We start from the raw sequence: 46079 nt of genomic DNA, 5'->3' as shown, positions 1-46079 counted from the left end.
ACGAGGGACGCTGAGCGATCAGCATGTGTGGATCAGATCCTTCAGTCGTGGGCGCCCGCTATATGACGTCCGACGGGGCCGCACCCGGGAGGGTGCGGGTACTGCAAGGGTACGGGCGGTACGACCCGAAGGGGCCGTACCGCCCGAAACCGCTGTCCTGCGAAGCGGCCGTGCGTCAGACGCGGCGGCGCTTCGGCGGACGGCAGCCGTTGTGCGGGGTCGGGGTGACGTCCTGGATGGAGCCGACCTCGAGGCCCGTGGCCTGCAGGGAGCGGATCGCCGTCTCACGGCCGGAACCCGGGCCCTTGACGAACACGTCGACCTTGCGCATGCCGTGCTCCTGGGCGCGGCGGGCGGCCGACTCGGCGGCCATCTGCGCGGCGAACGGCGTGGACTTCCGGGAGCCCTTGAAGCCGACGTGGCCGGCGGAGGCCCAGGAGATCACGTTGCCGGACGGGTCGGTGATCGAAACGATGGTGTTGTTGAACGTGCTCTTGATGTGCGCGTGACCGTGAGCGACGTTCTTCTTTTCCTTGCGGCGCACCTTCTTGGCAGCGCCCTGACGTCCCTTGGGGGGCATCTACTAACTCCTACGGGAGGTGGTCGGTCCTACAGCGAAGACCGTGGACAGGTGTCCGCTGCGGACTACTTCTTGCCCGGCTTCTTCTTGCCGGCGATGGCGCGACGCGGGCCCTTGCGGGTGCGGGCGTTGGTGCTGGTGCGCTGACCGCGGACGGGCAGACCGCGGCGGTGCCGCAGACCCTGGTAGGTGCCGATCTCGACCTTGCGGCGGATATCGGCCTGGATCTCACGACGGAGGTCACCCTCGGTCCTGATGTTGTTGTCGACGTACTCGCGGATCGCGACCAGCTGCTCTTCGCTCAGGTCACGAACGCGGGTGTTCGGGTCGACGCCGGTCGCAGCCAGCGTCTCCTTCGAGAGGGTCCGGCCGATGCCGAACACGTAGGTCAGGGCGACCTCCACGCGCTTTTCGCGCGGGATGTCAACACCGGAAACGCGTGCCATTCAATGGCTCCAGTTGATCTTCGGAGGTCTTCCGCAGAACCGGCTCCCAGCCGCCGTACGAGGTACGAACCGGGTCCCCGGCCTCCGAACCGGGGGTATCGGAACCGATCGGTTCCGGGCTCTGCGTATGAACATATTCAGCTTGCGTCGCGCGAAGTTCTGCGGATGCAGAGGGTTGCGGTCCTGCGTCAGCCCTGGCGCTGCTTGTGGCGCGGGTTCTCGCAGATGACCATGACCCGGCCGTGACGGCGGATCACCCTGCACTTGTCGCAGATCTTCTTGACGCTCGGCTTGACCTTCATGGGATGTGAGGTTCTCCGGGTCAGTGCCACCACCCCGTGGAGACGGGGCACCGGCAAGATCTACTTGTAGCGGTAGACGATCCGGCCACGCGTCAGGTCGTACGGAGAAAGCTCCACCACGACCCGGTCGTCAGGGAGGATGCGGATGTAGTGCATGCGCATCTTGCCGCTGATGTGTGCCAGGACCTGGTGGCCGTTCTGGAGCTCGACCTTGAACATGGCGTTCGGAAGAGACTCGACGACAGTGCCCTCGATCTCGATGGCACCTTGCTTCTTGGCCACGCTTCGCCCTTCGAATCGACTACCTTGATCGGCTCCGCGTCCCGCATGCGGACATGCGGATGCACCAGAGCCGACGAGTCAGTCTACGTCAGGCCCCTCGGAAAGACGAATCGCGGAAGTCTGCCCCATGCCGGAGCCCATCATGCGGGCGGAGCCCCTCCCGGACACCGTCCTTCAGGCGAGCGGGTCCGGCGCGGCCGTCACGCCGTACTCGGCGAGCTTGGCCCTGCCGCCGTCGAGGGCCGTCAGCACCAGCGGACCCCGCTCGGTCAGGGCGACGGAGTGCTCCCAGTGCGAGGACCAGGTGCCGTCGGTGGTGATGACGGTCCAGTCGTCCTCGAGGACGTCCGTCTTCGGGGTACCCAACGACACCATCGGCTCGATGGCGAGGCAGAACCCGGGGACCAGCCTGGGGCCCTTGCCCCGACGGCGGTCCACGTAGTTCAGCAGGTGCGGGTCCATGTGCATCTCGGTGCCGATGCCGTGCCCGCCGTAGTCCTCGATGATCCCGTACTTGCCGCCGCCCGGCTTCGGCTGCCGGCGGATGTAGGTCTCGACGGCACGCGAGACGTCGACGAGCCGGTTGCCCTGCTTCATGGCCGCGATCCCGGCCCACATGGACTCCTCGGTCACACGGGAGAGCTCGATCAGCTCCGGAGCGTGACCGGACCCCACGAACGCCGTGAAGGCCGCGTCGCCGTGCCAGCCGTCGACGATGGCGCCGGCGTCGATGGAGATGATGTCGCCGTCCTTGAGTACGACCTTCTCGGACGGGATGCCGTGGACGACGACCTCGTTCACGGAGGTGCAGATGGTCGCGGGGAAACCGCCGTACCCCAGGAAGTTCGGCTTGGCTCCGTGCTCCGCGAGGACCTTGCGAGCGACGTCGTCCAGGTCCTTCGTCGTGGCGCCCGGCACGGCCGCCTCGCGCGTGGCCGCGTGCACGGCGGCGACGACCAGCCCCGCCTCACGCATCTTGGCGATCTGCTCGGGGGTCTTGATCTGCACCATGACGACTGCGGCCTTTCTGGACCGGAGAGAATACGGACGTCTTCAACGATACGGGTGGGGCGGACCGCCCATCGCCGCTCACAGCTCGGCCGCGGCTCCCGGAGGGAACCGCGGCCGTGTGCCTCGGAAGCGACTACTTGGCGCCGTCCTTCTGCTGGAGCGCCTCCATCGCGCGCTGGGTGACCTCTTCCACCTTGCCGAGCGCGGAGATCGTGACCACCAGGCCCTGCGACTTGTAGTAGTCGATGATCGGCTCGGTCTGCGTGTGGTAGACCTCCAGCCGCTTGCGGACGGTCTCCTCGGAGTCGTCGTCGCGCTGGTACAGCTCGCCGTCGCAGATGTCGCAGACGCCTTCCTGCTTGGCCGGCTTGTACGACACGTGGAAGACGTGCGCCGAGTCGTTGCGGCAGACACGACGGCCCGCGATGCGCTTGACGACCTCCTCCTCGGGCACCTCGAGATCGAGGACCGCGTCCAGCTTCATGCCCTCGGTCCTGAGCATCTCGTCCAGCGCCTCGGCCTGCTTCACGTTGCGCGGGAAGCCGTCCAGCAGGAAGCCGTTCTTCGCGTCGGGCTGCTCCATGCGGTCCTTGGCCATCGCGATCGTGACCTCGTCCGGGACCAGATCACCACGGTCCATATAGGACTTCGCCAGTTTGCCCAGGTCCGTCTGCCGGCTGATGTTGGCGCGGAACAGGTCGCCCGTGGAGATGTGCGGGATCGACAGGTTCTTGGCCAGGAACGCGGCCTGCGTTCCCTTGCCGGCGCCGGGCGGCCCGACGAGGACGATTCGCATCAGCGGAGGAACCCTTCGTAATTGCGCTGCTGGAGCTGGCTCTCGATCTGCTTCACCGTCTCAAGACCGACACCCACGATGATCAGGATGCTGGTTCCGCCGAACGGGAAGTTCTGGCTCGCCCCGAAGCCGACCAACGCCACTGTCGGTACGAGAGCAATCAGACCCAGGTACAGCGATCCCGGCCAGGTGATGCGGTTGAGCACGTACGAGAGGTACTCAGCCGTGGGCCGACCGGCCCGGATGCCCGGGATGAAGCCACCATACTTCTTCATGTTGTCCGCGACTTCCTCGGGGTTGAACGAGATGGCCACGTAGAAGAACGCGAAGAAAACGATGAGCAAGAAGTACATGGTGATGTAAATCGGGTGGTCGCCCTTGGTCAGGTTCTGCTGGATCCAGGCTTTCCACCCGGAATCGCCCCCGCTGAACTGAGCGATCAGGGCCGGGATGTAGAGCAGCGACGACGCGAAGATGACGGGGATCACGCCCGCCTGGTTCACCTTCAGCGGGATGTAGGTCGACGTCCCGCCGTAGGACCGGCGGCCGATCATGCGTTTCGCGTACTGGACCGGGATGCGCCGCTGCGCCTGCTCGACGAAGACCACCAGGCCGACCATGACGAGGCCGACGAGGATGACCGTGCCGAACTCGATCCAGCCGCCGGCCAGCGAGCCCTGCTTCTTGATCGCCCACAGCGCCGACGGGAAGGTCGCGGCGATCGAGATGAACATCAGGATCGACATGCCGTTGCCGATGCCGCGGTCGGTGATCAGCTCACCGAGCCACATGACGACGGCCGTACCGGCGGTCATGCAGACGACCATCGTGATGGTGGTGAAGATCGACTGGTCCGGGACGATCGAGGTCGCCACCGGGCAGCCCGAGAACAGTGCGCCGCTGCGCGCGGTCGCCACCAGGCCGGTGCCCTGGAGGATCGCGAGGGCCACCGTCAGATAACGGGTGTACTGCGTGACCTTCGCCGTGCCCGCCTGGCCCTCCTTCTTCAGGGCCTCCAGGCGCGGGATGACCACGGTCAGCAGCTGGAGAATGATGCTCGCCGTGATGTACGGCATGATGCCCAGCGCGAAGATCGTGATCTGCAGCAGCGCACCACCGCTGAACATGTTGACCAGTCCGAACAGGCCCTGGTTGCCCTTGGCAACGTCGATACACGTCTGGACGCTCTTGTAGTCGACGCCCGGGATCGGAATGTGCGTACCGACCCGGTACACCACGATGATGCCGAGCGTGAAGAGCAGCTTCTTGCGCAGGTCGGGCGTCCTGAACGCCCGGGCGAACGCGGTGAGCACGGTGCCTCCTGCGACCCCCGCGCATCTGCGTCAAGGGTGACGGTCTTGAGATTCCGACTGAACAACGACATGGGTAACGGCCGACTGCCGCCCTGAGTGCCCGAACCGCAGCACCCCGTGAAAGTTGGCAGTGCAGGCCACCTTACCGGCGAGACTGCCCCCTTGGAACGACCAACCGGGGATACCCCATGTGGGATATCCCCGGTCGGGATCGTTCAGGTCATCGAGACGCCCGAGAATCTCAGACGAGCTCGGTGACGGTACCGCCGGCGGCGGTGATCTTCTCCTTGGCGGAGCCGGAGACGGCGTCGACCGTCACCTGCAGTGCCACGGAGACCTCGCCCTGGCCGAGGACCTTGACGAGCGCGTTCTTGCGAACCGCACCCTTGGCCACCAGACCCTCGACAGTGACCTCGCCACCCTCGGGGTAGAGAGCGGCCAGCTTGTCGAGGTTCACGACCTGGTACTCGGTCTTGAACGGGTTCTTGAAGCCCTTCAGCTTCGGGAGGCGCATGTGCAGCGGCATCTGGCCACCCTCGAAGCGCTCCGGAACCTGGTAGCGGGCCTTCGTGCCCTTGGTGCCACGACCGGCCGTCTTACCCTTCGACGCCTCACCACGACCGACACGGGTCTTGGCGGTCTTGGCGCCCGGGGCGGGACGGAGGTTGTGGATCTTGAGCGGGTTCTGCTCCGCCATGATCAGTCGACCTCCTCGACCGTCACGAGGTGGCGGACGGTGTGCACCATGCCGCGGAACTCGGGGCGGTCCTCCTTGACGACCACGTCACCCAGGCGCTTGAGGCCCAGGGAACGCAGGGTGTCGCGGTGGTTCTGCTTGCTGCCGATGTAGGACTTGACCTGCGTGATCTTGAGCTGAGCCATCACGCACCCGCCCCGGCACGCGCACGCAGCAGAGCCGCGGGAGCGACGTCCTCGAGGGGCAGACCACGGCGGGCCGCAACCTCCTCGGGACGCTGCAGACCCTTCAGGGCCTCCACGGTCGCGTGCACGATGTTGATGGCGTTGTCGGAGCCGAGCGACTTCGACAGGATGTCGTGGATACCGGCGCACTCGAGCACGGCACGCACCGGACCACCGGCGATAACACCGGTACCGGGAGAAGCGGGCTTGAGCAGCACGACGCCGGCAGCCTTCTCACCCTGGATCGGGTGCGGGATGGTGCCCTGGATCCGGGGGACCTTGAAGAAGTGCTTCTTGGCCTCCTCTACGCCCTTGGCGATGGCGGCCGGCACCTCCTTGGCCTTGCCGTATCCGACACCCACGGTGCCGTCACCGTCGCCCACCACGACCAGCGCGGTGAAGCTGAAGCGACGACCACCCTTCACAACCTTGGCGACACGGTTGATCGCGACGACGCGCTCAACGTACGCGGTCTTCTCGGCGGCAGCTGCGCCGCCGTCACGGCCCTTCCGGTCCCGCCGCTCGCCGCCACCGGCACCGCCACCGCGGCGCTGGGGTCCAGCCATTGGATTTACCTCTCTCTTTTCCGCTAGCTACGGAACCGGCTCAGAACTTGAGCCCGGCTTCGCGGGCGGCGTCCGCCAGGGCGGCGATACGCCCGGCGTACTGGTTGCCACCACGGTCGAACACGACAGCCTCGACACCGGCGGCCTTGGCACGCTCGGCGACCAGGGCGCCGACCTGCTTGGCCTGCGCGGACTTGTCGCCCTCGCCACCGCGGATCGAGGTGTCCAGCGTGGACGCCGATGCCAGGGTGTGGCCCTTGAGGTCGTCGATCACCTGCGCCACGATGTGACGGTTGGAGCGGGTCACGACCAGACGGGGACGCTCCGCCGTACCGGCGATCCGCTTGCGGATCCGGATGTGACGGCGCTTGATCGCGGCGCGCTTGTAGGCGTCGCCCTTGAGGATCTTCTGCCCGTATGCCATGGCTTACTTACCCGCCTTTCCGACCTTGCGGCGGATGACTTCGCCCTCGTACTTGACGCCCTTGGCCTTGTACGGGTCGGGCTTGCGCAGCTTGCGGATGTTGGCCGCAACCTCGCCGACCTTCTGCTTGTCGATGCCCTCGACCTGGAAGCGGGTCGGGGTCTCCACCTTGAAGGTGATGCCCTCGGGCGCCTCGACGGTGATCGGGTGGCTGTAGCCGAGCGCGAACTCGAGGTTCGAGCCCTTGGCGGTCACGCGGTAACCGACACCGCTGATCTCGAGCCGCTTCACGTAACCCTGGGTCACGCCGGTGATCATGTTCGCCACCAGCGTGCGGGACAGGCCGTGCAGGGCCTTGTTCTGACGCTCGTCGTTGGGGCGGGTCACCCGAAGGGTCCCGTCCTCGTTCTTGACGATCTCGATCGGCGCGACGACGGTGTGGGTCAGCGTGCCCTTGGGGCCCTTGACCGAGACCGTGTTGCCGTCGATGGTGACGTCCACGCCGGCGGGAACCGCGATGGGGAGCTTGCCGATGCGCGACATAGCTGTTTCCTCCGTTCCCTTCCGTTACCAGACGTAGGCGAGGACTTCTCCGCCTACGCCCTTCTTGCCGGCCTGCTTGTCGGTGAGGAGCCCGTGGGACGTGGAGATGATCGCCACGCCGAGGCCGCCGAGCACCTTCGGCAGGTTGGTGGACTTCGCGTAAACCCGCAGACCGGGCTTGGAGATCCGCTTGATGCCCGCGATGGAGCGCTCACGGTTGGGGCCGAACTTCAGCTCCAGGACGAGGTTCTTGCCGACCTCGGCGTCCTCGACGCGCCAGCCCGTGATGAAGCCCTCCTGCTGGAGGATCTCCGCGATGTGCGACTTGATCTTCGATGCCGGCATCGTCACGGAGTCGTGGTATGCCGAGTTCGCGTTCCGCAGACGCGTAAGCATGTCTGCGATCGGATCAGTCATGGTCATGAATTGGCCTTCGGCCTCTCTCGCCGGGGTTTCCTGGTGCGCCATCCCTCTCCCCGATCCGAGACGGGACGGGTGCGGCGCGGTGGACCTACGGCGTAGTAAGTCGTACGGGCGGCAGACGCCCAACCCCACCAGCCTAATGCATGTGAGGTGGGCCGCCTGCCGACCCAGATGCTTACCGAGAGCCCTGCATCAACCCAATAGGGCTGTTACCAGGAGCTCTTGGTCACGCCCGGCAGCTCGCCACGGTGAGCCATCTCACGAAGGCACACGCGGCACAGGCCGAACTTGCGGTACACGGAGTGCGGACGACCGCAGCGCTGGCAGCGGGTGTACGCGCGCACACCGAACTTGGGCTTACGAGCAGCCTTCGCGATCAGAGCCTTCTTCGCCATCTCGCTCACGCCTCCTTGAACGGGAAGCCGAGGTGACGAAGGAGCGCGCGGCCCTCAGCGTCGTTGGTCGCCGTGGTGACCACGGTGATGTCCATACCCCGGACGCGGTCGATCTTGTCCTGGTCGATCTCGTGGAACATGACCTGCTCCGTGAGACCGAAGGTGTAGTTGCCACGGCCGTCGAACTGCTTGGGGGACAGACCGCGGAAGTCGCGGATGCGCGGCAGCGCGAGCGACAGGGTGCGGTCCAGGAACTCCCACATGCGGTCGCCACGGAGCGTGACGTGGGCACCGATCGGCTGGCCCTCGCGCAGCTTGAACTGCGCGATGGACTTGCGGGCCTTGGTGACGGCCGGCTTCTGACCGGTGATCGTGGTGAGGTCGCGGATGGCGCCCTCGATCAGCTTGGAGTCGCGGGCGGCGTCGCCCACACCCATGTTGACCACGATCTTGACGAGGCCGGGGATCTGCATGACGTTCTCGTACTTGAACTCGTCACGCAGCTTGCCCGCGATCTCCTCGCGGTACTTCTGCTTCAGACGCGGAGTGGTGGTGGTAGCCATCAGATGTCCTCACCCGTCCGCTTGGCAACGCGGATCTTGTTGCCGTTCTCGTCGAAGCGGTAGCCGACACGCGTGACGACCTTGTTGCCGTCCTTCTCCACGACCAGCTGAACGTTGGACACGTGGATCGGGGCCTCGGTGGTCACGATGCCGCCGGCCTGCGAACCGCTGGCGGTCGGCCCGGCCTTGGTGTGCTTCTTGACCCGGTTGACACCCTCGACCAGGACACGCTCGTCGCGCGGGTAAGCGGCAATGACCTTGCCCTGCTTGCCCTTGTCCTTGCCGGTGATGACCTGGACCAGGTCGCCCTTCTTGATCTTCATGCTTACAGCACCTCCGGCGCGAGCGAGATGATCTTCATGAACTTCTTCTCGCGCAGCTCACGGCCGACCGGGCCGAAGATGCGGGTGCCGCGAGGGTCGCCGTCGTTCTTCAGAATGACGGCGGCGTTCTCGTCGAAGCGGATGTACGAGCCGTCCGGACGGCGGCGCTCCTTGACGGTGCGAACGATGACCGCCTTGACGACGTCACCCTTCTTCACGTTGCCACCGGGGATCGCGTCCTTGACGGTGGCGACGATGACGTCACCGATGCCCGCGTAGCGGCGACCGGAGCCACCGAGCACACGGATGCAAAGGATCTCCTTCGCACCAGTGTTGTCGGCGACGCGCAGTCGCGACTCCTGCTGGATCACGTCTATCTCCTGATCGTCTGCCGGTTCCCTCCGGGAGTTGGTCCGGAGAGCCTGGCGGAACTGTCCTGCGGGTGAACCCCGCAGGAATTACTTACGCCTCTGCAGGCGAGAACCCACGCCGGGGGCCGGGCACCTGACGGTACGGCCCCCAGCGGTGGTCAGCCGGGGCTGTGCAGCCCCCGCTTGTTACTTCGCCTTCTCGAGGATCTCGACGACGCGCCAGCGCTTGGTCGCGGACAGCGGCCGGGTCTCCATCAGGAGGACACGGTCGCCGACGCCCGCGGCGTTCTGCTCGTCGTGCGCCTTGAGCTTGTTCGTACGGCGGATGACCTTGCCGTACAGCGCGTGCTTGACGCGGTCCTCGACGGCGACGACGACGGTCTTGTCCATCTTGTCGCTGACGACGAGACCCTCACGGGTCTTGCGGAAGCCGCGCGCCTCAGTGTTCTCAGTCACGTTGTTCTCGCTCATCAGGCGTTCTCCACCGTTTCGATGCCCAGCTCACGCTCGCGCATCAGGGTGTAGATCCGCGCGATGTCCTTGCGGACCGCCTTGAGACGGCCGTGGTTCTCGAGCTGGCCCGTCGCCGCCTGGAAGCGGAGGTTGAACAGCTCTTCCTTGGCCTCGCGGAGCTTGCCCAGAAGCTCCTCGTTGCCCAGCTCGCGCAGCTCGGACGCCTTGGTACCGGCCGACATCACGCTTCACCTGCCTCGCGCTTGACGATCCGGCACTTCATCGGCAGCTTGTGGGCCGCACGAAGCAGCGCCTCACGGGCGATCTTCTCGTTGGGGTACGACAGCTCGAACATCACGCGTCCGGGCTTGACGTTGGCGATCCACCACTCCGGAGAACCCTTACCGGAACCCATGCGGGTCTCGGCAGGCTTCTTGGTGAGCGGGCGGTCCGGGTAGATGTTGATCCAGACCTTGCCACCACGCTTGATGTGACGCGTCATGGCGATACGAGCGGCCTCGATCTGACGGTTCGTCACGTATGCCGGGGTCAGCGCCTGGATGCCGTACTCGCCGAACGCAACCGTCGTGCCACCCTTGGCAGCGCCGTCGCGCTTCGGGTGGTGCTGCTTGCGGTGCTTGACCCTACGGGGGATCAGCATGTCGGTCAGGCCTCCGTTCCGGTGCTCTCAGCCGGAGCGGACGCGGGAGCCTCGGCCTTGGGGGCCTCGGCGCCGGCAGCCTGCTGCGGCTTGCGACCGCGCCGCTCGCCACCGCGGCCACCACGGGCCGGGCGGTCGGCGCCACCGCGGGCCGGGCGGTTACCCGCACGGGCGGCAGCGTTCTCGGCGCGGACCTCGGCGATGTTCTTGACGTCGCCCTTGTAGATCCAGACCTTCACACCGATGCGGCCGAAGGTCGTCTTGGCCTCGAAGAAGCCGTAGTCCACGTTCGCGCGGAGCGTGTGCAGGGGCACACGGCCCTCGCGGTAGAACTCCGAGCGGGACATCTCGGCGCCGCCGAGGCGGCCACCGCACTGGATCTTGATGCCCTTGGCGCCCGCCTTCATCGCCGACTGCATGCTCTTGCGCATGGCGCGGCGGAAGGAGACGCGGGAGGAGAGCTGCTCGGCAACGGCCTGGGCCACCAGCTGAGCGTCGGTCTCGGGGTTCTTGACCTCGAGGATGTTCAGCTGGACCTGCTTGCCCGTGAGCTTCTCGAGGTCGCCGCGGATGCGGTCGGCCTCGGCGCCACGGCGGCCAATGACGATGCCCGGACGCGCGGTGTGGATGTCCACACGGACGCGGTCACGGGTGCGCTCGATCTCCACCTTGGAGATGCCGGCGCGCTCCATGCCGGACGTCATCATCCGACGGATGGAGACGTCTTCCTTGACGTAGTCCTTGTACAGCTTGTCGGCGTACCAGCGCGACTTGAAGTCGGTGGTGACACCGAGCCGGAACCCGTGCGGGTTTACCTTCTGGCCCATTACCGGGTTCCTTCCTTGCTGCTGACGACCACGGTGATGTGGCTGGTCCGCTTGCGGATCCGGTAGGCACGGCCCTGGGCACGCGGACGGAACCGCTTCAGGGTCGGGCCCTCGTCGACGTACGCCTCGGAGATGTAGAGGCTGTCGGCGTCGGTGTGATCGTAGTTGTGCGCGGCGTTGGCGATGGCGCTGTCGAGCACCTTGCCGACCGGCACGGAGGCTGCCTGCGGAGCGAATCGCAGAACAGCCTGGGCCTCCGTGGCGTCCATGCCACGGATGAGGTCCACCACGCGGCGGGCCTTCATGGGCGTGACGCGGATGTACCGCGCCTGGGCCCTGGCTTCCATGGTTGTCCCTTCAGTTACTTACGTGTCTGAATGCGATCCGCTACTAGCGGCGCTTCGACTTCCGGTCGTCCTTGACGTGGCCCCGGAAGGTGCGGGTCGGCGAGAACTCGCCGAGCTTGTGGCCGACCATCGACTCGGTGACGAACACCGGGATGTGGGTCTTGCCGTTGTGCACCGCGATCGTGTGGCCGAGCATGGCCGGGACGATCATCGAGCGGCGGGACCAGGTCTTGATGACGTTCTTGGTGCCGGCTTCGTTCTGGACATCCACCTTCTTCATCAGGTGGTCGTCGACGAAGGGCCCCTTCTTGAGACTGCGCGGCATCTAAACCCGCTCCTAGCGCTTCTTGTTCGTCTTGCGGCGGCGGACGATGTACTTGTTGCTCGCCTTCTTGGCGGAACGAGTACGGCCTTCCTTCTGACCCCACGGGGACACCGGGTGGCGACCACCGGAGGTACGGCCCTCACCACCACCGTGCGGGTGGTCGACAGGGTTCATGACCACACCACGCACGGTCGGGCGGACGCCCAGCCAGCGCTTGCGGCCGGCCTTGCCCCAGTTGATGTTCGACTGCTCGGCGTTGCCGACCTCACCGACGGTGGCGCGGCAGCGGACGTCGACCAGGCGGATCTCACCGGACGGCATGCGCAGGTGGGCGTAGGCGCCCTCCTTCGCGAGCAGCTGCACCGAGGCACCGGCCGAGCGGGCGAACTTCGCGCCGCCGCCCGGACGCAGCTCGATGGCGTGCAGGGTCGTACCGACCGGGATGTTGCGCAGGGCCAGGTTGTTGCCCGGCTTGATGTCGGCCCCGGGACCGTTCTCGACGCGGTCGCCCTGCGACAGGCCACGCGGCGCGAGGATGTAGCGCTTCTCGCCGTCCGCGTAGTGCAGCAGCGCGATGCGCGCGGTGCGGTTGGGGTCGTACTCGATGTGCGCGACCTTCGCCGGCACGCCGTCCTTGTCGTGACGACGGAAGTCGATCACGCGGTAGGCGCGCTTGTGTCCGCCACCCTGGTGGCGAACGGTCACACGACCGGCGTTGTTACGGCCGCCCTTGCTGTGCAGCGGGCGGACCAGCGACTTCTCCGGCGTGGACCGCGTGACCTCGACGAAGTCGGCGACGCTGGCGCCACGACGGCCCGGCGTAGTCGGCTTGTACTTGCGGATTCCCATTTCTCAGTCCTCGTCCGATATCGGACGATCCGGACCGCCCTTAGGCGGTCGGACCGCCGAAGATGTCGATACGGTCGCCCTCGGCGAGGGTCACGATCGCGCGCTTGGTGGCGGCACGCTGGCCGAAGCCCGTGCGGGTCCGCTTGCGCTTGCCCTGGCGGTTGATCGTGTTGACCCCGGTGACCTTGACCGAGAAGACCGACTGGACGGCCTCCTTGATCTGGGTCTTGTTGGCGCTCGGGGCAACGATGAACGTGTACTTGTTCTCGTCGAGGAGCGCGTAGCTCTTCTCCGACACGACCGGCTTCAGCAGGACGTCACGGGGGTCCGTGTACGCCTTGCTCGCCGGGGTGACGACGGTGTTCTTGCCCTCGGCAGCGTGGCGACGCGCCTTGGCGACGCGGGCGGCCTTGGCGGCCTTGGCGGCCTTCGAGGCAATGGCGGGGTGACGGATAGCCATCAGGCCTCGCTCCCTTCGGTGTCAGTGGCCTTCGGGCCGGACACGAAGGACTCGAAAGCGGCCTGGGTGAAGACCACGTCGTCGGAGACGATCACGTCGTACGTGTTCAGCTGGCCCGGCTCCAGGATGTGGACCTGGGGCAGGTTGCGGGCGGACAGCCACGCGGCCTCGTCGGCGCGCTCGACGACCAGGAGCAGGTTCTTGCGCTCCGAGATCTTGCCGAACAGCGTCTTGGCGGCCTTGGTGGAGGGGGTCTCGCCCTCGATCACGCCGGTGACGACGTGGATGCGGTTGTGGCGGGCCCGGTCGGTGAGGGCGTGACGCAGAGCGGCAGCCTTCATCTTCTTCGGGGTCCGCTGCGAGTAGTCACGCGGCACGGGACCGTGCACGACGCCACCACCGGCGAACTGCGGCGCGCGGGTCGAACCCTGACGGGCGCGGCCGGTGCCCTTCTGGCGGTACGGCTTCCTGCCACCACCACGGACCTCGGCACGGGTCTTGGTCTTGTGCGTGCCCTGGCGGGCAGCCGCGTTCTGCGCGACGACGACCTGGTGGATCAGCGGAATGCTGACCTTCTCCACGCCGAAGATCTCCGCGGGGAGTTCGACGCTACCGGCCTTCTCGCCGGCAGGCGAAAGGATGTCAACAGTGCTCATCGGTTACCTCAGGCCCCCTTGGCCGCGGTGCGGACCAGGACGAGGCCGCCGTTCGGACCGGGAACCGCGCCCTTGATGAGCAGCAGACCCTTCTCCGCGTCAACGGCGTGGACGGTCAGGTTCTGGGTGGTGACGCGCTCGTTGCCCATGCGACCCGCCATGCGGACGCCCTTGAACACACGGCCCGGGGTGGCGCAGCCACCGATCGAACCGGGCGAGCGGTGCTTGCGCTGAACGCCGTGACCGGCGCCGAGGCCCTTGAAGTTGTGACGCTTCATGACACCGGCGAAGCCCTTGCCCTTGCTCTTGCCGGTGACGTCGACCTTCTGGCCGGCCTCGAAGACCTCAGCGGTGACTTCCTGGCCGAGGGTGTACTCGGAGGCGTCCGACGTGCGGATCTCGACGAGGTGACGACGCGGGGTGACGTCCGCCTTGGCGAAGTGGCCCTTGAGAGGCTTGTTCACCTTGCGCGGGTCGATCTCGCCGAAAGCGATCTGGACGGACTCGTAGCCGTCAGCGTCGTTCGTACGAACCTGGGTCACGACATTCGGCCCGGCCTTGACGACGGTCACGGGAACAACACGGTTGTTCTCGTCCCAGACCTGCGTCATGCCGAGCTTCTCGCCCAGGATGCCCTTGATCTGCTTAGCCATTCTCAGATCACCGGCCTCAGAGCTTGATCTCGATGTCGACGCCGGCCGGGAGGTCGAGTCGCATCAGAGAGTCAACGGTCTTGGGGGTCGGGTCGAGGATGTCGATCAGGCGCTTGTGGGTGCGCATCTCGAAGTGCTCGCGCGAGTCCTTGTACTTGTGCGGCGACTTGATGACGCAGTACACGTTCTTCTCAGTGGGCAGCGGCACCGGGCCCGCGACCGACGCACCGGTACGGGTCACCGTCTCGACGATCTTCTTCGCCGAGGAGTCGATGACCTCGTGGTCGTAGGCCTTGAGCCGGATGCGGATCTTCTGTCCCGCCATGGCTACTTCGTAGTCCTGTCTTTTTTACGCTCCGGAACCCGGTGTTCCAGCCTTCTCCTCCGACCCACGCGGTCGGGCGTGTCGCGCTCCCGCTGACACAGATGTCCCTTGTTCGAACATCCCTGCTCGGGGAACACGGCCCTTCCGGAACCGTGGGACCGGGGGCGAAGGGGCCCACCGGGCGCCTGGCCGGTGTCGCGCCCACACTTCCCGGAAGATTCCCGTACGTCCGCCCCAGCGCTGCCGTGAGGCAGTTAGGGCGACGAGTACTGTGGGACTCGCTTCCGGTCCTCCCGGCGGGAGGCGCGCAGCATCAACACTCGACCGAGCAACTCCGACAGTCTGCCATAGTGGGCGGGGGGCTGGCCAATCGAGCCGTAGAGAGTACCCCGGCGGAATCGCGCACGAAACGCACCGCCCCGGTGTCCGCCTCCGGCGATCCGGCGTTCTCGCCCGTCCGCCGCCCCCGCCGGGTGCTGTGGGATCCGGGCAGGCGGCCACTGTGGCGACGCCCTCCGGGCGCTCTACACCGTCCTCTGCAGCCAGTCGAAGACCACCTCGCAGTGCTGCTGCGGAGCCATCGGCGAGCAGTGCAGCTGCGCGCCGGTCGCGGCGGTGAGCCTCACATACTCCTTGGGAGCGGTCAGCGCGTCGAACATCTGGCCCGCCTGCCCCGGGTAGAACTGCTCGAACTCGTAGTCGAGGACCAGGGTGGGCACCTTGATGCGGCTCACGACGTTCGTCACGGCCAGCGACTGGATCAGCTTGGCCGGGGTGTAGAAGTCGGTGAAGAGCTTGCCCTGACGGGCGGCGAGCATCGCCTGCACGGAGAACGGCTCGAAGCGCTTCTTCAGCATCGCCGCTTCGGTGCGGGACAGCTTCGGGGCCACCTCCTTGTTCCAGACGTTGTTGGTCTCGTCCTTGTTCGCGGTGAGGACCTCCCGGATCTCCTTGGGGAAGCCCAGCCACGGCTCCAGGCAGCCGGGCATGGTCACCAGGGCCGCGATGCGTTCCTCGAAGGCCGCCGCACGGGCGGCCAGGTCGCCGGCCATGCTGAGCCCGGCGACGGCGATCTTGTCGCCGTTGACGTCGGACCGGGAGACCAGCCAGTCGACGAGGGGCGAGACCACATGCTCCCAGCTGGGGGTGAAGACCACCCGGTTCAAGAAGAGCATCTGCCCCTGTCCGGGCCCGTCGTACACGAGAGCGTTCCAGCCCCGGTCCAGGGCGGTGCGGACCCCGTAGGTCCACATGTCGACGTTCTGCCCGTCGCTGCCGTTGGTGAGGATCACGGTGGGACGGGGCTGTCCCGACGCGTCCGGCCGGAAGAACCACACGGGCAGCGGGGTGCTCCCGTACGTGACGTTGTCCGTCACGGGAGCCGCGTCGGACAGCCTGCAGAACGTGTCCCAGGCGCCGCGTCCCGCCTGGTACAGCCCCTCCTCGCTGCCGGGGTCGTCGGAGTCGAGGACGTAGAACAACGCCTGCGCGTAGTACTGCGCGGCACGCAGCGCGCGGAAGCGCATGGTCGACGCGTCGGTTCTGCCGTCCTCGGGCTCCTTCATCAGCCGGTCTCCGAGCCTTCTGAAGGTCCGCACATACGTCTGCGCCGAGAGGCCGGCCTTGTTGATCGCGTTGACGGCGGTGAGCACCTCTCCCGCGTCGGCGCTGCCCTGACCGGATCCGCCGAGCGCCCGGAGCCCGTCGAAGTTGAACCCGGAGTCGTCGAACAGCATCATCACGCCGGGGGCAGGGCCGACCTTCGGAGCGGAGGCCGGACTCGTGCGCACAGGAGCCGGCTTCGGCGCGCGCCTCGGGGCCGTGCATCCGGCGACCACCGCCGCCCCGGCCGCACCGACGATCCCGGCGAGGGTGCTACGCCGACTGGGACCAGGCATCTGATCAGCCACTACGCTCTTCATGCCTACCGAAAATATGAGCAGCACCCGTCCCGTCGGAGCACGACACCCGCCGTTCCCTCGAACGGCCCGGCCCGCGTAACTCCGGTGCCGGAACCGGCCGATCCGCCACGTAGGCCGAGGGAACGCGGCCCACGCCCCCGACCGAGTGGCCGCACACGCGTACCCGCCTGCCGCGGTACCCGGCGCAGGGGCCCGCACGCTGCGGACCCCGGGCGCGAAAGCCCCTCCCCACAGCGCCAGTTGTCCGCCGACCGCGGACACGACGAAGAGGCCCGAACGACCGAAGTCGTACGGGCCTCTTCAGGTCAGCGGGTGACCCTCAAGCAAGCGGAACTTACTTGACGATCTTGGTGACCTGGCCGGCGCCCACGGTCCGACCACCCTCGCGAATGGCGAACTTGAGGCCCTCCTCCATGGCGACGGGCTGGATGAGGTCCACCTTCATCTCGGTGTTGTCACCCGGCATGACCATCTCGGTGCCCTCGGGGAGGGTCACGACGCCGGTCACGTCCGTCGTACGGAAGTAGAACTGCGGACGGTAGTTGTTGAAGAACGGCGTGTGGCGGCCACCCTCGTCCTTGGAGAGGATGTAGGCCTGCGCCTCGAACTCGGTGTGCGGGGTGACCGAGCCCGGCTTGATGATGACCTGGCCGCGCTCGACGTCCTCACGCTTGATGCCGCGGAGCAGCAGACCGACGTTCTCACCGGCCTGGCCCTCGTCGAGCAGCTTGCGGAACATCTCGATGCCGGTGACCGTGGTGGAGGTCTTCTCCGGCTTGATGCCGATGATGTCCACGGTCTCGTTGACCTTGAGGATACCGCGCTCGATACGACCGGTGACGACGGTGCCACGACCGGTGATCGTGAAGACGTCCTCGATCGGCATCAGGAACGGCTTGTCGACGTCGCGCTCCGGCTCCGGAATGGACTCGTCGACGGCCTTCATCAGGTTGAGGACCGACTCGGTCCACTTCGCGTCGCCCTCGAGCGCCTTCAGAGCGGAGACCTGGACGACCGGAACGTCGTCACCCGGGAACTCGTAGTCGGTGAGGAGCTCACGGACCTCGAGCTCGACGAGCTCCAGGATCTCCTCGTCGTCCACCATGTCGGCCTTGTTCAGGGCGACGACGATGTACGGAACGCCGACCTGGCGGGCCAGGAGCACGTGCTCCTTGGTCTGCGGCATCGGGCCGTCGGTGGCCGCGACCACCAGGATCGCGCCGTCCATCTGCGCGGCACCGGTGATCATGTTCTTGATGTAGTCCGCGTGACCCGGGCAGTCAACGTGGGCGTAGTGACGCGACTCGGTCTGGTACTCGACGTGCGCGATGGAGATGGTGATACCGCGCTGGCGCTCCTCGGGCGCCTTGTCGATGTTGTCGAACGGGGTGGCCTCGTTCAGGTCCGGGTACGCGTCGTGCAGCACCTTGGTAATGGCGGCCGTGAGGGTCGTCTTACCGTGGTCGATGTGACCGATGGTGCCGATGTTGACGTGCGGCTTAGTCCGCTCGAACTTCGCCTTCGCCACTGGGGTCCTCCTGTGGAGTGGTTCTGTACGCCTTACTCATCGGCGCCAGGTGATCTTTGCTGGGGTGCCGCCCGCCGGGGTTCTTCGCGGAGAAGGACCCCCGGCGGTCGGTGTCAAGCCTAAAGCGTGTAAACGGGGTGCGTTACTCGCCCTTGGCCTTCGCGATGATCTCCTCGGCGACGTTCCGCGGAACCTCGGCGTAGGAGTCGAACTGCATCGAGTAGCTCGCGCGACCCGACGTCTTGCTGCGGAGGTCGCCGACGTAGCCGAACATCTCCGACAGCGGAACCAGGCCCTTCACGACACGGGCGCCGGCACGCTCCTCCATGGCCTGGATCTGGCCACGGCGGGAGTTGATGTCGCCGATGACCTCGCCCATGTAGTCCTCGGGCGTGGTGACCTCGACGGCCATCATCGGCTCGAGCAGCACGGGGCTGGCCTTGCGCGCGGCCTCCTTGAAGGCCTGCGAGCCGGCGATCTTGAAGGCGAGCTCGGAGGAGTCCACCTCGTGGTAGCCACCGTCGATCAGCGTGACGCGCACGCCGGTCATCTCGTAGCCGGCGAGGATGCCGAACTGCATGGCCTCCTGCGCACCGGCGTCGACCGAAGGGATGTACTCCTTCGGGATACGACCACCGGTCACCTTGTTCACGAACTCGTACGAGGCGTCGCCGCCCTCGATGGGCTCGATCGCGATCTGGACCTTGGCGAACTGACCGGTGCCACCGGTCTGCTTCTTGTGCGTGTAGTCCACGCGCTCGACGGCCTTGCGGATCGTCTCGCGGTACGCGACCTGCGGCTTGCCGACGTTGGCCTCGACCTTGAACTCACGGCGCATACGGTCGACCAGCACCTCGAGGTGCAGTTCGCCCATACCGCCGATGATGGTCTGGCCGGTCTCCTCGTCCGAGTGGACCTGGAAGGACGGGTCCTCCTCGGCCAGGCGCTGGATCGCGACACCCAGCTTCTCCTGGTCGCCCTTCGACTTGGGCTCGATGGCGACCTGGATGACCGGAGCCGGGAAGTCCATGGACTCCAGGATGACCGGGTTCTTGTCGTCGGACAGCGTCTCACCGGTGGTGGTCTGCTTCAGGCCCATGACGGCGACGATGTCGCCGGCGCCCACCGACTCGATCTCCTCACGCTTGTTGGCGTGCATGCGGTAGATCTTGCCGATGCGCTCCTTCTTGCCCTTGACGGAGTTCAGCACCGCGGTGCCGGACTCCAGGCGGCCCGAGTAGACCCGGACGAAGGTGAGCTTGCCGAGGTGCGGGTCGCTCATGATCTTGAACGCCAGCGCGGACAGCGGCTCCGCGTCGGACGGCTTGCGCTTCACGACCTCCTCCGGGTCGTTGACGGCGTGGCCCTCGATGGCCTCGACGTCGAGCGGGGAGGGAAGGTAGCGCACGACCGCGTCGAGCAGGGGCTGGACGCCCTTGTTCTTGAACGCGGTACCGCAGAACACCGGGGTGACCGTGGTGTCCTTGGACTTGCCGGAGGCGATGGTGATACGACGGATCGCGGCGTACAGCTGCTCCTCGGAGGGCTCCTCGCCCTCCAGGTACAGCTCCATGATCTCCTCGTCGTTCTCGGCGACGGTCTCGACCAGCTTGCCGCGCCACTCCTCGGCCGCCTCGGTGTGCGTGGCCGGGATGTCGACGACGTCGTACATCTCACCCTTGGTGGCCTCGGCAGACCACACGAGCGCCTTCATGCGGACCAGGTCCACGACGCCCTTGAAGTCGGCCTCGGCACCGATCGGCAGCTGCATGACCAGCGGCAGCGCGCCCAGACGGTCGGAGATCATGTCGACGCAGCGGTGGAACTCGGCACCAGTGCGGTCGAGCTTGTTGACGAAGCAGATACGCGGAACGCCGTAGCGGTCCGCCTGACGCCACACCGTCTCGGACTGAGGCTCCACGCCGGCGACGCCGTCGAACACCGTCACGGCACCGTCGAGCACGCGCAGGGAGCGCTCCACCTCGACCGTGAAGTCGACGTGGCCCGGGGTGTCGATGATGTTGATGGTGTGGTCGACGTCTTCCAGCGGCCAGTGACAGGTGGTGGCAGCCGAGGTGATCGTGATGCCACGCTCCTGCTCCTGCTCCATCCAGTCCATGGTGGCAGCGCCGTCGTGGACCTCACCGATCTTGTACGAAACGCCGGTGTAGAACAGGATCCGCTCGGTGGTGGTCGTCTTGCCCGCGTCGATGTGGGCCATGATCCCGATGTTGCGGACCTTGGCCAGGTCAAGTGAAGTGGTAGCCATGAGGCTTCAGTCTTCTCTCGCTTCTCGATGGGGTAGCGACTACCAGCGGTAGTGCGCGAAGGCCTTGTTGGACTCGGCCATCTTGTGCGTGTCCTCGCGCTTCTTCACAGCGGCGCCGAGGCCGTTGGACGCGTCGAGGAGCTCGTTCAGCAGACGCTCGGTCATGGTCTTCTCGCGACGGGCGCGGGAGTACCCCACCAGCCAGCGCAGCGCCAGGGTGTTGGCACGGCCGGGCTTGACCTCGACCGGGACCTGGTAGGTGGCGCCACCGACACGGCGGGACTTGACCTCGAGGGTCGGCTTGATGTTCTCGAGAGCGCGCTTGAGCGTGATGACCGGGTCGTTGCCGGTCTTCTCGCGCAGACCCTCCATGGCACCGTAGACGATGCGCTCGGCGGTGGAGCGCTTGCCGTTCAGCAGCACCTTGTTGATCAGGGAGGTCACCAGAGGAGAGCCGTAAACCGGGTCGATGATGACCGGACGCTTCGGGGCGGGGCCCTTACGAGGCATTCTTACTTCTCCTTCTTGGCGCCGTAACGGCTGCGGGCCTGCTTGCGGTTCTTGACACCCTGGGTGTCGAGGGAGCCACGGATGATCTTGTAGCGAACACCCGGCAGGTCCTTCACACGGCCGCCGCGCACGAGCACGATGGAGTGCTCCTGCAGGTTGTGTCCCTCACCCGGAATGTAGGCCGTGACCTCGATCCCGCTGGTCAGACGCACACGCGCGACCTTACGCAGGGCCGAGTTCGGCTTCTTCGGGGTGGTCGTGAACACACGCGTGCAGACGCCGCGACGCTGAGGGGAACCCTCGAGTGCGGGCGTCTTGTTCTTCTCGACCTTGTCCTGCCGGCCCTTACGGACCAGCTGCTGGATCGTAGGCACTACTTCTCCGGTTTCTGTGTGCCGATGGGTACAGCTAACCTGGAACTTCGCCGACCCACGCGGTCGGGTGTGTCGAATCCCGCAGACTCCCGCCGCAAGGCGAAAAGGGCGCAGATTACGGTGGCCGGTGACGGCTCGCCATGCGGTTTCAAGGCACGCACGGGAGCCAGGGCACACCCCAGGCACAAGGTCTGAGCGTACCTACCTCATTCGCTGTGGTCAAAACAAATGGACCTGCCCGGCACTGCCGCACCGAGCATGTCAACCCCATGCGCCGTATGTGATCTTCGAATCAACGATACGGGCACCTCGGCGGGTACGGGGCGATGCCGCGGCACCACGGCCCGGCCCTCACTCCGTCACGAGCGCCGCCGTCAGCAACAGCACCAGAACGAGTGCCCAGCCCGCCGTCGCCAGCCAGCCGAGGACGAGACCGGTCAGCGCCAGGCCGTCGCCACCCTCGCCCCTGCGGCGGATCTCGGCGCGGGCCGCGTGACCCAGGACGACCGCGGGGATGCCCGTGAGGCCTGCGGTGGGCAGGCAGAGCAGGCCGCAGATCAGGGCTCCGACGGCCTTCTCGTTCGTCTTCGGCCGGGGCGCGGGCAGGAACGTCTGCGGCACGACGTCGGTCCGCGCCGCGGGGCCCTGCGGCAGGTCGGCCACGAGCAGGGCCAGTTCGCCGAGTGTGCGGGCCGCGTACGCCCGCGTGACCCGATCGTCGAACTCCGGCTGCCCCAGCCGCCCTTCGGCGTACCCCGCCCGGAGCACGTCCACGGCACGCTCGCGGTCGGCGTGCGAGGCGAGCAGGGACGGCGGGACGGAAGGAACGGCCTGGCCCGGCCATGGCTGGGGAAACCCACCCTGCCCCTGTCCCTGCTGCCAGGGTTGCCACGACGGATACGACACGGAGTACCTCCCCCGATTGCTCCCATCATGCGCCGAACCGGCACGTCCGGCACAGGTATCGGCCGATACCGGTTGCTGCCAACGCCGAAGGGCGGTCACTCCACGACGAAGTGACCGCCCCTCAACTCAAACCGCTCGCTTACTGGTTGTACGGACCGTAGTCGTAGTCCTCCAGCGGCACGGCCTGGCCGGAGCCCGTACCGAACGGCGAGTAGTCGATGTCGTCGTAGCCGACGGCCGAGTACATCGCGGCCTTGGCCTCCTCGGTCGGCTCCACCCGGATGTTGCGGTAGCGGGACAGACCCGTACCGGCCGGGATGAGCTTACCGATGATGACGTTCTCCTTGAGGCCGATCAGGGAGTCGGACTTGGCGTTGATCGCCGCGTCCGTGAGGACCCTGGTCGTCTCCTGGAAGGACGCCGCCGACAGCCAGGACTCGGTCGCCAGCGAGGCCTTGGTGATACCCATGAGCTGCGGACGACCGGAGGCCGGGTGACCGCCCTCCTGGACCACACGACGGTTCTCGTGCTCGAACTTCGAGCGCTCGACCAGCTCGCCCGGCAGCAGCTCGGCGTCGCCGGACTCGATGATCGTCACACGGCGCAGCATCTGCCGGATGATGATCTCGATGTGCTTGTCGTGGATCGACACACCCTGCGAGTTGTACACCTTCTGGACCTCGCCGACCAGGTGAACCTGGACGGCACGCTGGCCCAGAATGCGCAGCACGTCGTGCGGGTTGGTGGCACCCACGGTGAGCTTCTGGCCCACCTCGACATGCTCGCCCTCGCCGACCAGGAGTCGGGCACGCTTCGAGATCGGGTAGGCCGTCTCGTCGCTGCCGTCGTCCGGCGTGATGACGATCTTCTTGGTCTTCTCGGTCTCCTCGATCCGGGCGCGGCCGGAGGCCTCGGAGATCGGGGCGACACCCTTCGGGGTACGGGCCTCGAAGAGCTCGACGACACGGGGCAGACCCTGGGTGATGTCGTCACCGGCCACACCACCGGTGTGGAAGGTACGCATCGTCAGCTGGGTACCGGGCTCACCGATGGACTGGGCGGCGATGATGCCGACCGCCTCACCGATGTCGACCAGCTTGCCCGTGGCCAGCGAGCGGCCGTAGCACATGGCACAGGTGCCGACGGCGGACTCGCAGGTCAGGACCGAGCGGGTCTTGACCTCCTCGATGCCCTGTGCGATCAGCTCGTCGATGAGCACGTCGCCCAGGTCGGTACCGGCCGGGGCCAGCACCTTGCCGTCGACGACGATGTCCTCGGCGAGGCAGCGCGCGTACACGGACGTCTCGACGTTCTCCGCCTTGCGCAGGACGCCGTCGGCGCCGCGCTCGGCGATGTGGAGCTTGAGGCCACGGTCGGTGCCGCAGTCCTCCTCGCGGATGATGACGTCCTGCGAGACGTCCACCAGACGACGGGTGAGGTAACCCGAGTCGGCGGTACGCAGGGCGGTGTCCGCGAGACCCTTACGGGCACCGTGCGTGGAGATGAAGTACTCCAGCACGGACAGACCCTCACGGAACGACGCCTTGATGGGCCGCGGGATGGTCTCGTTCTTCGCGTTCGACACAAGACCACGCATACCGGCGATCTGACGCATCTGCATCATGTTGCCTCGTGCACCCGAGTTCACCATCATGAAGATCGGGTTGGTCTTCGGGAAGTTGTCGTTCATCGCCTCGGCGACCTCGTTGGTCGCCTTGGTCCAGATCGCGATGAGCTCCTGCGTGCGCTCGTCCTTGGTGATCAGACCGCGCTCGTACTGCTTCTGGACCTTCTCGTCCTGCGCCTCGTAGCCCTTGACGATCTCCCTCTTCGCCTCGGGAACGACGACGTCGGAGATGGCGACGGTGACGCCGGAACGGGTCGCCCAGTAGAAGCCGGCCGCCTTCAGGTTGTCGAGCGTCGCCGCCACGATCACCTTCGGGTAGCGCTCGGCGAGGTCGTTGACGATCTCGGAGAGCTGCTTCTTGCCGACCTCGTAGTCGACGAACGGGTAGTCCTCGGGCAGCAGCTCGTTGAAGAGCGCACGGCCCAGCGTGGTCTTCAGACGGAAGGTGTCACCCTGCTGCCACTCCGGCTCGCCCTCCTCCTGGGCCGGCGGGGTCCAGCCGCGCGGCGGGATGGTGCCCACCGGGAAGCGGATGTCCACGCGCGCCTGCAGCGAGAGCTCGCCGGCGTCGAACGCCATGATCGCCTCGGCCACGGACGCGAAGGAGCGGTCCTCGCCCTTCACGTTCCGCATCTCGCCGTCCGTGGTCAGGAAGAACAGACCGAGGACCATGTCCTGGGTCGGCATCGTGACCGGGCGGCCGTCGGCCGGCTTGAGGATGTTGTTCGAGGACAGCATCAGGATGCGGGCCTCGGCCTGCGCCTCCGCGGACAGCGGCAGGTGCACGGCCATCTGGTCACCGTCGAAGTCCGCGTTGAACGCGGTGCAGACGAGCGGGTGGATCTGGATGGCCTTGCCCTCGACCAGCTGCGGCTCGAAGGCCTGGATGCCGAGGCGGTGCAGCGTGGGCGCACGGTTCAGCAGAACCGGGTGCTCCGCGATGACCTCTTCCAGCACGTCGTACACGACCGTGCGGCCGCGCTCGACCATGCGCTTGGCCGACTTGATGTTCTGCGCGTGGTTCAGGTCGACCAGGCGCTTCATCACGAACGGCTTGAACAGCTCCAGCGCCATCGCCTTCGGCAGACCGCACTGGTGCAGCTTCAGCTGCGGACCGACGACGATCACGGAACGCGCCGAGTAGTCGACACGCTTGCCGAGCAGGTTCTGACGGAATCGACCCTGCTTGCCCTTCAGCATGTCGCTGAGGGACTTCAGCGGGCGGTTGCCGGGGCCCGTCACCGGGCGGCCGCGACGGCCGTTGTCGAAGAGGGCGTCAACGGCCTCCTGAAGCATGCGCTTCTCGTTGTTGACGATGATCTCCGGGGCACCGAGGTCCAGGAGCCTCTTCAGACGGTTGTTGCGGTTGATCACGCGGCGGTACAGGTCGTTCAGGTCGGAGGTCGCGAAGCGGCCACCGTCCAGCTGCACCATCGGACGCAGGTCCGGCGGGATGACCGGCACGCAGTCGAGGACCATGCCCTTGGGGCTGTTGGAGGTCTGCAGGAACGCGGACACGACCTTCAGCCGCTTCAGCGCACGGGTCTTCTTCTGGCCCTTGCCGGTGCGGATGATCTCGCGGAGGCGTTCGGCCTCCTCGTCGAGGTCGAAGGACTCCAGGCGCTTCTGCAGCGCCGCGGCACCCATCGAACCGTCGAAGTACGTACCGAAGCGGTCGCGCAGCTCGCGGTAGAGCAGCTCGTCGCCCTCGAGGTCCTGGACCTTGAGGTTCTTGAAGCGGGTCCACACCTCGTCGAGACGGTCGATCTCGCGCTGCGCACGGTCGCGCAGCTGCTTCATCTCGCGCTCGGCACCCTCGCGCACCTTGCGGCGCACGTCGGCCTTGGCGCCCTCGGCCTCCAGCTCGGCCAGGTCGGCCTCGAGCTTCTTGGCGCGGGCTTCCAGGTCGGCGTCGCGACGGTTCTCGATCTGCTGCCGCTCGACGGAGACGTGCGCCTCCAGGGAGGGCAAGTCACGCGTACGGCGCTCCTCGTCGACGTACGTGATCATGTACGCCGCGAAGTAGATGACCTTTTCCAGGTCCTTCGGGGCGAGGTCGAGCAGGTAGCCCAGCCGCGACGGAACACCCTTGAAGTACCAGATGTGCGTGACAGGGGCGGCCAGCTCGATGTGGCCCATCCGCTCACGGCGCACCTTCGCGCGCGTGACCTCGACGCCACAGCGCTCGCAGATGATGCCCTTGAAGCGGACGCGCTTGTACTTGCCGCAGTAGCACTCCCAGTCCCGGGTGGGGCCGAAGATCTTCTCGCAGAAGAGGCCGTCCTTCTCGGGCTTGAGGGTGCGGTAGTTGATGGTCTCGGGCTTCTTGACCTCGCCGTGGCTCCACTGCCGGATGTCGTCAGCGGTGGCCAGGCCGATCCGGAGCTCGTCGAAGAAGTTGACGTCGAGCACTATGCGTCAATCCCTCTCAGGGTTGTAAGTCTTTCGGTCTGTACGGGGGCCTGGGGGTCGGCGGGTCTGGGGATTCAGACCCGCCGGACTCCCGTCAGACCTCTTCGACGCTGCTCGGCTCGCGCCGGGACAGGTCGATGCCGAGCTCCTCCGCAGCGCGGAAGACGTCCTCGTCGGTGTCGCGCATCTCGATGGACATACCGTCGCTGGACAGCACCTCCACGTTCAGACACAGGGACTGCATCTCCTTGATGAGCACCTTGAAGGACTCGGGGATGCCGGGCTCGGGGATGTTCTCGCCCTTGACGATGGCCTCGTAGACCTTCACGCGGCCGGTGACGTCGTCGGACTTGATGGTCAGCAGCTCCTGGAGGGCGTAGGCGGCGCCGTAGGCCTCGAGGGCCCACACCTCCATCTCGCCGAAGCGCTGGCCACCGAACTGGGCCTTACCACCCAGCGGCTGCTGGGTGATCATCGAGTACGGACCGGTCGAACGGGCGTGCAGCTTGTCGTCGACCAGGTGGTGCAGCTTCAGGATGTACATGTAGCCGACCGAGATCGGGTCCGGGAACGGCTCACCGGAGCGGCCGTCGAACAGCCGCGCCTTACCGGTCGGGAGCACCATGCGGTCCCCGTCGCGGTTCGGGATGGTGTGCTCCAGCAGACCCGCCAGCTCGTCCTCACGGGCACCGTCGAAGACCGGGGTCGCGACGTTGGTCCGCGGGTCGACCTGGTCGGCGCCGATCGCCTGCAGGCGCTGGGCCCACTCGTCGGCAAGACCGGAGACGTCCCAGCCCTGGCTGGCGAGCCAGCCGAGGTGGATCTCCAGGACCTGTCCCGGGTTCATTCGGGACGGCACACCCAGCGGGTTGAGGATGATGTCGACCGGGGTGCCGTCCTCCAGGAACGGCATGTCCTCGATCGGCAGGATCTTGGAGATGACACCCTTGTTGCCGTGGCGGCCGGCGAGCTTGTCACCATCGGTGATCTTGCGCTTCTGCGCCACGTAGACGCGGACCAGCTGGTTCACGCCCGGCGGCAGCTCGTCGCCCTCCTCGCGGTCGAAGACGCGCACACCGATGACCTTGCCGGTCTCGCCGTGCGGCACCTTCAGCGAGGTGTCACGGACCTCACGCGCCTTCTCACCGAAGATCGCGCGCAGCAGACGCTCCTCGGGGGTCAGCTCGGTCTCACCCTTCGGGGTGACCTTGCCGACGAGGATGTCACCGGCGATGACCTCGGCACCGATACGGATGATGCCGCGCTCGTCGAGGTCGGCCAGGACCTCCTCGGAGACGTTCGGGATGTCGCGGGTGATCTCCTCGGGACCGAGCTTGGTGTCACGGGCGTCGACCTCGTGCTCCTCGATGTGGATCGAGGAGAGGACGTCGTCCTGCACGAGGCGCTGCGACAGGATGATCGCGTCCTCGTAGTTGTGACCCTCCCACGGCATGAACGCCACAAGCAGGTTCTTGCCGAGCGCCATCTCACCGTTCTGGGTGGCCGGGCCGTCGGCGAGCACCTGGCCCGTGACGACGTGGTCGCCCTCGGAGACGATGACCTTCTGGTTGACCGAGGTGCCCTGGTTGGAGCGGGAGAACTTGGCCAGGCGGTACGTGATGTACGTGCCGTCGTCGTTGGCCGTGGTGATGTAGTCCGCGGAGACCTCCTGGACCACACCCGCCTTCTCGGCCTTGACCACGTCGCCGGCGTCGACGGCGGAGCGGTACTCCATGCCGGTGCCGACGAGCGGGGACTCGGACTTAATCAGCGGCACGGCCTGACGCATCATGTTCGCGCCCATGAGGGCACGGTTGGCGTCGTCGTGCTCGAGGAAGGGGATCATGGCGGTCGCGACCGACACCATCTGGCGCGGCGAGACGTCCATGTAGTCCACGTCCTCGGGGCTGACGTAGTCGACCTCACCGCCGCGGCGGCGGACCAGTACACGGTTCTCGGCGAAGCGGAGCTCGTCCGTCAGCGTGGCGTTGGCCTGCGCGATGACGAATCGGTCCTCTTCGTCGGCGGTCAGGTAGTCGACCTCGTCGGTGACCTGGCCGTCGTTCACCTTGCGGTACGGGGTCTCGACGAAGCCGAACGCGTTGACCCGGCCGTAGGAGGCGAGCGAGCCGATCAGACCGATGTTCGGGCCTTCAGGGGTCTCGATCGGGCACATGCGGCCGTAGTGCGAGGGGTGCACGTCACGGACCTCGAAGCCGGCCCGCTCACGGGAGAGACCACCCGGGCCGAGCGCGGACAGACGCCGCTTGTGCGTCAGCCCGGAGAGCGGGTTGTTCTGGTCCATGAACTGGGACAGCTGGCTGGTGCCGAAGAACTCCTTGATGGAGGCGACGACCGGCCGGATGTTGATCAGGGTCTGCGGCGTGATCGCCTCGACGTCCTGCGTGGTCATGCGCTCGCGCACGACGCGCTCCATACGGGCCAGACCTGTGCGGACCTGGTTCTGGATGAGCTCGCCGACGCTGCGCAGACGGCGGTTGCCGAAGTGGTCGATGTCGTCCGTCTCGACGACGATCGTCTCGCCGGAGTCGCCGACCGTCTCGATCTCGCCCGCGTGCAGCTTGACCAGGTACTTGATCGTCGAGATGACGTCCTCGACGGTCAGGATGCCCGCGTCGAGCGGAGCGTCCGCACCCAGCTTCTTGTTGACCTTGTAGCGGCCGACCTTGGCGAGGTCGTAGCGCTTGGGGTTGAAGTAGAGGTTCTCGAGCAGCGTCTGCGCGGCCTCACGCGTCGGGGGCTCGCCCGGACGCAGCTTGCGGTAGATGTCGAGCAGCGCGTCGTCCTGGCCCTGGGTGTGGTCCTTCTCCAGGGTGGCGCGCATGGACTCGTACTCGCCGAACTCCTCGAGGATCTGCTCGGTCGTCCAGCCGAGCGCCTTCAGGAGAACGGTCACGGACTGCTTGCGCTTGCGGTCGATGCGGACACCGACCATGTCGCGCTTGTCGATCTCCATCTCCAGCCAGGCACCCCGGGACGGGATGATCTTGGCCGAGAAGATGTCCTTGTCGGACGTCTTGTCGATGGTGGAGTCGAAGTAGACACCGGGCGAACGGACCAGCTGCGACACCACGACACGCTCGGTGCCGTTGATGACGAAGGTGCCCTTGTTCGTCATGAGCGGGAAGTCGCCCATGAAGACCGTCTGGGACTTGATCTCACCGGTCTCGTTGTTGGTGAACTCGGCCGTGACGAAGAGGGGCGCGGCGTAGGTGAAGTCGCGCTCCTTGCACTCGTCGATCGAGTTCTTCGGCGGCTCGAAACGGTGGTCGCGGAACGTCAGCGACATCGACCCGGAAAAGTCCTCGATCGGGGAGATCTCCTCGAAGATCTCCTCGAGGCCGGACTTGGTGGGGACGTCCTGACCGGACTCCAGAGCCTCCTCGACGCGAGCCTTCCACGCGTCGTTGCCGAGCAGCCAGTCGAAGCTCTCGGTTTGCAGCGCGAGAAGGTTCGGAACCTCGAGGGGCTCCTTGATCTTTGCAAAGGAGATGCGCAGCGGGGCGGTGCTGGCGCCGTTGTTCATATTCGCGGTCGAGGCAGTGCGCGAGGCGGCCAAGAGGGGGTCCTTCCGAGGGCTCGGACTCACTACGCGCGTCCCGGTCCCCGCCGGGCACAGAGATGGAAAGTCCCAGGTCAGAGACTTCTGATCGTTGTGCTCGAGCAGGGAGCGTGCTCCTGGTGACGGGCAGGAGACAGCTAACAGGCAGCGCAAAGGGTCAGTGTAGCCACTTGGCACACTGATGTCCAGTGCGAGTTTTCAGGCTCACGATGAAAGCCCTCGTTGTCTCTCAACACCTGCGGGAAGCCACGCCCTCGATGCACATCGATACTGCCCTCTTCGTCGTCGATCCATGCCTCGGATTCGGATCGTTGTGACGACGCGTCCTGAGAATTGCGCGCTGCGTGCAGTTCGTCAAGGCCCCCCTTGCTCAAACCGGGTGCTGCCATCGTCACTTGCAACCTGTCACCGGGGCCCTCGGGAGGCACGACGAAGATCACCATACTCCCCGCGGCGACGGGCGCAAGGCAGCCGCCGCCGGTCCCCCGGGAACGACGAAGAGCGACCACCCGGATGGGTGATCGCCCTTCGGTGCGTTCGCGTTACAGCCTTGCGCGTGAGCTGCGATCGGAGCCCGGAGAGGCCGCGTGCGCCGTTCAGGTGAACCGTGCCCCGCGTACGCAAAAGGGCCGTACGGAGCCGAAGCCCCGTACGGCCCAGTGAGCCCTGTGCGGGCCCGTGAGTCCGGTGCGGACCCGACGAGGTGTTACTTGACCTCGACGGAGGCGCCGGCGCCCTTGAGGGACTCGGCGGCCTTCTCCGCGGCCTCCTTGTTGACCTTCTCCAGGACCGGCTTCGGGGCGCCGTCCACCAGGTCCTTGGCCTCCTTCAGGCCCAGGGAGGTGAGCTCGCGCACGACCTTGATGACCTGGATCTTCTTGTCGCCGGCGCCGGTGAGGATGACGTCGAACTCGTCCTTCTCCTCGGCGGCCTCGGCGGCCGGGGCACCCGGGGCGCCGGCGGCGGCGACGGCGACCGGAGCGGCGGCGGTGACGTCGAACTTGTCCTCGAACGCCTTCACGAACTCGGAGAGCTCGATGAGGGTCATCTCCTCGAACTGCGCGAGCAGGTCTTCCTGGCTGAGCTTCGCCATGATGGGCGATCCTTCCATTGATTCGGCTGGTGCCGGATGTACATGTCTGGCGGGCGTACGTTCGGCCCGCTACGACCGTCGCGTCAGGCGGCGGTCATTTCGCGAGCCGAATTACTCGGCACCGCCCTGCTCGGCCTGCTTGGCGCGAAGAGCGTCCATGGTGCGGACGAGCTTCGACGGGAGCGCCTGGAAGAGCGCGGCAGCCTGGGACTGCTTGCCCTTCATGGCGCCCGCCAGCTTGGCGAGCAGAACCTCGCGGGACTCGAGGTCCGCAAGCTTCTTGATCTCGTCGGCGGACAGCGCCTTGCCGTCAAGGACACCGCCCTTGATGACGAGGTTCGGGTTGTCCTTGGCGAAGTCACGAAGACCCTTCGCCGACTCCACCGGGTCACCGGTGACGAAGGCGACCGCCGTCGGACCGTTGAACAGGTCGTCGAGCGTCGTGATCCCGGCCTCGTTGGCCGCAATCTTGGTCAGCGTGTTCTTCACCACGGCGTACTGGGCGTTCTCACCGAGCGACCGGCGCAGCGTCTTGAGCTGCGCCACGGTGAGACCCCGGTACTCGGTCAGCACGGCGGCGTTCGAGCTGCGGAACTGCTCCGCGAGCTCGGCTACCGCGGCAGCCTTGTCGGGCCTTGCCATAGAGCGTCGGCCTCCTTCCGGGTGATGGGACCGCTCGGAAGGGGCTGAGGAAAACGAAACGCCCCGGCGCAGGCGCACGGGGCGGACTCGACCGGCTGCACGTACGGTGGACGCACGCGCTCCGGGAGCTCTTCCACTGTCACCTGCGCGGGCCGTCCGCAGTTCAGCGGATCCTTCGGCCACCGCACCCTCAACCGAGCGCACGGCAACGACCAGCGGTCTTTGGCTTCGAGAGGAAGAGTAAGGGAACGGATCGCTGTCGAGCAAATCCGTTCCCTCGCGGCTCAGCCCTGCTGAGCGCTCTTCATCATGTCGGCGAGCGAGAGCGTGTCCTTGGCGGGCGGGGCCGTCACCGACACCGGCTTGTTGAAGTCGAGGAAGGTGATGGTCATGTCCAGAACGCCCTTGTCGGTGTCGCTGCGCGTCCGGAACTGCTTGGTGTGATCGCTGCCGTCGATCCACATGTCCATGGTGATCGTGCCGGCGCCCATCTTCTCGTACTGGTCGAGGCTCTTCTCGCGCCGCTCGAGAGTGGTCTTGTCCAGGTGCTGCTTCTTCAGGGAGGCACGCATCTCGTCGACAGTGACGTCGCCCTTGTAGTGCGTGGTCCGCACGCCACCGACGGTCTCGGTGCCGACCTTCGTCACCCGCTTGGAGCCGGTGAGGAACGTGGACTCCTGGGCCGGGTTGCGGTCGGCCTGACCGGCGCCGAGCTGGTCGGCGTTCAGCTCCTTGTCCGCCCCCAGGGCGGCCAGGTCGAACTTGATCCAGCTCTTGCCGTTCATCTCCTTGGCGGCCGCGGCGCCGCCGATGTACATCGCCTTGTCGACGAGACGGACCTCGACCGGGCCGTCAGTGCTCTGGTCCTCGGCCGTCATCTTCATGGCCATGGCGAGCGGCTCCATGCTCATCCGGGCCTCGCCACTGACCCGGCCCTCGCCCGGGACCGTACCGGTCAACCGGTAGTGCATCGACGTGATCTGGTCGGCGTTCTTGGCCGCCTCGGCCACGGCCGCGGCGGGTGTCATTCGCGGCGACTCCTCCGCGCCACCCTTCGAACAGGCGACCGCTCCCCCGCTCAGGACCAACGCCGCGAGCGCCGCGCCCACCGCGCCTCGCTCCACCGCTCCACGCACAGCAACCTTCATGATTCCCCCCAAGGGAACACACATCCGATTTGAGACAAGACTCCAAGCCTAACCCGGCGGGGCGCCTGAGGCTCGTGGTTTTCGTGTGACGTGTGTGATCTGGACGCCCTACGAACCCCGCGTGCTCAGCAGTTCCTTGAAGTCGGCGGTGTCCGCGGCCGGGGGCTCGGCGGCCGCGACCCGCACTCCGTAGTCGCGGTAGTACGCCGTCGAGGACATCCGCCCCGTCGTCAGCTCCCCGCGCTCGGCCTTCTTGACCAGCAGGTCCTGGTCGTCGATCCAGATGTCGACGGTCTCCGAGGTGACCCCGGCCTGCTCCAGTCGCTCCTTGAGCTCTGCGGCGGCGTCACCGGTCAGGGCCGCCGTGGTGACCATGCCCGAGTAGTGGGTGGTGCGCCGGCCGCGCACCGTCTCCTCGCCCACCCTGCGCACGTCCCCGGAGGCGAGCAGGAGCCGGACCGGCTGGAGGGGGGCCGTATTGCGCAGCTGGTCCGTCAGCTGCGCCCCGGTACCTCCCGGGAGGGCCGCCAGGTCCTCGTAGGCGTATCTGATCCAGTGCCGTCCGTGCAGGCGGCGGGCGAACGTGGCACCGACCCTCGCGTAGTACGCGTCGGGCAGCAGCCGGGCCTCCATGGACGTGCTGTTCAGCTTGCGCATGGTCTCGGCGAGCCGGCCGCCGGTGTAGGTGATGCGAAGGGTGCCGACGGAGCGGCCGGACCAGCCGAGGGCACCGTCGGTCCGCAGAGACAGCATCCCGCCCATGGCCGTCGTGGACTCTATCCGGGCGGAACCAGCCCTGACGGTGGCCTGCTCCACGGCGCGCAGGGCGGCGGCCGAGCGGGGGTCCAGTCGGCCGCCGGAGGGCATGGCGGCCCCCTTGTGGGAGTCGCCCTCGCCCGAGGAGCTGCACGCCGCGACGGCTGACAACGCGGCGACCACCGCGATCGGAAGGATCCCGCGCCGCACGATCCGGTCCCTCATCCGTTCCCCCCTTGCGCGCTCCGTGATCTTCACGCTAACTCCGGGCCGGGAGAAACGGCACGCACCTCCGGCGGAACGGCATGTGCCCCGTGTCGCATGCGGGTGCACCGTGGGGCGCGTCGGCCGGGCAAGCTCCGATTCGGGCGCCCCGGAGGCGCACGAGCCGAAAAGCACGGCCGGCCCCGCACCTGGGAAGGTGCGGGGCCGGCCGTCAGCTGTGCGTGCCCGCGGCTGCCGTCAGGATCAGACGGCGGCCGGGTCCTCCTCGACGAGGAGGTTGCGGGTGCGGTTCGGGTCGACCGGAATGCCGGGGCCCATCGTGGTGGTGATGGCGGCCTTCTTGATGTAGCGGCCCTTGGCGGCGGACGGCTTCAGACGGAGGATCTCCTCCAGCGCGGCGCCGTAGTTCTCCACCAGCTTGCTGTCGTCGAACGACGCCTTGCCGATGATGAAGTGCAGGTTCGAGTGCTTGTCGACGCGGAACTCGATCTTGCCGCCCTTGATCTCGGTGACGGCCTTGGCCACGTCGGGGGTGACGGTGCCGGTCTTCGGGTTCGGCATCAGACCACGCGGGCCGAGGACGCGGCCGAGGCGACCGACCTTGCCCATGAGGTCCGGGGTGGCGACAACGGCGTCGAAGTCCAGGCGGCCCTTCGAGACCTCGTCGATCAGCTCGTCGGCACCGACGATGTCGGCGCCCGCGGCACGCGCGGCCTCGGCACGGTCACCGGTCGCGAAGACCAGGACCCGGGCGGTCTTACCGGTGCCGTGCGGAAGGTTCACGGTGCCACGGACCATCTGGTCGGCCTTGCGCGGGTCGACACCCAGACGGAAGGCGACCTCGACGGTGCCGTCGAACTTGGTCGTGGAGGTCTCCTTGGCGAGACGGACGGCCTCGAGCGGGGCGTAGAGCTTCTCCCGGTCGACCTTGGCGTCCGCAGCGCGGAGAGCCTTGCTGCGCTTGCTCACAACTGCTCCTGTGTGTTCTGAAAGGAGTCGTGGTACGGGCCGAGCAGGCCCTGCCACGTGCGGCGCTCAGCCGCATGGTGCTACGAAGGTGGGGGTCAGCCCTCGACCGTGATGCCCATGGAACGCGCGGTGCCCGCGATGATCTTCGAGGCGGCGTCCAGGTCGTTGGCGTTGAGGTCGGGCATCTTGGTCTGGGCGATCTCGCGGACCTGCGCCTCGGTGATCTTGGCGACCTTGGTCTTGTGCGGCTCGCCGGAGCCCTTCTCGACACCTGCGGCCTTGAGGATCATCTTGGCGGCCGGCGGAGTCTTGGTGATGAAGGTGAAGGAACGGTCCTCGTAGACCGTGATCTCCACCGGGATGACCCAACCGCGCTGCGACTCGGTCGCGGCGTTGTAGGCCTTGCAGAACTCCATGATGTTGACGCCGTGCTGACCCAGCGCCGGGCCGACCGGCGGGGCCGGGTTGGCGGCACCGGCCTGGATCTGGAGCTTGATGAGCCCCGTGACCTTCTTCTTCTTGGGAGGCATTCCGGGTCCTCTCCCGTTTTCCGTTTCGATTTCCTAGTACCCAAGGGCATGACAGCCCGAAGGCAACCGCACAACCCTAACGGGAAACCTTGCGCGGCTAAAAACCGAGCAGGTCAGACGAGCTGTGCAGCCCATCTGACCCGGCCGGTGGCTTGTGCGCCAGAAGGTGTCAGTTCTTCTGGATCTGGTCGAAGCTCAGCTCGACCGGGGTCTCGCGGCCGAAGATCTCCACGAGGCCCTTGACCTTCTTGGAGTCGGCGTTGATCTCGTTGATGGTCGCCTGCAGCGTCGCGAACGGGCCGTCGGTGACCGTGACCGAGTCGCCGACCTCGAAGTCCAGCACCTGGACCTCGACCTTGCGCTGCGGCACCGGCTTGCCCTCGGCCTCTGCGGCCTCGCGGGCGGCCTTCTCCTCGGCCTCCGGGGCGAGCATCTTGACGATCTCGTCCAGGGTCAGCGGGTAGGGATCGTAGGCGTTGCCCACGAAGCCGGTGACACCGGGGGTGTTGCGGACGACGCCCCAGGACTCGTTGGTCAGGTCCATGCGCACCAGCACATAGCCGGGGAGCTTGTTCTGACGGATGGTCTTGCGGTCGCCGTTCTTGATCTGGACGACCTCTTCCTGCGGCACCTCGGCCTGGAAGATGTAGTCCTCGACGTTCAGCGACACGGCGCGCTGCTCGAGGTTGGTCTTCACGCGGTTCTCGTAACCGGCGTACGTGTGGATCACGTACCACTCGCCGGGCAGGCTGCGCAGCTCCTCACGCAGGGCCTCGACGGGGTCGACGGGCGCGGCCTCCGCCTCGCCGGCGGCCTCGTCCTCCTCCTCGACGCGCACGGCGGCCGTCTCGGCCGGCTCGCCCGCCTCGGCTTCGGCAGCCTGGAACTCGTCCACCTCGTCCGCGCCCTCGACGATGTCGAGCTCGTCATCCACGGACTCGTCCGGCTCGATGGCGTCGTTCAGGTTCGGGTCAGACACGGTGGCTGCTTCTTCCTGGATACATAGGGGTAGAACATGCGAAACGGGACGCCGGGTACCTCGGCGTCCTTCGCTCGCGGCTCAGCCGAATACGTACTTGGCCGCGTGGCTGAGTCCATAGTCAATCACGGTCACCAGGGCGATCATGATGACGACGAAGACGATCACCACAGTGGTGTACGTCGTCAGCTGGTTCCGCGTCGGCCAGACCACCTTGCGGAGCTCCGCGACAATCTGGCGGTAGAAGAGGGCAAGGCGCTTCAGCGGGCCCTTCTTGGCTCGCTTGCCACCCTTGCGGGTCTTCTTCGGCTCCTGCACCTCATCTTGGGCGTCAGGCATGTCGATGGAGCCCACGGCGTCCGTCACTCGTCCTCACCTGATTCCCGGGTCGTGGCCGTGCCGCGCCCGGTGGAGCCGCACGGCGAGTGCAAATGTACTCTGCGCACACTTCCTGTTGGGAGTGTGTAGCAGGGCCGGAGGGACTTGAACCCCCAACCGCTGGTTTTGGAGACCAGTGCTCTACCAATTGAGCTACGACCCTTTGGTGTACCCCAACGTACCGCATCCGACCGGGTGCTCGGTGTGCACCGGCGCGATCACGGCCGCTGGAGGCCAACGAGGTGAGAGTGTACGTGGTCCGGGGCCGGTCGTCGAACAGAAAGTGCCCGTACGGGTTTTGCCCCCGGAGGATCGGCTGGTCCACCGCCCGGATCCGGACATCTGTCCGGTCACCGGCCCGGTCCGGTTCAGTCTGTGAAACACGTGTGCCGGGCGCGTTTCCAGTCTGAAAGCATGGGTCCCATGAGCGCTGCAACCCCTCCCACCGAGCGCCGGGTCTCCGCCCGAATCGGCGCGATCTCCGAGTCCGCCACCCTCGCCGTGGACGCCAAGGCCAAGGCCCTCAAGGCCGCCGGGCGCCCGGTGATCGGCTTCGGCGCCGGTGAGCCCGACTTCCCGACGCCGGACTACATCGTCGAGGCGGCCATCGAGGCCTGCAAGAACCCGAAGTTCCATCACTACACGCCGGCGGGCGGCCTGCCCGAGCTGAAGAACGCCATCGCCGCGAAGACGCTGCGCGACTCCGGCTACGAAGTGGACGCGTCCCAGATCCTGGTCACCAACGGCGGCAAGCAGGCCATCTACGAGGCCTTCGCCGCGATCCTCGACCTGGGCGACGAGGTGATCGTCCCGGCTCCGTACTGGACCACGTACCCGGAGTCGATCCGGCTGGCCGGCGGTGTGCCGGTGGCGGTCGTCGCGGACGAGACCACCGGTTACCGCGTGTCCGTCGAGCAGCTCGAGGCGGCCCGCACGGAGAAGACGAAGGTCGTCCTCTTCGTCTCCCCGTCCAACCCGACGGGCGCGGTGTACTCCGAGGCCGAGACCGAGGCCATCGGCCGCTGGGCCGTGGAGCACGGGCTGTGGGTGCTGACGGACGAGATCTACGAGCACCTGGTCTATGGCGACGCCGCCTCCGTGTCGCTGCCGGCGCTCCTGCCCGAGCTGCGGGACAAGTGCATCGTGGTCAACGGCGTCGCGAAGACGTACGCGATGACGGGCTGGCGCGTCGGCTGGCTCATCGGCCCGAAGGATGTGGTGAAGGCCGCGACGAACCTCCAGTCGCACGCCACGTCGAACGTGTCGAACGTCGCACAGGTGGCGGCCCTGGCCGCGGTCTCCGGCGACCTGGAGGCGGCCGCGAGGATGCGCGAGGCCTTCGACCGGCGACGGAAGACCATCGTGCGGATGCTGAACGAGATCGACGGTGTGGTCTGCCCCGAGCCTGACGGCGCGTTCTACGCGTACCCGTCGGTGAAGGCGCTGATCGGCAAGGAGATCCGCGGCAAGCGCCCGCAGAACACGGTCGAGCTGGCCGCGCTGATCCTCGAGGAGGCCGAGGTCGCGGTCGTCCCCGGCGAGGCCTTCGGCACCCCCGGCTACCTGCGGCTGTCGTACGCCCTCGGTGACGAGGACCTGGTCGAGGGCGTGAGCCGGATCCAGAAGCTGCTGGCGGAGGCGCGGGACTGACGTCCCGCTCCGCGCCCCGGGGCGATCACCTGCCGGCCGGCCAGGTGATCGCCCCGTCCGTTTGTGCGAGCAAGACCACTAAAGAGGAAAGCGCTACCGCAGCGGCGGGGACATGCGGCAGGATCCTGGAATGGAGCATGTACGTGATGTCTCTGCACTGCCCAAGGCCCATCTGCACCTGCACTTCACCGGATCCATGCGGCCCACCACCCTCCTGGAACTGGCCGACAAATACGGTGTGCGACTGCCGGAGACACTGGCCGAGGCCCTGGTCAGCGGGGAGCCGCCGAGACTGAGGGCGACGGACGAACGGGGCTGGTTCCGGTTCCAGCGGCTGTATGACGCGGCCCGCTCGTGCCTCAGGGAGCCGGAGGACATCCGGCGGCTGGTGCGGGAGGCCGCGGAGGAGGACATCAAGGACGGCTCGGGCTGGCTGGAGATCCAGGTCGATCCGACGTCCTACGCGCCGCGCCTGGGCGGTCTGATCCCGGCGCTGGAGATCATCCTGGACGGGGTCGACGACGCGATGCGGGAGACGGGGCTGGGGATGCGCGTCCTGGTCGCGGCGAACCGGATGAAGCATCCCCTGGACGCGCGCACGCTGGCCCGGCTGGCCCTGCGCTACCGGGATCGCGGCGTGGTGGGCTTCGGTCTCTCGAACGACGAGCGCCGCGGCATGGCGCGGGACTTCGACCGCGCCTTCGCCATCGCCCGCGACGGAGGCCTTCTCTCGGCCCCGCACGGCGGCGAACTGACCGGGCCGTCGTCGGTGCGCGACTGCCTGGACGACCTGCACGCGCACCGGGTGGGCCACGGAGTGCGCGCGGCGGAGGACCCCCGTCTGCTGAAGCGACTGGCGGAGCGCGGGGTGACGTGCGAGGTGTGCCCCACGTCGAATGTCGCGCTGGGCGTCTACGACAAGCCCGAGGACGTGCCCCTGCGCACCCTGTTCGAAGCGGGCGTCCCGATGGCGCTGGGCGCCGACGACCCGCTTCTGTTCGGCTCCCGTCTGACGGCGCAGTACGAGCTCGCCCGTCGCCACCATGGCTTCACGGACGAGGAGCTGGCGGAACTGGCCCGGCAGTCGGTACAGGGCTCGGCGGCACCGGCACAGACGAAGGCGGAGCTCCTTGCGGGGGTGGACGCCTGGCTCGGCGACCCGGCCGTCTGAGGACAGGGTGACCTGCGCGGGCGCGCCACACGGTGCAAGCCGCGACCCGCACCTGCGGTGGACCGGGGCGCGGTCCACGCGGTCGCCGCGGCCCGACCGCAGGCCGCGCCCGGACGATCAGGAAGCGTCCTCGGCAGCGGAGATGCCACCGAGCAGCGTCCGTGCGAGGCGGCGCGCGAAGTCGTCCACGGGGGGTCGCCCGCCCGTCTCCGTCGCGTCGTAGGCAAAAGCGCGCTGCGCGCACGCGCCGAGGAGCAGGGACGCCGCCGCGAAGGTGTCGGCGTCGCTACGAACCCGGCCGGTCGTCTGTTCGGCGCGGAGGTAGGCGTCGAGGGCCTCGATCGGCCGGTGCGGCCCCGACCCCATCTGCCGCATCGCCTCGTCGTGCCGCCGTTTGAGCTGCGTCTCGGCGTACAGCGACGCGGCGATCGGAAAGCTCTGCTCGTAGAAGAGGGCCGCCTGCCGGGCGATCTCGGTGAGGTTCTCCTCCAGGGTGTGCCGGCCGGGCTCGGCCGCGAGGTCGCTGAGCAGAGGGCCCAGCCGGGGCAGCCGCTCCGCGAGGACCCGGATGAACAGCTCCTCCTTGCTCGGGAAGTACTTGTAGAGCGCCGCCTCGGAACACCCCGCGGCCTTGGCGATCTCCTTGGTCGTGGCGCGCGCCAGCCCCACGGTCAGCATCAGCTCCTGCGCCGCGTCGAGGATGCGGACCCGGGCCGGTCTGTGCTGCGCCGCCGGCTGCTGCGCCCCTGTGTGCTGCATGGGACCAAAGGATTCCATGGCGGGGCCCTCCAGGTCTTGACGGGTGGGTGAGTGCTTACTCACCCTAGGAGCCAGCGCGGTGAGTGAACACTCACCCACTCCTATCGGGCAGAGCGGAAGTACAGGAGACGCACGCCATGAAGCTCACCGTTTTCGGTGCCACCGGCGGCATCGGCCAGGAGATCGTCGAACAGGCCCTCGCGGCAGGCCACCAGGTCACCGCCGTCGTCCGGGATCCCGCACGGCTGACCGCCACGGGCCCCGGTCTGCAGGTGTTCCGCGCGGATCTCGGCGACTCCGACGCGCTGCGCCCGGCGGTGGCGGGCCGGGACGCCGTTCTGTCGGGGCTGGGCGCGCGCAGCCGCAAGGACGCCGGGGTGGCGACCCGGCTGACGCGTACCGTGCTGGGCGCCCTGGAGGCCGAGGGGGTGCGCCGGCTGATCGTGGTCAGCGCCGGTCCGGTCGGTCCCCGCCCCGAGGGCGAAGGGGCCCTCGACCGCACCGTCCGCGGCCTCGTCTCGGCGATGCTCAAGGACGTCTACGCCGACCTGCGGGGCATGGAGGCCGAGCTGGCCCGCAGCGCCACGGACTGGACGGTCGTCCGCCCGCCGCGCCTGCAGAACAACCCGCTCACCGGCTCCTACCGCACGGTCGTCGGCGGCTTCCCGCCCAAGGGCCGCTTCATCGCCCGCGCCGACGTCGCCCACGCGATGCTGGCGATGGTCGACGATCCCGGCACGGTGAAGCAGGGGGTCGGGGTGGCCTACTGAGCCGGCGAGGGAGCGCCCGTCGGGGCACGGGAGCCTAAAGGCTGACCCCCACCGTGACCGGCTCGCTGACCAGCGTGATGCCGAAGGCCTCGCGGACCCCGGCCACGACCTCGCGGGCCAGCGTGAGCAGGTCCTCGGTGGTCGCGCCGCCGCGGTTGGTCAGGGCCAGGGTGTGCTTGGTGGAGATACGGGCGGGTCCGGTGCCGTACCCCTTGGTGAAGCCGGCCTTGTCGATGAGCCAGGCCGCGGACGTCTTGGTGTGACCCTCGCCCGCCGCGTACGCGGGCGGCTCCGCCTGCTCACCCAGCCGTTCCCGCACGCGCGCGTGAAATGCGGCGAACTCCACGTCCGTGAGGATCGGATTGGTGAAGAACGAGCCCGCCGACCACGTGTCGTGGTCCTCCGGGTCCAGGACCATGCCCTTGCCCGCGCGCAGCTTGAGCACGGTCTCGCGGGCGGCGGCCAGCGGCACCCGGTCGCCGGGCTCGACACCGAGGGCGCGGGCCGTCTCGGCGTACTTGATCGGGCCCGACAGTCCCTGCGCGTCCTCCAGCCGGAAGCGCACGCGCAGCACCACATAGCGCTCGGGATCGGCCTTGAAACGGCTGTGACGATACGAGAAAGCACACTCGTCGTTCGTAAGAGTGACCGTTTCGCGCGCCCGGCGGTCGTAGGCGATCACTTCGGTGATCGTCGAGGAGACCTCCTGACCGTAGGCCCCCACGTTCTGGATCGGGGTCGCTCCCGCGGAGCCGGGGATTCCGGCGAGGCACTCGACCCCGGCGAGACCGGACTCGACGGTGCGGGCGACTGCGTCGGTCCACACCTCGCCGGCGGCCAGCTCCAGCCCCGTACCGTCAAGGTGGAAGCCCTTCGTCGCGATGCACAGAGCGGTGCCGTCGAAGCCCTTGTCCCCGATGACCAGGTTGGATCCGCCGCCGATCAGCAGCAGCGGCGCACCGGAGTCGTCGGCCTCGCGGACGGCGGCGATCACCTCCGCATCGGTGGTGGCGGTGATCAGACGGGTCGCGGGGCCGCCCAGCCGGAAGGTGGTCAGCGGGGCGAGCGGGGCGTCGTGGAGTTCCTGCACGCGCCAAGACTACGAGACGGCCCCGACGGCCCCGCATCGCACGGGCACGGCCCCGCCGGGAGAGCCGGCGGGGCCGTCGGTGGTTGGTTGCGTCGGCGGAACGTGCTCAGGGAGCAGCCGTCTCCAGGGCCGGGGCCGGCTCGGCGGTGGCCGCGACCTGCGCCGGGCGCCGCCGCCGGGTCGGGATCAGCAGGGCCGCGACGCCGGCCAGGGTCACCGCCGCGGAGCCCACCACGAGCGCCGGCCGCAGCCCGTCCATGAAATTCTGCGCGCTCTCGTAGCCGCCTCGGGCCGTGAAGATCGACGACATCACGGCGATGCCGAGCGCGCCGCCGACCTCGCGCAGGGCGTTGTTGGCGCCGGAGGCGATGCCCTGTTCCCGGGGCAGCACGCTGGACATGACGAGGTTGGAGGCCGGCGCGAAGAACAGGGCCATGCCGATGCCGCTGATGATCAGGCCGGGCAGCTGAACGGAGTACGCGACGTCCGTCGTGGCCACCCAGGCTAGGTAGCCGAGGCCCGCGGCCTGCAGGAACAGGCCGGTGGCGACGACAGGGCGGCCGCCGATGCGGTCGGAGAGGATGCCGGCGACCGGTGCGACGAGCATCGGCATGCCCGTCCAGGGCAGCATCCGCAGACCCGCCTGGGTCGGGGAGTACCCGAGCACGCCCTGCATGTACTGGCTGAGCAGGAAGATCGAGCCGAACATCCCCAGGAACATCAGCAGGCTCGCGGTGTTGATCCCGGAGAATGCGCGGGAACGGAAGAGCCGCATGGGGAGCATCGGGTTGCGGCCGCGGATGCCGTGGAAGACGAAGCCGGCGAGCAGCGCGATGCCGGCGAACAGGCCGGTCAGCACCAGGGGGTCGGCCCAGCCGTCGGCCGGGCCGCGCACCAGCCCGTACACGATTCCGAAGAGACCGCCGCTGACGAGCAGGGTGCCGGGGATGTCGAGCGCGGCGCCGGTGCCGTAGGACTCGGCGAGGCGGAAACGGGCGAGGGGCAGCACGGCGAGGCCCAGCGGGACGTTCAGCCAGAAAATCCAATGCCAGGACACGTGTTCGGTCAGGCTGCCGCCGATGAGGGGGCCGGACGCCACGGCGAGCCCGTTGACGGCACCCCAGATGCCGTACGCCGTCCCGCGCCTCTCGACCGGGACCGCGGCGGTCAGCAGGGTCAGGGTCAGGGGCATCATGATGGCCGCCCCGACACCCTGGACGGCGCGGGCCGCGATCAGGGAGTCGATGCCGGGCGCGAGAGCCGCGGCGGCCGACGCGCCGGTGAAGACGGTCAGTCCGGTGAGGAAGAGCCGCCTGCGGCCGAGCCGGTCGCCGAGGGCCGCGCCGGACATGAGCAGGACCGCGAAGGTGAGCGTGTACGCGCTCACGGTCCACTCCAGGTCGTCCAGTGCTCCCCCGAGGTCCTTGCGGATGGAGGGCAGGGCGGTGGTGACGACGAGGTTGTCGAGGGCCGCCATGAATCCGGCGACCCCGGTGATCACGAGGGCCCAGGCCGCCCCCCCCGCGACGTGCTGTCTGCTGTGACATCGCTCCCCCAGAGGGTGATCGCTGACGTTAGTTAGTTATTGCTGACTAACTTTCCTGGGCAGAAAAAGGCAGGCTCGCCCTTCCTTCCCGGCTACTTCTCCAGCCGGTCCTTGAGCCGGGCCGACGGGTAGAGCCCCTCCCAGATCCGGTGGCCGGGCGGAAAGCCCATGGACACCAGGCAGTTGATGAGCATCCCGTACGCCATGAACGTCGTGGTCTCGTTGACGTCGGCGCCGAGCGGCAGATGCACGGCCTCCCACAGCCGCAACCAGCCGGCCCGCACCACCTCACCGAACTCGTGGTCACCGGCCTGCTCGGCGGCGGCCACCGCCACGTACATCTGCATCTGCATCATCAGCAGCTCCGGCTGTTCCGCGATGACCTTGGTGTACGCGTTCGCCATGGCATGCAGGGCCTCTTCGCCCTCGAGCCCCTCGGAGGCCTCCACGAAGGTGCGGATGGTGTCCTCCACGCACCGTTCGGCCACCGCGAGGAAGATCGCCTTCTTGCCCGGGAAGAGCCGGAAGAGATACGGCTGCGACACACCCACACGCTTGGCGATCGCCTCGGTGGACGTGCCGTGGTAGCCGCCACGGGCGAACTCGCTCGTCGCCGCGCGGATGACGCTCTCGCGCCTCTCTTCTGCGCTCATCCTGACCACGCGTCAAAATTAGTGGTCAATAACTAACTTCGTCAAGGGGGAATCCCCGCTGACGCGATCGAGGGGCGCCCGCACCCGGCGCACGCCCCTCACCGGCACCTGGTCAGGCCAGTCTCACGACCGCCCGTGACATGCCCAGCACCTTCTGGCCGGCGCTCGTCGCCGTGAGGTCGACGCGGACGGTGCGGTCGTCCAGCTTGGCCGCCACCTTGCCGCTGACCTCGACGAGGGCGCCCTGGTCGTCGTTGGGTACGACGACCGGCTTGGTGAAGCGGACGCCGTACTCGACGACCGCACCCGGGTCGCCCACCCAGTCGGTCACCACACGAATCGCCTCGGCCATGGTGAACATGCCGTGCGCGATGACGTCCGGCAGGCCCACCTCCTTGGCGAACTTCTCGTTCCAGTGGATGGGGTTGAAGTCCCCCGAGGCACCCGCGTACCGCACGAGCGTGGCGCGGGTGACAGGGAAGGACTGCGCCGGCAGCACGGTGCCGACCTCGACGGTGTCGTACGCGATCTTCGCGCTCATCCTCGTCAGGCCTCCTCTTCCGGCGCCCGGGCCACGAGTTTCGTCCAGGCGGTCACCACATGCTCGCCGGCCTCGTCGTGGACCTCACCGCGGATGTCCAGAATGTCGTTTCCGGCCAGCGACTTGATCGACTCGATGGTCGAGGTGACGCTCAGCCGATCACCGGCGCGCACCGGACGGTTGTAGACGAACCTCTGGTCGCCGTGGACCACACGGCTGTAGTCGAGGCCGAGCTTGGGGTCCTCGATGACCTGGCTCGCCGCCTTGTAGGTGATCGCGAAGACGAAGGTCGGCGGGGCGATCACATCGGGGTGACCGAGCGCCGTGGCGGCCATCTGGTCCGTGTAGGCCGGGTTGGCGTCCCCGATCGCCTCTGCGAACTCGCGGATCTTCTCCCGGCCGACCTCGTAGGAGTCGGTGGGCGGGTAGGACCGCCCCACGAAGGACTGGTCGAGCGCCATGGGCTCGGCACCTCCTGATAGTTCATCGGCCCGGCCTCACCGGAGGCCGCCGACACTCTGTGTGCGGCGGACTCGGCGTTCGGCCCGTGTAACCGATTCTGGGACCGTCGACGTGACCGATTCTGCGTACGTTCCGGTCGATGTCCGAATCTGCGTGGCGGTGCGGTCGATCTGACCGATTCCGCGTTGCGTCCGGTCGGCTTCCGCATGTCGTTCCGGTCGACGTGACCGGTTTGCTGTCGGCCGGTCGAGCCCATCCTGCTCGAGCCGCGGGACCGGACGCCCGCGGCCCGCCGACGGCGGCGGTCGATGGACCGCTGCGGCCGACAACCGGTAACGCCGCGAGGCCGCCCCCCTGGCTACTGGGGACGGCCTCGCGTACGAGCCTTGGTTATCGCGTCTCGCGGTGCGCTGTGTGTGCGTTGCAACGCGGGCAGTGCTTCTTCAGCTCAAGACGATCCGGGTTGTTGCGCCGGTTCTTCTTGGTGATGTAGTTCCGCTCCTTGCACTCCACGCAGGCCAGCGTGATCTTCGGGCGGACGTCGGTGGCAGCCACGTGAGTGCTCCTTGACGAACAGGTGGATAAAAAATAACGCAGGAAAGAGTAGCCGACCGAAGGACCGACCCCGCAATCGGCTACTGTGAGTAGCGGTGACCGGACTTGAACCGGTGACACAGCGATTATGAGCCGCTTGCTCTACCGACTGAGCTACACCGCTGCGATGCGATCGGACCCCACCTGACAGCGGGAACCTCTCACACCAGAGCCCCA

54 protein-coding genes and 2 tRNA genes are annotated in these 46079 nt (G+C 67.4%); 3 read left to right on the top strand and 53 right to left on the bottom strand.

Going from position 1 to position 46079, the window contains the following annotated elements; all coding sequences use genetic code 11:
• Window positions 1-175: 175 nt before the first annotated feature.
• The 45 genes from rpsK to VXC91_RS16275 all read right to left on the bottom strand — a co-directional run bounded on the left by rpsK (window position 176) and on the right by VXC91_RS16275 (window position 36829).
• Complete coding sequence (rpsK, locus tag VXC91_RS16495) at window positions 176-580, bottom strand: 30S ribosomal protein S11 (RefSeq protein WP_003956432.1); 405 nt, start codon at window positions 578-580, stop codon at window positions 176-178.
• Window positions 581-645: 65 nt separating this feature from the next.
• Window positions 646-1026 (bottom strand): 30S ribosomal protein S13, encoded by a 381-nt coding sequence (rpsM, locus tag VXC91_RS16490; RefSeq protein ID WP_329508006.1) that lies wholly within the window; start codon window positions 1024-1026, stop codon window positions 646-648.
• A 188-nt stretch (window positions 1027-1214) separates the two neighbouring features.
• Window positions 1215-1328 (bottom strand): 50S ribosomal protein L36, encoded by a 114-nt coding sequence (gene rpmJ, locus VXC91_RS16485; protein WP_003998809.1) that lies wholly within the window; start codon window positions 1326-1328, stop codon window positions 1215-1217.
• A gap of 60 nt (window positions 1329-1388) precedes the next feature.
• Entirely contained in the window at window positions 1389-1610 is a 222-nt protein-coding gene (gene infA / locus VXC91_RS16480) for a translation initiation factor IF-1 (protein WP_003948620.1), read from the bottom strand.
• A 174-nt stretch (window positions 1611-1784) separates the two neighbouring features.
• Window positions 1785-2621, bottom strand: a complete 837-nt coding sequence (map, locus tag VXC91_RS16475; RefSeq protein ID WP_329508005.1) for a type I methionyl aminopeptidase — start codon at window positions 2619-2621, stop codon at window positions 1785-1787.
• Window positions 2622-2754: 133 nt separating this feature from the next.
• Complete coding sequence (locus tag VXC91_RS16470; protein ID WP_329508004.1) at window positions 2755-3417, bottom strand: adenylate kinase; 663 nt, start codon at window positions 3415-3417, stop codon at window positions 2755-2757.
• A complete protein-coding gene (gene secY / locus VXC91_RS16465; RefSeq protein ID WP_329508003.1) occupies window positions 3417-4730 on the bottom strand; it encodes a preprotein translocase subunit SecY in 1314 nt (437 codons plus the stop codon). Before secY ends, VXC91_RS16470 begins: the two co-directional genes overlap by 1 nt.
• Window positions 4731-4971: 241 nt before the next feature.
• Window positions 4972-5427: a 50S ribosomal protein L15 gene (rplO, locus tag VXC91_RS16460; RefSeq protein ID WP_030233862.1), complete on the bottom strand. Its 456-nt coding sequence runs from the start codon at window positions 5425-5427 to the stop codon at window positions 4972-4974.
• Between the two features lie 2 nt (window positions 5428-5429).
• On the bottom strand, window positions 5430-5612 hold the full coding sequence (gene rpmD, locus VXC91_RS16455) for a 50S ribosomal protein L30 (RefSeq protein ID WP_030174559.1): 183 nt from the start codon (window positions 5610-5612) through the stop codon (window positions 5430-5432).
• Window positions 5612-6217: a 30S ribosomal protein S5 gene (gene rpsE / locus VXC91_RS16450; RefSeq protein ID WP_015658456.1), complete on the bottom strand. Its 606-nt coding sequence runs from the start codon at window positions 6215-6217 to the stop codon at window positions 5612-5614. Before rpsE ends, rpmD begins: the two co-directional genes overlap by 1 nt.
• Before the next feature lie 40 nt (window positions 6218-6257).
• Complete coding sequence (rplR, locus tag VXC91_RS16445; protein WP_030174556.1) at window positions 6258-6641, bottom strand: 50S ribosomal protein L18; 384 nt, start codon at window positions 6639-6641, stop codon at window positions 6258-6260.
• Window positions 6642-6644: 3 nt separating this feature from the next.
• Entirely contained in the window at window positions 6645-7184 is a 540-nt protein-coding gene (gene rplF, locus VXC91_RS16440) for a 50S ribosomal protein L6 (RefSeq protein ID WP_329508002.1), read from the bottom strand.
• A gap of 24 nt (window positions 7185-7208) precedes the next feature.
• Window positions 7209-7607: a 30S ribosomal protein S8 gene (gene rpsH / locus VXC91_RS16435; protein ID WP_030046382.1), complete on the bottom strand. Its 399-nt coding sequence runs from the start codon at window positions 7605-7607 to the stop codon at window positions 7209-7211.
• Between the two features lie 209 nt (window positions 7608-7816).
• Entirely contained in the window at window positions 7817-8002 is a 186-nt protein-coding gene (locus tag VXC91_RS16430) for a type Z 30S ribosomal protein S14 (RefSeq protein ID WP_003956452.1), read from the bottom strand.
• A 5-nt stretch (window positions 8003-8007) separates the two neighbouring features.
• Window positions 8008-8565: a 50S ribosomal protein L5 gene (rplE, locus tag VXC91_RS16425; protein ID WP_016434630.1), complete on the bottom strand. Its 558-nt coding sequence runs from the start codon at window positions 8563-8565 to the stop codon at window positions 8008-8010.
• Window positions 8565-8888, bottom strand: coding sequence for a 50S ribosomal protein L24 (rplX, locus tag VXC91_RS16420; RefSeq protein WP_059127179.1), 324 nt, complete (start codon window positions 8886-8888; stop codon window positions 8565-8567). Before rplX ends, rplE begins: the two co-directional genes overlap by 1 nt.
• A 2-nt stretch (window positions 8889-8890) precedes the next feature.
• Entirely contained in the window at window positions 8891-9259 is a 369-nt protein-coding gene (gene rplN / locus VXC91_RS16415; RefSeq protein WP_003998823.1) for a 50S ribosomal protein L14, read from the bottom strand.
• A 186-nt stretch (window positions 9260-9445) separates the two neighbouring features.
• Window positions 9446-9730, bottom strand: coding sequence for a 30S ribosomal protein S17 (rpsQ, locus tag VXC91_RS16410; RefSeq protein WP_004984524.1), 285 nt, complete (start codon window positions 9728-9730; stop codon window positions 9446-9448).
• Entirely contained in the window at window positions 9730-9954 is a 225-nt protein-coding gene (gene rpmC / locus VXC91_RS16405; RefSeq protein WP_018564811.1) for a 50S ribosomal protein L29, read from the bottom strand. The genes rpsQ and rpmC overlap by 1 nt, the downstream gene beginning before the upstream one ends.
• Window positions 9954-10373 (bottom strand): 50S ribosomal protein L16, encoded by a 420-nt coding sequence (gene rplP, locus VXC91_RS16400; protein ID WP_329508001.1) that lies wholly within the window; start codon window positions 10371-10373, stop codon window positions 9954-9956. The genes rpmC and rplP overlap by 1 nt, the downstream gene beginning before the upstream one ends.
• A 5-nt stretch (window positions 10374-10378) precedes the next feature.
• Window positions 10379-11200 carry a 30S ribosomal protein S3 gene (gene rpsC, locus VXC91_RS16395; protein WP_329508000.1) on the bottom strand — a complete coding sequence of 274 codons (822 nt, stop codon included), beginning with the start codon at window positions 11198-11200 and terminating at the stop codon, window positions 10379-10381.
• Window positions 11200-11547 carry a 50S ribosomal protein L22 gene (gene rplV / locus VXC91_RS16390; RefSeq protein ID WP_019329637.1) on the bottom strand — a complete coding sequence of 116 codons (348 nt, stop codon included), beginning with the start codon at window positions 11545-11547 and terminating at the stop codon, window positions 11200-11202. Before rplV ends, rpsC begins: the two co-directional genes overlap by 1 nt.
• 43 nt (window positions 11548-11590) lie before the next feature.
• Window positions 11591-11872 carry a 30S ribosomal protein S19 gene (rpsS, locus tag VXC91_RS16385; RefSeq protein ID WP_108954814.1) on the bottom strand — a complete coding sequence of 94 codons (282 nt, stop codon included), beginning with the start codon at window positions 11870-11872 and terminating at the stop codon, window positions 11591-11593.
• A gap of 12 nt (window positions 11873-11884) precedes the next feature.
• Entirely contained in the window at window positions 11885-12721 is an 837-nt protein-coding gene (rplB, locus tag VXC91_RS16380; protein WP_234513438.1) for a 50S ribosomal protein L2, read from the bottom strand.
• A 40-nt stretch (window positions 12722-12761) separates the two neighbouring features.
• The gene (gene rplW, locus VXC91_RS16375) at window positions 12762-13181 is read right to left on the bottom strand and encodes a 50S ribosomal protein L23 (RefSeq protein WP_329507999.1); all 420 of its coding nucleotides are present in this window, start codon (window positions 13179-13181) and stop codon (window positions 12762-12764) included.
• A complete protein-coding gene (gene rplD / locus VXC91_RS16370) occupies window positions 13181-13837 on the bottom strand; it encodes a 50S ribosomal protein L4 (protein ID WP_329507998.1) in 657 nt (218 codons plus the stop codon). The genes rplW and rplD overlap by 1 nt, the downstream gene beginning before the upstream one ends.
• Window positions 13838-13845: 8 nt before the next feature.
• The gene (rplC, locus tag VXC91_RS16365; protein ID WP_329507997.1) at window positions 13846-14490 is read right to left on the bottom strand and encodes a 50S ribosomal protein L3; all 645 of its coding nucleotides are present in this window, start codon (window positions 14488-14490) and stop codon (window positions 13846-13848) included.
• Window positions 14491-14506: 16 nt separating this feature from the next.
• Complete coding sequence (gene rpsJ, locus VXC91_RS16360; RefSeq protein WP_003948644.1) at window positions 14507-14815, bottom strand: 30S ribosomal protein S10; 309 nt, start codon at window positions 14813-14815, stop codon at window positions 14507-14509.
• Window positions 14816-15339: 524 nt separating this feature from the next.
• Complete coding sequence (locus VXC91_RS16355) at window positions 15340-16605, bottom strand: alpha/beta hydrolase family protein (RefSeq protein WP_329507996.1); 1266 nt, start codon at window positions 16603-16605, stop codon at window positions 15340-15342.
• Window positions 16606-17071: 466 nt separating this feature from the next.
• Complete coding sequence (tuf, locus tag VXC91_RS16350) at window positions 17072-18265, bottom strand: elongation factor Tu (protein ID WP_329507995.1); 1194 nt, start codon at window positions 18263-18265, stop codon at window positions 17072-17074.
• 142 nt (window positions 18266-18407) lie between these two features.
• Window positions 18408-20534: an elongation factor G gene (gene fusA, locus VXC91_RS16345; protein ID WP_329507994.1), complete on the bottom strand. Its 2127-nt coding sequence runs from the start codon at window positions 20532-20534 to the stop codon at window positions 18408-18410.
• 39 nt (window positions 20535-20573) lie between these two features.
• A complete protein-coding gene (gene rpsG / locus VXC91_RS16340) occupies window positions 20574-21044 on the bottom strand; it encodes a 30S ribosomal protein S7 (RefSeq protein ID WP_003998848.1) in 471 nt (156 codons plus the stop codon).
• Window positions 21045-21046: 2 nt separating this feature from the next.
• On the bottom strand, window positions 21047-21418 hold the full coding sequence (gene rpsL / locus VXC91_RS16335) for a 30S ribosomal protein S12 (protein WP_003948652.1): 372 nt from the start codon (window positions 21416-21418) through the stop codon (window positions 21047-21049).
• 351 nt (window positions 21419-21769) lie between these two features.
• Complete coding sequence (locus VXC91_RS16330; RefSeq protein WP_329507993.1) at window positions 21770-22324, bottom strand: DUF1707 and DUF4190 domain-containing protein; 555 nt, start codon at window positions 22322-22324, stop codon at window positions 21770-21772.
• Between the two features lie 139 nt (window positions 22325-22463).
• Complete coding sequence (locus tag VXC91_RS16325; RefSeq protein ID WP_329507992.1) at window positions 22464-26363, bottom strand: DNA-directed RNA polymerase subunit beta'; 3900 nt, start codon at window positions 26361-26363, stop codon at window positions 22464-22466.
• Between the two features lie 94 nt (window positions 26364-26457).
• On the bottom strand, window positions 26458-29943 hold the full coding sequence (rpoB, locus tag VXC91_RS16320) for a DNA-directed RNA polymerase subunit beta (protein ID WP_329507991.1): 3486 nt from the start codon (window positions 29941-29943) through the stop codon (window positions 26458-26460).
• A 709-nt stretch (window positions 29944-30652) separates the two neighbouring features.
• Entirely contained in the window at window positions 30653-31039 is a 387-nt protein-coding gene (rplL, locus tag VXC91_RS16315; RefSeq protein ID WP_329507990.1) for a 50S ribosomal protein L7/L12, read from the bottom strand.
• 111 nt (window positions 31040-31150) lie between these two features.
• Entirely contained in the window at window positions 31151-31681 is a 531-nt protein-coding gene (gene rplJ / locus VXC91_RS16310) for a 50S ribosomal protein L10 (protein WP_329507989.1), read from the bottom strand.
• A gap of 284 nt (window positions 31682-31965) precedes the next feature.
• Window positions 31966-32829 carry a DUF1396 domain-containing protein gene (locus tag VXC91_RS16305; RefSeq protein WP_329507988.1) on the bottom strand — a complete coding sequence of 288 codons (864 nt, stop codon included), beginning with the start codon at window positions 32827-32829 and terminating at the stop codon, window positions 31966-31968.
• Window positions 32830-32937: 108 nt separating this feature from the next.
• A complete protein-coding gene (locus tag VXC91_RS16300) occupies window positions 32938-33810 on the bottom strand; it encodes a hypothetical protein (RefSeq protein ID WP_329507987.1) in 873 nt (290 codons plus the stop codon).
• Between the two features lie 243 nt (window positions 33811-34053).
• A complete protein-coding gene (gene rplA / locus VXC91_RS16295; protein ID WP_329507986.1) occupies window positions 34054-34779 on the bottom strand; it encodes a 50S ribosomal protein L1 in 726 nt (241 codons plus the stop codon).
• Between the two features lie 95 nt (window positions 34780-34874).
• Window positions 34875-35309: a 50S ribosomal protein L11 gene (rplK, locus tag VXC91_RS16290; protein ID WP_329507985.1), complete on the bottom strand. Its 435-nt coding sequence runs from the start codon at window positions 35307-35309 to the stop codon at window positions 34875-34877.
• 169 nt (window positions 35310-35478) lie between these two features.
• Window positions 35479-36288: a transcription termination/antitermination protein NusG gene (gene nusG / locus VXC91_RS16285; protein ID WP_329507984.1), complete on the bottom strand. Its 810-nt coding sequence runs from the start codon at window positions 36286-36288 to the stop codon at window positions 35479-35481.
• Window positions 36289-36369: 81 nt separating this feature from the next.
• Complete coding sequence (gene secE, locus VXC91_RS16280) at window positions 36370-36654, bottom strand: preprotein translocase subunit SecE (protein WP_329507983.1); 285 nt, start codon at window positions 36652-36654, stop codon at window positions 36370-36372.
• Between the two features lie 102 nt (window positions 36655-36756).
• Window positions 36757-36829, bottom strand: a tRNA-Trp gene (locus VXC91_RS16275).
• A 260-nt stretch (window positions 36830-37089) separates the two neighbouring features.
• On the opposite strand from VXC91_RS16275, the gene VXC91_RS16270 reads away from it, so the two are divergent.
• A complete protein-coding gene (locus VXC91_RS16270; RefSeq protein WP_329507982.1) occupies window positions 37090-38316 on the top strand; it encodes a pyridoxal phosphate-dependent aminotransferase in 1227 nt (408 codons plus the stop codon).
• A gap of 130 nt (window positions 38317-38446) precedes the next feature.
• The gene (locus VXC91_RS16265) at window positions 38447-39487 is read left to right on the top strand and encodes an adenosine deaminase (protein WP_329507981.1); all 1041 of its coding nucleotides are present in this window, start codon (window positions 38447-38449) and stop codon (window positions 39485-39487) included.
• 117 nt (window positions 39488-39604) lie between these two features.
• Here the strand turns inward: VXC91_RS16265 and VXC91_RS16260 are convergent, their stop codons facing one another.
• Window positions 39605-40246: a TetR/AcrR family transcriptional regulator gene (locus tag VXC91_RS16260; RefSeq protein ID WP_329507980.1), complete on the bottom strand. Its 642-nt coding sequence runs from the start codon at window positions 40244-40246 to the stop codon at window positions 39605-39607.
• Window positions 40247-40383: 137 nt separating this feature from the next.
• On the opposite strand from VXC91_RS16260, the gene VXC91_RS16255 reads away from it, so the two are divergent.
• The gene (locus VXC91_RS16255) at window positions 40384-41016 is read left to right on the top strand and encodes an NAD(P)-dependent oxidoreductase (RefSeq protein WP_329507979.1); all 633 of its coding nucleotides are present in this window, start codon (window positions 40384-40386) and stop codon (window positions 41014-41016) included.
• Between the two features lie 34 nt (window positions 41017-41050).
• Here VXC91_RS16255 and VXC91_RS16250 read toward each other — a convergent pair whose 3' ends face one another.
• The 7 genes from VXC91_RS16250 to VXC91_RS16220 all read right to left on the bottom strand — a co-directional run bounded on the left by VXC91_RS16250 (window position 41051) and on the right by VXC91_RS16220 (window position 46026).
• Window positions 41051-42106, bottom strand: a complete 1056-nt coding sequence (locus VXC91_RS16250; protein WP_329507978.1) for a UDP-N-acetylmuramate dehydrogenase — start codon at window positions 42104-42106, stop codon at window positions 41051-41053.
• Window positions 42107-42212: 106 nt separating this feature from the next.
• Entirely contained in the window at window positions 42213-43583 is a 1371-nt protein-coding gene (locus tag VXC91_RS16245; RefSeq protein WP_329508007.1) for a DHA2 family efflux MFS transporter permease subunit, read from the bottom strand.
• A 161-nt stretch (window positions 43584-43744) separates the two neighbouring features.
• Window positions 43745-44314 carry a TetR/AcrR family transcriptional regulator gene (locus VXC91_RS16240; RefSeq protein ID WP_329507977.1) on the bottom strand — a complete coding sequence of 190 codons (570 nt, stop codon included), beginning with the start codon at window positions 44312-44314 and terminating at the stop codon, window positions 43745-43747.
• A 103-nt stretch (window positions 44315-44417) separates the two neighbouring features.
• Entirely contained in the window at window positions 44418-44846 is a 429-nt protein-coding gene (locus VXC91_RS16235; RefSeq protein ID WP_329507976.1) for a MaoC family dehydratase, read from the bottom strand.
• Window positions 44847-44851: 5 nt separating this feature from the next.
• On the bottom strand, window positions 44852-45307 hold the full coding sequence (locus tag VXC91_RS16230) for a MaoC family dehydratase N-terminal domain-containing protein (RefSeq protein WP_329507975.1): 456 nt from the start codon (window positions 45305-45307) through the stop codon (window positions 44852-44854).
• A 391-nt stretch (window positions 45308-45698) separates the two neighbouring features.
• Window positions 45699-45863, bottom strand: a complete 165-nt coding sequence (gene rpmG / locus VXC91_RS16225; protein WP_067397031.1) for a 50S ribosomal protein L33 — start codon at window positions 45861-45863, stop codon at window positions 45699-45701.
• Between the two features lie 90 nt (window positions 45864-45953).
• Window positions 45954-46026, bottom strand: a tRNA-Met gene (locus tag VXC91_RS16220).
• Window positions 46027-46079: the final 53 nt, after the last annotated feature.

The sequence above is a fragment of the Streptomyces chiangmaiensis genome (assembly GCF_036281785.1).
Lineage (GTDB): Bacteria > Actinomycetota > Actinomycetes > Streptomycetales > Streptomycetaceae > Streptomyces > Streptomyces chiangmaiensis.
This window is presented reverse-complemented; position numbering and strand designations above follow the sequence as displayed.

Excerpts from the sequence above, each read along its gene's own strand:
- rpsK (WP_003956432.1), bottom strand. The coding sequence starts at position 580 with ATGCCCCCCAAGGGACGTCAGGGCGCTGCCAAGAAGGTGCGCCGCAAG.
- rpsM (WP_329508006.1), bottom strand. The coding sequence starts at position 1,026 with ATGGCACGCGTTTCCGGTGTTGACATCCCGCGCGAAAAGCGCGTGGAG.
- rpmJ (WP_003998809.1), bottom strand. The coding sequence starts at position 1,328 with ATGAAGGTCAAGCCGAGCGTCAAGAAGATCTGCGACAAGTGCAGGGTG.
- map (WP_329508005.1), bottom strand. The coding sequence starts at position 2,621 with ATGGTGCAGATCAAGACCCCCGAGCAGATCGCCAAGATGCGTGAGGCG.
- VXC91_RS16470 (WP_329508004.1), bottom strand. The coding sequence starts at position 3,417 with ATGCGAATCGTCCTCGTCGGGCCGCCCGGCGCCGGCAAGGGAACGCAG.
- rplO (WP_030233862.1), bottom strand. The coding sequence starts at position 5,427 with ATGGCGGAGCAGAACCCGCTCAAGATCCACAACCTCCGTCCCGCCCCG.
- rpmD (WP_030174559.1), bottom strand. The coding sequence starts at position 5,612 with ATGGCTCAGCTCAAGATCACGCAGGTCAAGTCCTACATCGGCAGCAAG.
- rpsE (WP_015658456.1), bottom strand. The coding sequence starts at position 6,217 with ATGGCTGGACCCCAGCGCCGCGGTGGCGGTGCCGGTGGCGGCGAGCGG.
- rplR (WP_030174556.1), bottom strand. The coding sequence starts at position 6,641 with ATGGCATACGGGCAGAAGATCCTCAAGGGCGACGCCTACAAGCGCGCC.
- rplF (WP_329508002.1), bottom strand. The coding sequence starts at position 7,184 with ATGTCGCGCATCGGCAAGCTCCCCATCGCGGTTCCCGCCGGCGTGGAC.
- rpsH (WP_030046382.1), bottom strand. The coding sequence starts at position 7,607 with ATGACCATGACTGATCCGATCGCAGACATGCTTACGCGTCTGCGGAAC.
- VXC91_RS16430 (WP_003956452.1), bottom strand. The coding sequence starts at position 8,002 with ATGGCGAAGAAGGCTCTGATCGCGAAGGCTGCTCGTAAGCCCAAGTTC.
- rplE (WP_016434630.1), bottom strand. The coding sequence starts at position 8,565 with ATGGCTACCACCACCACTCCGCGTCTGAAGCAGAAGTACCGCGAGGAG.
- rplX (WP_059127179.1), bottom strand. The coding sequence starts at position 8,888 with ATGAAGATCAAGAAGGGCGACCTGGTCCAGGTCATCACCGGCAAGGAC.
- rpsQ (WP_004984524.1), bottom strand. The coding sequence starts at position 9,730 with ATGAGCGAGAACAACGTGACTGAGAACACTGAGGCGCGCGGCTTCCGC.
- rpmC (WP_018564811.1), bottom strand. The coding sequence starts at position 9,954 with ATGTCGGCCGGTACCAAGGCGTCCGAGCTGCGCGAGCTGGGCAACGAG.
- rplP (WP_329508001.1), bottom strand. The coding sequence starts at position 10,373 with ATGCTGATCCCCCGTAGGGTCAAGCACCGCAAGCAGCACCACCCGAAG.
- rpsC (WP_329508000.1), bottom strand. The coding sequence starts at position 11,200 with ATGGGCCAGAAGGTAAACCCGCACGGGTTCCGGCTCGGTGTCACCACC.
- rplV (WP_019329637.1), bottom strand. The coding sequence starts at position 11,547 with ATGGAAGCCAGGGCCCAGGCGCGGTACATCCGCGTCACGCCCATGAAG.
- rpsS (WP_108954814.1), bottom strand. The coding sequence starts at position 11,872 with ATGCCGCGCAGTCTCAAGAAGGGGCCCTTCGTCGACGACCACCTGATG.
- rplB (WP_234513438.1), bottom strand. The coding sequence starts at position 12,721 with ATGGGAATCCGCAAGTACAAGCCGACTACGCCGGGCCGTCGTGGCGCC.
- rplW (WP_329507999.1), bottom strand. The coding sequence starts at position 13,181 with ATGGCTATCCGTCACCCCGCCATTGCCTCGAAGGCCGCCAAGGCCGCC.
- rplD (WP_329507998.1), bottom strand. The coding sequence starts at position 13,837 with ATGAGCACTGTTGACATCCTTTCGCCTGCCGGCGAGAAGGCCGGTAGC.
- rplC (WP_329507997.1), bottom strand. The coding sequence starts at position 14,490 with ATGGCTAAGCAGATCAAGGGCATCCTGGGCGAGAAGCTCGGCATGACG.
- rpsJ (WP_003948644.1), bottom strand. The coding sequence starts at position 14,815 with ATGGCGGGACAGAAGATCCGCATCCGGCTCAAGGCCTACGACCACGAG.
- fusA (WP_329507994.1), bottom strand. The coding sequence starts at position 20,534 with ATGGCTACCACTTCACTTGACCTGGCCAAGGTCCGCAACATCGGGATC.
- rpsG (WP_003998848.1), bottom strand. The coding sequence starts at position 21,044 with ATGCCTCGTAAGGGCCCCGCCCCGAAGCGTCCGGTCATCATCGACCCG.
- rplL (WP_329507990.1), bottom strand. The coding sequence starts at position 31,039 with ATGGCGAAGCTCAGCCAGGAAGACCTGCTCGCGCAGTTCGAGGAGATG.
- rplJ (WP_329507989.1), bottom strand. The coding sequence starts at position 31,681 with ATGGCAAGGCCCGACAAGGCTGCCGCGGTAGCCGAGCTCGCGGAGCAG.
- VXC91_RS16305 (WP_329507988.1), bottom strand. The coding sequence starts at position 32,829 with ATGAAGGTTGCTGTGCGTGGAGCGGTGGAGCGAGGCGCGGTGGGCGCG.
- VXC91_RS16300 (WP_329507987.1), bottom strand. The coding sequence starts at position 33,810 with ATGAGGGACCGGATCGTGCGGCGCGGGATCCTTCCGATCGCGGTGGTC.
- rplK (WP_329507985.1), bottom strand. The coding sequence starts at position 35,309 with ATGCCTCCCAAGAAGAAGAAGGTCACGGGGCTCATCAAGCTCCAGATC.
- VXC91_RS16270 (WP_329507982.1), top strand. The coding sequence starts at position 37,090 with ATGAGCGCTGCAACCCCTCCCACCGAGCGCCGGGTCTCCGCCCGAATC.
- VXC91_RS16265 (WP_329507981.1), top strand. The coding sequence starts at position 38,447 with ATGGAGCATGTACGTGATGTCTCTGCACTGCCCAAGGCCCATCTGCAC.
- VXC91_RS16260 (WP_329507980.1), bottom strand. The coding sequence starts at position 40,246 with ATGCAGCACACAGGGGCGCAGCAGCCGGCGGCGCAGCACAGACCGGCC.
- VXC91_RS16255 (WP_329507979.1), top strand. The coding sequence starts at position 40,384 with ATGAAGCTCACCGTTTTCGGTGCCACCGGCGGCATCGGCCAGGAGATC.
- VXC91_RS16245 (WP_329508007.1), bottom strand. The coding sequence starts at position 43,583 with ATGGCGGCCCTCGACAACCTCGTCGTCACCACCGCCCTGCCCTCCATC.
- VXC91_RS16235 (WP_329507976.1), bottom strand. The coding sequence starts at position 44,846 with ATGAGCGCGAAGATCGCGTACGACACCGTCGAGGTCGGCACCGTGCTG.
- VXC91_RS16230 (WP_329507975.1), bottom strand. The coding sequence starts at position 45,307 with ATGGCGCTCGACCAGTCCTTCGTGGGGCGGTCCTACCCGCCCACCGAC.